Raw genomic sequence first — 57671 nt, forward strand, 5'->3', positions numbered from 1 at the left:
CTCTTAAAAATCCGTTATGTGTTAATAAGACCGGATAAAGCCAATTAAATTCCATTAAGCACGTGGATGATGTGTTTGATGTAAGGTTTTTAATCTTTCACTCGCCACATGCGTGTAAATCTGCGTGGTTGACAAGTCGCTATGACCCAACATCATCTGCACGACGCGCAGATCAGCACCATGATTTAACAAATGTGTAGCAAAAGCATGGCGTAAAGTGTGTGGTGATAACGGCGACACAACTCCAGCCAAAATAGCATAGTGTTTGATTCGATGCCAAAAAGTTTGTCGTGTCATGCCGATACCGCGTTTGGATGGAAACAAAAAGTCGGTGGCGTGTTTAACCATCTGCGGCCTGCCATGTTGAATAAAACGCAACACCCAATCTTGCGCTTCCTCTCCCATCGGCACCATGCGTTCCTTGCCACCTTTACCGCGCACCAGCACTACCCCTTGGCGTAAATTGACTTGCTCCATACGTAAGCTAACTAGCTCACTCACTCGCAGCCCTGCCGCATACAACAACTCAAGCATAGCTTTATCTCTAAGCCCCATCGCATCGTCACAATCTGGGGCATTAAGTAAGGCTTCAACCTCAGCTTCAGTCAGAGTTTTGGGTAATGATTGTGCAAGTTTAGGCTGCTCAATATGAACAAGTGGCGATGCAGGCAACCCGTAATCACGTTGCAAAAATTGGTAAAATCGTTTCATCGCACTGAGTGCACGGGCGGTACTGCGAGATTTTAATCCTGCATCGATACGCGCAGCTAAATAGCTTTCTACTGTTTCATGGGTGACATCCCAAAACAGCCCTTCGCCTAAAAACGCCTGAAATTTTAATAAATCACTGCGATAAGACGCTAAGGTGTTTTCGCTCAAACCTTGCTCGAGATATAAATTGTCAAGAAATGCTTCTAGCAAGGTTTCGTTGTCCGGTTGTGCGTTGACACTGGCGGGCCGCGTCATGACTGAGTCATTCTCAGGTCTCATGTTTCAAATTTTGCCTTCATCAGGTAGACTCTGCCCCCAATCATATCAGTCTCAGCGAAAGTGATAAACATCATGAGAATTGGCTTATTTTACGGCTCAACCACCTGTTATACCGAAATGGCAGCCGAAAAGATCCGCGATATTATCGGTGATGAACTCATTACCCTACACAATATTAAAGACCAACCATTACAGTTAGCAGCAGATTTTGACCTGTTGATCTTCGGGATCTCGACTTGGGACTTTGGTGAACTACAAGAAGACTGGGAGTCCCACTGGGACGATATTGATAGCGTCAATCTGTCCGGTAAAACCATCGCGCTATTTGGCATGGGTGATCAGCAAGGTTATGGCCAATGGTTTCAAGACGCATTAGGCATGCTACACGCAAAAATAGCCCCGCAAGGTGTGACATTTATCGGAAAATGGCCCAACACCAGCGACTATGAATTCGAAGCGTCAAAAGCGCTATGTGATGATGGCGCAAACTTTGTTGGTTTAGCGCTAGATGAGGATAGCCAATATGATAAAAGTGATGAGCGCATCACCACTTGGATAACCCAAATCCTGACTGAATATAGCGAGCTATAAGCGATAAGAGCATGCCGTGAGCTTGAACAGAAAAGTGAATAAAACACAGCGTGCAAATCTCGCTGTGTTTTATCTTCTTGCTTCTTCACTCGTCTATAGCGCTTCCCTCACCCGTAAATAGCGCGCAAATCTTGGTTTACCGTATTTGGTCACGCCTTGAAAGCGATAAGTGACTGTGCTGCCAAGCGCAGGGGGTGACAAGCGCTCTGCATCACTTAGGCCAGAACCGAGCTTAAATTCAACCCCATTGGCATCTCGGACTATCAAGGCCCCTACTTGCCCTTGATATTTGCCTTTCCCTGCTTGGTAGCCAATCACCACAGCTTCCGCATCTAAGTAGGGTTTATATTTCATCAGCGCATCACTGCGACCATCACGATGTAAGGCCGCTTTATGATGTAGCATTAATCCTTCGCCACCGCGTGCGATAACTTGTTGTAACCAAAGCTCAAGTTCAGCTTTATCCGTCACTTGCCGCTGCAGGATAGCACTAACATGGCTTATGTTCAGGTCGCTTAGTAAACGACTAAAGTACAAGTAACGCTCACTAAAACTACCCGCTTTAGATGGGGCATCAAACACCAAAAACTGCACCTTGTGCCATTTTTGCTCGTTGATTTGTGATGTGCGCACCAAAGCACTGAGCTCATTGAACTCACCATAGCCGGACCACAACTCACCGTCGAGTGCTTCGCCAGGCCAATGTTGCGTGAACCAAGCAGGCGCTTTGATCAGCTGCCCACCTCGTGTCCATAACTGTTTCCCATCCCAGTAAGCGCGCACGCCATCAAACTTTTCCGAGACCAAATAATTGTCTACCGACTGCTCAGCATAGACTTGAGCCAGTTGCATAGGTGGGGAAAATGATGGATTGGCGGCTACTAAAAATGAAGATGAATATAACCAAGTGCCACATAGGCACGACAACATAACGAGTTTACGCATTGCATCAATCCTTGAATGCTGATGAGAATTAAGCTCGCCGAAGCAAACTCATTCTTAGTCTAGCTGATCAAGGTTATTTTGCGAGTGCTAATAAAGTCTTTACTGCATCTTCAAGGTGGACTGCGCGATACCAAGCACCGTTAAAGTTCTGGTCTTTAGAATGCGCGTTTGGAATGACTATTGTACGTAGCTCTGCGGCCAAGGCTGATTGCAGCCCAGTGCCCGAGTCTTCAATTGCCACCGCTTGCTCTGCGCTCAGCTGCATTCGCGCTAGTGCTTGTAAGTAAGGCGCTGGATGAGGTTTTGGTGCAGTGACATCTTCTTTGCACACTATGGTCTCAAAATAATCAAGCAAGCCATAATGTTGCAGTACTGGCATGGCCTCAGCTTTACTGCTGCCGGTGACCAAAGCAAGCCTCACTTGTCCTTGCAACTGCGCCAACACAGTTTTCGCACCCGGCATTAAATTCGGCACCATAGTCTTGGCGGTTTCAATAAAGTAACGATTTTTTTCGTCGGTCAGCGCCTCGGCACTGCGGGGCAGTTGATGGCGTTTGGCTAAAATAGCGGCGGACTCAAGTGTGGGCACACCTGAAAATTCATCACAAAATGTCGCTTCTGAATAGCCAATGCCATAAGGAGCAAGCACCTTACACCAGCTGTGGTAATGTAAGGCTTCGGAGTCCACCAAAGTGCCGTCAAAATCAAATAATACTGCCTTTAGTGTCATCCCTTTGCTCCTTCAATCATTACGCGTTTAGACCCGCTGGTGGCTCGGCACTCGCCAACTCGCCCGTTTCGACTTCAACCAGCTCATAGCCGCGCGGTTGACGTACCACTTTCAATATTGGCTTGCTAAAAGCGCTTTTTAAACGGTCTGTGTCAGCTAGTAGTTCTTCAACAGTTTCACCAACTGGTGCTGCGCCTGTTTCTGACCAGTTCGTCACTTTACCGTTGAGGTTGTATTCCACTTCATGAATTTGATACAAAGTTGGCTCAGTGCCCGTACCTTCACATAAAATTACTCGGTAGTTCCAAAATCCCGCCATGTTATATTCCTCGCTCTTCGCGCTTTGTTAGATATAGGTCCGCACTCTAGCAGTTTTTCAGCATATTTTCATTACTCTACTGAGTCACTAGAGATATTTGCAAGTTCAATGAATAACCCAAATATCGCTATAATTACCATGAAAAAACCCGCCAAAATAGCGGGTTTTAAGAGTTTCTAGCTTAAGTTGAATTCAGTGAACTTAGAAAAACTTCACTTTAAACTCAGCACCGATATAACGCTCTTCGTTCACCATGCCAGTTAAGTTGTTAAAGTCTACACCGCCAATGACGTTTTGCTCATCGAACAAGTTACGCACAAAGGCTGATACTTCATATTCGTTGTCGCCAGAAGCCCAGTTGTAGCCTGCGCGTACACCACCTTCAAACAACGCATCACCTTTAAACTCGACTGACTTGTAAAGGAAGAAGTCAATCTCGCTACGGTATGACCAATCGGTGTAAACGAAGAAATCACCACCTTCCATTTCTTTGGTATAACGTAGAGTGAAGTTTGCGATCCACTCTGGTGCGTGCGGTAGGCTATTGCCATCAAGCTTCGCAAGGCCGTTAGCATTTAATGGATCAAGCACTGTACACTGAGCACAGATAGCAACAGCTAGATCGTTATCTTTCAATTCAGTTTTATTGTAACTTAAGTTGAAAGTAGCATTTAACTCTTCGGTTAATACCCATTCAGTATCAAGTTCAAAACCATAACCTGTCGTTTTGTCAGCATTGATCAAACGGTTAAAGTTAGCATCGCCACCTACAGCAGTAAGCTGTTGGTCATCCATTTGGAAGTAGAATACCGTCGCATTAACACGACCTTGACCGTCTAATACGTCCGCCTTGATACCCGTTTCAATTGAGTTAACAGTTTCAGATTCTGCAACCGTAACCACGTCACCGAATAAGATACGGCCTTGGATGCTTGGCGCGCGGAAGCCATTGGCAACACGACCAAACCAGTTTACGTCATCGTTCACTTTATATGCTAAGCTCACATCCCAGCTTACGTGGCTGTCAGATGGGTTAGCCGCGCCTGACATTTCGTCTGGTGAACCATTCCAAGGCGTTGGGTTTTTGGTACGTTTAGCGGTGAAATCTTTCTCATCGTCAGAGTAACGAATACCTGTGGTCAGTTTTAAGTCATCAGACAAAGTAAAGTCGAATGAACCAAACACTGCCCAAGCTGAGGTCTCTTGTTCTTGCTTCGCATAACCATTCATCACACCACCGGCTAGAGTGTCGAATGAATAGCTTTCGATGGTTAAGTCTTCTTCAAATAAGAACACACCCACTTGGTAGTTAAAATCACCCGTGAAGTTACTGCTTAAGCGTAATTCTTGAGTCAATTGCTCGTGATCAGGAATACCGTCCGCGCTTTCTGCAGAAAACGGAATTAAACCTGGGCCCGACATATTGTCGCCTAGGAACACCGCGCCATAACCACCGTCAACGTCAGCACGTGAGTAGATTTCGGCACTTTCCCAACCTGTGATTGAAGTCAGCGTGTGCTCGTTTAAGTCCCACTCAAGCTTTAAGCTTGCGCCTTGTGACTCAACTTGCTGCGTGGCATTACGTGCAGCATCGTGATAAGCGATATCTGTGTCGTAACCCGCAACAATGTTATTGCTGCCTTTTTCAATTAAGTTAGCACGAAACACAATTGGCTTACCGTCTAGGTCACGCACGTGATAATTCAATAGACCGGTAAAGTCATTGCCTTCATAGAGGAATTGCACGCGTGCCGCTTTTTCGTCATAGCCGCCTAACGCATCTTTTTGTTCAAAACCAGGCGCTACGATATCAACATAATCATCTTTGTTTTGCCAAAGTACAGAGACACGGGTAGATAACTTATCAGTTAAACCACCGCCTACTGCACCTTCAAAATCAACTGCACCACGGCTACCGTACGATACCGCACCATAGCCATCAAATTCTTGTCTTGGCTTCACTGAGTCGAACTTAACCAAACCTGCTGGCGTATTACGACCGAATAATGTGCCTTGTGGGCCACGTAATACTTCAACACGTGCCACATCAAACACAGGGAAACCTTTCAGGATTGGGTTTTCCTGAACAACTTCATCTACTACCAAAGAAACCGGTTGAGACGCGTTAAGGTCGAAATCCGTGTTACCTAAACCACGAACATAGAAGCGTGGGAAAGTACGACCAAACGAAGATTCGATTGAAAGGCTAGGAATTTTCGCATTCATAAAGCGAATATCCATACCCGCTGAGCTATATGCATCGAGGTTATCACCTTGCAATGCAGAAACTGAAACTGGTACCTCTTGTGCATTTTCTACACGTTTACGAGCAGTGATCTGGATCACTTCCAGTTGATTATTTTTGGCTTGTTCGCCTTCAGCAGCGAGCGCATTGAATGAAGTACCTGCTACAGCAGAGAACAACGTTGCATTGATTAAAGTTGCTAACGTAGATCTTTTCATTGCTTTCATGTTCGGATTTGACCTTTTTGAAGCACTCTTTTGTTCAACGGTTGTATGGGCGCCGTAAAACGTTGGCGTGATACGTTCAATTTTTCGCGTATAACAATAAACGCGGACCTTAAAATCGAGAGTGCTAAGCGAATAAAAAGGCTGAACGTGACGGGAGGGAATTATAGCAGTTCACAGCAATTTTGCTGCAATAAGAAACATAAATTTTGGAGTTTTTTTAAAATTTTATCGACATGCTTTGAGTTTTTTGCAACTTTTAACCGCAAGTTTCGCCACAAACCGGACATTTGTCCTTACTCATTTTGCGCGTTTTATTGCAGTAATTGCGTTACTTTCCCGATTAAAGTTACAAATGTAAAAACCACTTCCGAATCCAAAATGACAACAAAGTAACGCTTTACAAAAAACACCTCGACCAATTCCCCAGTAATTTAAGTTGCTATTTGAGTCTGAGGCAGCTCATCTATTCGAGACTATTTTAATGATAAAAATTTTAGATGATGAATTGTATCTTGGCTTAAAACACGAAAACCGAAAGGGGTTGAAGTAGAACCTTGTAGCGCGACTATAAAGGCAATCCGCAAACTATGCAGCACAGGCATGCGTACAATCAGCCGTAATGTGGTGAGGGAGGCAACTGCGATGCAAATAACCTTAGCTGGTGTGTTTGTGGCAATTAACCTCGTTTAAAAACGGTACGAAAACGCTGTGGTAGCACAAAGATTGGACTAAACACTATGGCAAGTAGCAGTGTCATTACACCACCAAACACCACCAATGCGACTAGCCACCAAGATGTCGTTGCTTCAATTTCTGTAATTGACTGCGGCGATGAAGCTGCTAATACCCAATTCCAGTTATCTAAACGGCGAATGTAGGCGGTGTGAGTTTCGATTTGATGTGATGAGGATGGTTGCCAATGGTAAGTCACCACGGCCTCTCCCATCGCGTAGGCACTTTTCACTAAGTTGCGAAATGAGTCAGCCACGACCGGGTTGGCATGAGAGGTCAGTATCCTGCCATTCAACTCAGGATGCTGCGGATAAAGGATCATTTTCCCTTGGGTATCGTAGACAAACAACTCCCCTTGGGGCAGATGGGTTTGTGCGATTAAATCGAGCACCTTACGTTGCCGTTCAAATTCCGACAGAGACAGGTCGCCCACAATAAACTCTACCGTTTGCACTAAAGTTTTAGTCTTATCGTCTAGGGTTGGTATTGTTGCAGCCTGAGACACAGCTGTGACAGCCAATAAAGTGAGCAACAAACTCGCGATAATCCCCAATCCTTTGCTACGATAAGTCACACTCAGATACCCAATCAATAAAACCTATTGTTTAGTGTAACTGTATTTGAAACTAATCAAAGTAGCAGACTTAAAACCAAGTGAAAGAGTCGATTAACAGATTGATTGATAAAGCTTTTCAAATATATAAAAATGTAAACAGCGCCTTTAATAAATGCAAAAAACGCGTTTTGCGCTTATGCGACTTCATTATTAAGCTGCAAAAGCCAGGTTAGTTGCAGACTTGGCTCGGCACTTTTAAGGTAAGTAATACTGCTTGGCGAGTTGTTTCATGATATTCAATAATCGCCGCTGCAGCCGGTTGAAAAATCGGCAACTCGCCTGGGCAAAGTTGATCGACCAGATAACTGACAATTGGCATATGTGAAACCAGCAACCAAGATTGACATTGCGGCTGCATAGAAATCAACGTTTCAAGGTAGTCAATCGCCACGCTGGCATTGCCACTGGGAATAATGTCTTTACAAGTTTCTTGGTAACGAACTGGATTACATGCCAACACTTCAGCAGCCGTTTGCTGAGCGCGTGTATAAGGACTAATCAAGGCCGCATCAGGTTGAAATGGCTGTTTGCTGAGCCACACTCCCATCGCTCTAGCCTCCGCTTTTCCTGTGTTGGTCAGCGTTCTTAACTCATCCTGTTGGCAGAGCGGCTCCGCCTCACCGTGGCGCATAATGATTATGGTTTTCATAGCTCTCCAGCAAAAATGCAGGTTTATGGACCTTTTCAGTAGCTTAACCACCAATTTGTTCGCTATATTAAAACAAACCAAAATTACACGGAAGAGATTTAGCAACTTCCTATCGTTTATGCTTTATTTAGCTTGCGTTTGATTGAATTGGAGCACCATTGAAAGTCAGTACTAATGATAGTCGGCGATATCGCCAACTCACACTCGACAATGGTCTAAGAGTGTTACTTGCCCAAGACGAAAGCTCGCAGCTAAGCGCCGCTGCGCTGACTGTAAATGTTGGGCACTTTGATGATCCGAATCACCGTGAAGGCATGGCGCACTTCCTCGAGCATATGTTATTTCTTGGCACTGAAGCACAGCCGGAGTCAGGTGCATTCTCCCGTTTTGTTAGTCAACATGGGGGGCATAGTAATGCTTGGACTGGCAGTGAACACAGCAGCTATTTTTTTGATATTCAAGCCAGCGCCTTATTCGATGGTTTAGCGCAATTCAGTCAGTTATTTACCACGCCATTGCTGAGCCAAAAAGACACTAAAAAAGAGCGTAAAGCGATAGACGCGGAATTTAAGATGAAAATCAAAGATGATAGCCGCCGCATCTATCAAGTTCACAAAGAAACCATTAACCCGCTACACCCCTTTGCTAAGTTTTCGGTTGGCAATCAGGACACGCTGAGCGACAAAGAAGGCAATATCGCGACAGAAATTCGAGCCTTTTTTGAGCAGCACTACCAAGCGCAATGGATGACACTCGTCGTGTGTGGGCCTCAATCTCTCGACGAACTAGCGCACTGTGTCACTACACATTTTTCCGCGATACGAGGTTCAAAACAACGTAAAGCCGCGATTGCGGTGCCGCTATATCGACCTGAGGATTTGCGTCAGCTGATCCATATCGAGCCGCGTAAACCGATGCAAAAGCTGATTGTCAGCTTTGCGCTACCAAATAAACGCGACAACTATAAACGTAAACTGACCAATTTCCTTGCCCATCTAATTGGCTATGAAGGCGAAGGCTCGCTTTATTCGATTCTTAAAAGCCAAGGCTGGATCAACGCGTTATCAGCGGGTGGTGGTGTCAGTGGCAGTAATTTCAAAGATTTCAATATCAGCATCGCCCTCACAGACGAAGGGATTGATTACTACGAAGATATCGTTGAAATGGTGTTTGAGTACTTAGCGCTTATCCGTCTTCATCCGGATCAATTACCGCGCCTTTATCGCGACAAGCAAAAGCTGTTAGACATTGCCTTTGACAATCAAGAGCCGCCACGATTACTAGATTGGGTATGTGGATTGAGCAACAACATGCATCATTTTAGTCCAGCAGATTACATCTATGGTGATTATGTTATGGCGGGTTTTGAAACGGATGAATTTGCTGAACTACTTAGCTACTTTAATGCTAACAATATGCGCTTAACGCTCATTCACCCCAACGTCGCGGTCAGCCAACAAGCGAAATGGTATCAAACCCCTTATCAAGTTGAAAAACTCGAACAAGATTGGCTTGATACATTAAATGCCATCACCACCCCGCTTGACCATATGCGACTGCCGTCAACCAATCCATATTTAAATGACGATAACCCCTTGCTTAGCGTTGAGTCGCGAAACAAAAACCCACATTTATTGCACGACCAACCTGGCTTTCAGTTTTGGTTTAAGCAAGACAGCAAGTTTCGCGTTGCCAAAGGGCACTTTTATCTTGAGATAGACTCGGTCGAAGCGATTAAAAGCCATCAACATATCGCGATGACACGGTTATTCGCAGATCTGTTTATGGACAGTGTCGCAGAGCAATTTTACCCTGCTGAACTCGCTGGCTTAAACTATCATCTAACTTCTCATCAAGGGGGTCTGACGCTCCATACTTCTGGCTTGTCGGCAAGTCAGATGCAACTGATAGAGTCTTTGGTGCAAGCAATGCTAAGCATGCCAATCTGTCCAAAACGTTTTGCTGAGTATAAAAAGCAGTTAGTACGGCATTGGAAAGCCCACAATCAAAATAAGCCAGTAGGTGAATTATTTAGTTTGCTGGGCGCGCGTTTAATGCCATGGAACCCAACCCCAAACACCTTAGCAGACGCTCTAAAATCAACAACTTACAACGAGTTCGTACGTTTTCGTGAAGCGTTTTTTAAACGTGTCCATATCAAAGCTTTTTTGCACGGCAATTGGCAACAACAGCATGGTGTGGCGTTAAAAGAAAAACTTCAATACGACTTTGCTAACGCGCAGATCCTCGAAGATCTTTCACGTCCTTTAGAAGTACCTTTGCAATCAGAGCAGCAGATTGTCGAACATGGCGCCAGTGATGATGCCTTTGTTCGTTATTATCAGGCGCAGCATGAAGCGCCTGATGAAAAAATCCGTTTTATGTGCTTAAACCAGCTGCTAAGCCAAGATTACTTTGAAACTCTGCGCACCGAAAAACAACTTGGCTATTTGGTTGGCTCGGGTTATGCGCCATTCAACACCCGCGCAGGTGTCGCATTTTACATTCAGTCGCCGCGTTTTTCGGCTAATCAACTGCTTGCCGAACATGATGCATTTGTCGACGAGTTTATGGCTAAGCTCAGCCATTGCAGCACAGGTCAATGGCTGCATCACAAACAAGCTTTGCATACCCTAGTGGCTGAAAAAGATAAAAATCTCCGCTTACGCTCGCAGCGGCTATGGCTTGCTATTAGTCACGGCCATGACTTCACGATGCAAAAGCAACTAGTGAAAGCCCTAGAGCGCTTATCACTTAGTGATATGTTGCAATTTGCTCAACGACTTTTTAGCGAACAGCAGCCTGTGATAACATTTTTATGTCAACACGCCCCTAAATAAGGTCCAATTATTGCGTTTAAGCTTTGACTCGCCCCCTGCATTGATTTAGATTAGGGGGGCAATGTCTGAGTTTGCGTATATGTTAATAAAAATAACAACAACTATCATCATAATTGCGCTGTTCAGCTTATTGAGCAGTACTGCAGCGCATGCTTTTAGCCACGTCTCGAATGACGTGCCAATTTGGCTATTAGTGATTCTTGGCCTGCTTTTGTGTGGTATCACATTTCTTTGCTGGCAACTGCGCAAACATAAACTCGCCTATCAAACTTTATTGCTTTCCGAACAACGCTTAAAAAGCACCGTAGCAGGCAGTGGCGATACCTTATGGGACTGGAATATTCGTACCGGTGCCGTGGTCCGTATCAACGATAAATTCAATCGTCATGAACGCAACGGCGGTTATCAAACCTCAACCGTAGCCAGTAACTTATTTATTCCCAATCAACAATCTATCCACCCGCAAGATTTACCTATGGTCGAGCGCTTATTAAAGCTGCATTTTGCGGAAAAAAGCGCATTTTTTGAGGCAAGTTATCGAGTACTCAATGATCTCAATGAATGGCACTGGGTTTTAGATAAAGGCAAAGTCATTGAAAAAGACGAAAATCTCAATCCACTGCGGATGACGGGTATAGTGCGTGATATCAGTCACCTAAAATCCACCGAAGAGCGGCTAAATTTATTCGCCAAATGTGTGGAGTCTATCAGTGATGCGATTGCCATTTATGACAGCCAGTTTCGCTTAGTTGACTTAAATCCTAGCTATTTGAAGCTATTTGGCGGAATTCGTGAACAATATCTGCATAAAGCCTTTGCATTACCCGGATACGACGCTAAGTTTCTCGAAGAAATCAAATTTGCGCTTAAAGAAACTGAACATTGGCAGGAAGAGCTCAAGCTACGCAATGCCACTAATACGCTGTTACCGATTGAAGTGACGATAGACGAAATCAAGAATAACCAAGGTCAAGTCAGTAACTATGTAGTGGTGTTTTCAGATTTAACCGAGCGCAAAAAAGCCGAGTCGCAGCTACATGACTTATCAAATCGAGACCGCACCACAGGTCTGCCAAACCGCAATTTGTTTTTTACTAACCTCAAGAAGCTTAGCCAGCAAGGCACTCACCATGCGCTATTGGTGTTTGATCTCGACAACTTCAAAAAAATTAATGATTCCTTGGGCCACCAATTAGGTGATAGTTTGCTGGCTAAACTAGCGATGCGATTGGTGAAAATCGTCCGCCAGCAAGACACTTTCTACCGCCTCGGTGGTGACGAGTTTGCTTTGGTGATGTCTGGTACTAATGACATTCATACCATTACCCGTACCGCCAAGCAGTTTCTCGCCGCCATCGCGACCCCTTTTAAACTCGCCAATCACGAACTGGTGATCACGTCCTCGGTCGGTATTGTGCTGTTTCCAGAAGACGGTAATACCCCAGAGTTACTGCTAAAAAATGCCGATACTGCCATGTATCATGCCAAGCAAAAGAGTAACCATTATTTGTTCTTTAACGACAGCATGAACGAACAGGCTGTAAAACGCCTGCAAATCGAAAATCTCATGCGCTTTGGGCTCAAAGAAGACCATTTTGTTGTTTATTATCAGCCAAAAATGGACATTATCAGCGGTGCTTTGGTGGGCATGGAAGCGTTGGTGCGTTTTATCACACCAAAGAAAGGTATTATTCCACCGAATGTGTTTATTCCTATTGCGGAAGAAACAGGGCAAATTATTGAAATTGGTGAAGTCGTACTCGACAAAGCATGCCAAGATGTGAAGAGTTGGATAGACGCGGGCTTATTTGAAGGGCGAGTTGCGGTGAATTTATCAGCAAAACAATTTAGTTTACCTGATCTCACTACCCGTATTGACGTGATCTTGCAAAAAAATCAACTTCCCTCGTACTTTTTGGAGTTAGAGATCACCGAAGGCACGGTAATGGACGACCCTCAAGAAGCCATCGCGATTATGCGCTCTCTTAGCGCTAGAGGTATCCATTTAGCTATGGATGATTTTGGCACCGGGTACTCATCTTTGGCCTACCTTAAGCAATTCCCTTTAAATACCTTAAAAGTAGATAAAGCCTTTATTGATGATATGCATAACGAGCGTGGTCGCAATATGGTGGATTCCATCGTCACCATCGCCCACAACTTAGATTTACACGTGGTGGCAGAAGGGGTTGAACGCGAAGAGCAGCTGGCGTTTTTAAAATCGCTGAATTGCCAAACAATACAAGGTTATTATTACTCTAAGCCGTTATCTTATGAAGAGTTTACAGTTTTTCTAAAACAGCAAAAACGTAAGCCAACACTGAAAGTCTTGCACAGTGATTTTGCTTAAGCAAACCAACGACGTTGTCCAAACCCAAGTGTACGCATCCAAGCACGGCGTAAATGGACGGAGTAAAGTACTACAGCAACAGGACCGGATAGCGCAGCAAAAGCCATCCAGCGTTTTCTTGGCATACCATCAATGGTGGTCAAAACAAACAACAGTATGGTACAAAGTAATGACAAACTAACAAACAAGATTAACCCCCCGGCAAGACTTCCCCATAAAAACTGGGCGCAAATGCTAGCATACGATCAAAAAACAGACAAACCACACTTTATTGTTGCATTATTTTGTATTATTTACTTTAATAGCACCCCAGCCTATTTTGCCTGCAAATGAGTGGTAATCCAGTGTTACCCTTATTGAAAATGCACAACATACAGCATTAATAGGTAGAAATATGTTCCAAAAGAAACCTTAAATTGAATTATATTCAACTGGTTAGCTTTGAAACATGGTAAAAAGGTAATAGAACAAGCATCACAGCTTGTGTTTCTGATAGTTTTTGCTGAGTTCTAATTATAGAATTCTCGCAAATACTGCTAGAATTACAATATTGTCGTAGTAATCAATAAGTGACTTAAAGGACACGGGCTATGGATCAGAAAAGCGTACATGAATATTTGCAGAGCAAGCCTGCAACCCTTATCACTAAGCCATTTGCACAAGAAACTGATGTCTACAAAGTGCAGCATAAAATGTTTGCCACCCTTTACGAAGGAAAAGAAGGGCAAACCAACGCAAACGGAGAACCGATTTGGTGGCTCAACGTTAAATGTGATCCAGACGAAGCATTAGAGCTGCGTGAACAATACCCCTCTATTGTGCCTGGTTATCACATGAATAAGCGTTTATGGAACACCATTTATCTGGACGGTTCAGTACCAGCGGACGAAATCAAAGCGATGATCGATAGGTCTTATCAGATCGTTGTTGAGAACTTACCTACTGCCCAAAAAGCAGAAATAGATAAGTTACTTGGTCAATAAAAGGCTTCTCCGGAAGCCTTTTTCTTTACCTTTAACCACACATCACAATTTTTTACGCCGAACTTGATATATATCGCATTTTAACCACGCGTCGTGATGCATAGCGGTGTAATTTGGCTTAGGCTAAATACATACCTAAATCATACGTAGAAATCCCATAATGCAACTAAAAAGACCCAAAATTGCGGTGCTAACCAGTGGTGGTGACGCGCCGGGCATGAATGCCGCCATTCGTGCTATCACGCTTGCGTGCCACAGTTCTGGCTATAGCTGTATTGGCTTCTTCCATGGCTACAATGGCTTAATTGATGATGAGTGGTGCGAACTAACCCCTAGGTTAGTGAACCCAACCCTGCAGCAAGGTGGCACCTTACTTAAAAGCGCACGTTGTAAGGCCATGCTGACCTCCGATGGCGTTAAGCAGGCAGCCAACACTCTTTATAAACACGACATAGACGCCTTAATTGTGGTAGGCGGAGATGGTTCTTTTCGAGGTATGTTGGAGCTAGAAAAAGAGTGGCGAGGTCAATTGATTGGCTTACCTGGCACTATCGACAATGACTTAGCCCATTGTGATGCCACCATCGGCTTTGCCACCGCAGTCCAAACCGCAGCCAGCGCGATAGACAAAATTCGCGATACCGCCAATGCCTTTGAGCGAGTCTTTATTGTTGAAGTTATGGGCCGTCACAGCGGTCATATTGCGTTTGCGGTTGGACTGGCAACGGGCGCTGAGGCGATTTTATCATTTGAGAATTGTCAGCCACCACAGCATGACGCCATCCTATCTGAATTAACCACGGCCATCACGCAACAACAGCAAGTTCGTCACGGCAGTTACCTAATAGTTTGTGCGGAAAATCTCTGGCCTGGTGGCGCTAGTGCGTTACAAAAAGCGCTAAAAGAGCGCGCTGCTATTGACAGTGCGGTGTGTATACTTGGTCATATTCAACGCGGTGGCAGCCCCGTTGTAAACGACCGCCTGCTAGCATCAAAGCTTGGTTTGGCTGCAGTCGAGGCCGTTGAACAGCAACAGCACATGGTGATGCTTGGCGAAATTGCGGGAAACGTCGTTGCAACCGCATTAAACGCGACAGTGCAAGACCACAAGCCCGTAGCCAGCTTTTGGCTGAAAGCCCATCGTAGTGCACTCAAAGGAGATCTCGCCTAAGCTACGCCGCATGCCAACTGGTCGAGAAGTACTTAACAACCTAGACTACGAATAAAACCAACGGCAATCTAAACCGAAATCCGCTTAACACGGTCATATATAAACACAGCAAAAAGGCGACCTAAGTCGCCTTTTTATGTCGCAATGAGGGTTTAGAACAAGTGGGCATTTAGCCACATATGGCACAGCACACTAGCCACATAACCCAAGGCAATAATGGGCGACCATTTTAGGTGACCGAAGAAAGTATAATAACCACGAGCTTGTCCCATTAATGCTACACCCGCAGCCGAGCCAATTGACAATAAACTACCACCTACCCCAGCGGTTAAGGTGATTAGTAACCATTGCCCTTGTGACATACTTGGGTCCATCGACAACACCGCAAACATCACCGGAATGTTGTCTATCACAGCCGATACAATACCTAAAAATATATTCGCAGAGGTGGCAGTCCAGCTACCGTATAAAGCTTCCGACATTAACGCCAAATAGCCCATAAAGCCCAAACCACCTACACACATTACAATGCCGTAGAAAAACAGCAAGGTATCCCATTCCGCGCGCGATACCTTAGCAAATACATCAAACGGCACCATGGAACCCATACGTTCTAACTTCTCTTCATCAGTCAGTTTGCCTGCTTTAATCTTAGCGTGTTCAATACTTTTGTGGTGAGTTACGCGTAGGTAATAACCGAAAAACTGCAAATAGCCGAGACCCATCATCATCCCCATCACTGGCGGTAAATGTAGGAAGGTATGGCCTGCTACCGCCGTACCGACGGTAAATAAGAACAGCATCAGAATACGGCGCGCACCGCGTTTTAAATCAAACTCCTCAACAACCGAATCAGGGCGCTGATTTTTGATATACAAGCTCATCGCAAACGCAGGCACCACGTAGTTCACTAACGAGGGAATAAATAACGCGAAGAACTCCATAAACTCGACTTTTCCGGCCTGCCAGACCATTAGGGTGGTAATATCGCCAAACGGGCTGAATGCACCGCCTGCGTTAGCCGCAATAACAATATTAATACAAGATAAATTGATAAAACGGCGGTCACCTTCCGCTACTTTCATCACCACCGCACACATCAACAAGGCGGTCGTCAAGTTATCGGCTATGGGTGAAATGAAAAACGCTAAAAAGCCCGTTATCCAAAATAAGGTGCGATAACTAAAACCTTTTTTTACCATCCAAACTCGTAGTGCGTCGAATATACCTCGCTCCTCCATGGCATTGATATAAGTCATCGCCACCAGTAGGAACAGCATCAACTCGGCAAATTCTAGCAGGTTATGGCGAAACGCATCTTGGGTTTGCTCACCTAGTCCATGCGTTGCGTTGTAATAACCAATTAATGCCCAAATAATACCTGCTGCCACTAACACCGGCTTAGATTTGCGCATATGCAATCGCTCTTCCGCCATCACCAGAACGTAAGCAAAACAGAATATAGCCAAGGAGATATAACCAATTGCGGAATGAGTTAAATCCGCAGCGCCTGACGATGCCCAAACCTCAGGTGTCACACTGAGTGCCAAGCCAGACAGCAGTATCTTTAAGGTGCGCAAATAACGCATGGAGAGTTCCTTATTATAGGTGCAAAGTTTGCTTCTTTTGGCATGTTGATCAAACCACTTTTCTCACGAAAAAATTCAACACACCCTAATAACTTAGCACAGCTTTTTTAATTGATTAAAGAGACTTAGATGAAGAAAATCAGATTTTTGAATTTTAAGCAAGAAAAAGGCGCTGAACGCGCCTTATTTCGTAGCTGTCAATTTTTCAACCAATATAATGAGCACAAAGCCAAATAACGCCAAGCCAATACAGATTAAAGTATTAGGGTTTTGCCCGGTTTGAGCAAGAAAGGTACTCGGCAGAATGTTTTCTTGCATTAACGGCTTGGTAACACCATGACTATTGACGTATGTACTAATGACTTCTTTCCACGGCCACAGCAAATTCAACGAGCCAATCAAAAAGCCTGATAGCAAAGCAAACGTCACCTGCTCATAAGCTTTTAATAACCAAGATAAAAATCGTGAGAATGCCATTAAACCAATTACACAGCCCAGCAGAAACAACGCCAAAAGTGCCACATCCAAACGGTTCACAGCAGCCAACACATGCCCGTACATGCCCATTAACAGCAAAATAAAGCTGCCTGAGATCCCGGGCAGTATCATTGCGCAAATTGCAATTGCTCCCGCCACAAAATAAAACCAAGTTTGTGGGTTTGCTTCAGTTGGTGCCAACGATGTTATCGCAAACGCAATCGCTGCACCTAATACGCAACTTAACACTACAGGTAAGCTCCAGCGCTTTACTTGTTTGGCGACATGCCAAAATGATGCGACTATCAATCCAAAAAAGAACGACCACACTAAGGTCTGATGATGCTCAAGCAAATAAGTGATGAGTTTTGCTAACGACGCCGCGCTAGTTAACAAGCCTGAAAATAAACACAGTAAAAAGAAGCCATCAATATATTGCCATGCAGGGCGTACACCTTGCTTCATCAAAATCGAGAGCGCAGTCATATTGACGTTTTGAATAGCCCCCAATAAGCGGGCATAAATCCCCGTGATAAAAGCTATGGTGCCACCAGAGACACCCGGTACGACATCCGCCGCCCCCATGCCTGCACCTTTTAAGAAAATAAACAACCAGTCACGCTTTTGTGATTGCCCCTTCGCCATGCTCAATACATCTCCATTCTGAGTAATGTGCCAATGGTATTATGAGTCACAGGCAAAGGTCACGGCTATTTGTCAGTTTCGGGGAAAATTATCCTAGGGTCGCTTTTGGGTCAGTATTCTTGTTATGATTGCCCCTCACTTCGCAGAGGATAGACATTAATGTGGTTTAGTAACCTGATCTGTTATCGTTTTAAACAAGACGTGGCTTATGAACAAAGTGACTTCGAACAAGCACTAAGCCAAGATATTTTCCGTCCATGTGCCAGCCAAGAACTGAGTTCATTTGGTTGGACTAACGCGCTTGGAAAACACGGTCAAACTTTGGCTCACTTCTCTCAAAACTGTATTTTGGTTTGTGCCAAACGGGAAGAAAAAGTCTTACCCGCTTCAGTCGTAAACGACTTATTGGCTGAAAAAATTGAACAAATTGAGCGCGAAGAACAACGTCCAGTTAAGAAAAAAGAAAAGGACGAACTAAAAGAGAACTTGCTCACTACCCTGTTGCCTCAGGCTTTTAAGAAATCGAGCCTGCAGTTTGCCTTTATCGATACTGAAAATGGTTGGGTCATAGTTAACAGCGGTAGTTTCAATAAAGCTGAAGAGTTACTGGCTTTACTACGTAAATCACTAGGTACTTTGCCTGTCGTTCCTGCTTTTGCAAACTACGATTTAACCGTACATTTAACCGACTGGTTAACTAAGTTCACACCGCCAGAAGGCTTTGCCTTAGGTTTGGATGCGGAGCTACAAGAGCCGGACGAAAGTGGCGCACAAGTCAAATTCAAACAATTCGATTTATCCAGTGACGAGATCCAACAACATCTTGCCAACGGTAAATTGGTGACTAAGCTTGCCATCGACTGGCGCGAGCGCGTTAAGTTTGTGCTGCAAAATGATGGCACATTGAAACGCCTCAATTACGCTGAAACTTTACGCGAGCAAAATGCCGACATACCAAAAGAAGATATGGCGGTGAAAATCGACGCTGACTTCATTTTGGTTAGCGAAGAGATCAAAGCGCTGCTCACCGACTTGCTCGCCGGACTCGGCGAACCGGAATAAACTATACCTACATAACTTGGCGTTACAGGTAGGCGCAAGTAAGCCCCCCATGAGCTTAGCTATGCCATGTGATTGGGTAAGCGAACGCAGCCAACACCGCTGCAACTTCAGTTACAAAAAAACGGGAGCTTAGACTCCCGTTCTATGTCCTTTAAATCCCAAGTGTTATAAAAACATGGTCTTAACGTCTTCAAGAATATCGTGGTAGCTGTCGTCTTCAAACATTTCTAAAGAACGTAGCACCCCTTTATCAACGTATACCTGCAGCGCCGCCGTTTTATCTGAAACTTGTAAAATACCTTCAATGATGGCGCCGACCCGAATAAAGTCCACATAACAAACGTGTTCTGGTTTGTAATTGGGGTTCGACCAACTTTCTGCCACTTCAACAAACTCATCGGTAAAATCCCATTCGCGCATAATTGCGCCACCAATTTTGCCCGCCAATTTTTGAATGGCGTGAGCAAGGAAACTGGGATTGGCAAAAACTTCAGGATGGCGCTCCGCTTCAGTTAAAATTGGTAACACACCAATGTTAAACACCAAAGATGCCAAAGTAATGGTGTCTTTATTCATTGAAGTATGTTTATTCACCCGCAAATAAAAATCCATCACCGTAATAGCCTGACACGCCACTTTCAGGGTTTTTTCCCAGGCTTTGTCCATATAAGTTTTAATAAGCTTATTGTGCGACACGAACAGCTGCTCCATCGCCATGGCCGTGGCGATGTTTTTAATTTGCCGCAAGCCAATTCGCGTCACGGCTTGGTTTAAGGTATTCACCTTCACAGTACGACCCATAAACGCACTGTTGGCTACTTTAATCATACGCGCCGCGAGAGCTGGGTCATGGGATATGACATCCGCCATTTGCATCAAGTTAACCTCAGGATCATCCGCTGCTTGACGAACCCTGACGGCAATCTCCGGCAGCGTAGGCAGTACGAGCGTATCGTTGTTAATACGGTCGATGAGTATGGTCAATAACGCATTTTCAGTTGACATAGGCAAAGATCCTTCGAATTTTATACACTGCTGTACCACAAGTCGTGATCAGTGAAGATTTGTTTTTATAGCTTTAGTATTGTCTAACATTCGGATAAAGTTAAGAAAAGTGAGAAAAATATTCTGCTTTTATTTTTATCCGAGAAAATTCAAAGTAAAGCATAAATAGAGGCGGAAAAAGCCACGAAAATACGCTAAGGTGTTGCCCACAATAACAAGTAAATCCAGCGTGGGAACACAATGAAACTTTCTAACCTAAGTCAGGCAGTATTACTTGCCAGCGTAGTTGGCCTAGCCGCCTGCAGCAAACCAGACACTAATAATACAACACAAACTACAGACTCAGCCGCGAGCAGCACCATGAACTATCAACTCATTGATACCGATGCAGCACGTTTAGATATTTACACTGAAGTTACCCTCACCTCAGACCTGTCTCATTTAAGCGATAAGCAAAAACAACTGATCGCCAAATTGATCGATGCCTCGAAATTAATGGACGAGTTATTCTGGAAACAAGCATTTGGCATGGACAAAGACACTTTCCTCAGCCGAATTAGCGACCCGAAAGTACGTCAGTTTGCTGATATTAACTATGGCCCATGGGATAGATTAAACGGCGACAAAGTGTTTTTATCTGGCTTTACTGACAAAGCACTAGGCGCCGAGTTTTACCCAGCCGATATGACTAAAGAAGAGCTAAACAGCGCTGAAGTCAAAGACAAAAATGGCTTATATTCGGTGATCCGCCGTGATAAAGCAGGCAAGCTTTATAGCATTCCTTACTCAGACGAATACCAACAACACATTGATGCCACTGCGACTTTACTCCGTGAAGCGAGTTTATTGGCTGAAGATCAAGAGTTTGCCAACTACCTCAACTTACGTGCCGACGCGTTGGTTAACAACAGCTACCAAGCCTCTGACTTCGCTTGGATGGACATGAAAAATAACCCAATTGATGTGGTGATTGGCCCGATTGAAACGTATGAAGATCAGCTGTTTGGATACCGCGCAGCGTTTGAATCGTACGTGTTAGTTAAAGATCAAGCTTGGAGTGCACGCCTTGCTAAATTCGCCGCTTTCTTACCTGAATTACAAAAAGACTTACCGGTTGCCGCTGAATACAAACAAGAAGTACCAGGCTCAGACGCTGACCTCAATGCGTATGATGTAATTTACTACGCAGGCCACTCTAATGCAGGTAGTAAAACTATCGCCATCAACTTACCGAATGATGAGCAAGTCCAGTTAGAAAAAGGCACACGCCGCCTACAGCTGAAAAACGCCATGCAGGCTAAGTTTGACAAAATCATGCTGCCAATTGCCGAACAATTAATTGTTCCTGAGCAACGTAAGCACATTACCTTTGAGGCGTTCTTTGCCAATACCATGTTCCATGAAGTGGCACACGGGCTAGGAATTAAAAACACCATCAATAACAAAGGTACGGTTCGTCAGTCGTTACAAGAGCACGCCAGTGCCCTTGAAGAAGGCAAAGCCGACATCCTTGGCTTGTACATGGTTGAGCAACTTCTGAAAAAAGGCGAGATCACTGAAGGCACGCTGGAAGATTACTACATTACCTTTATGGCTGGGATCTTCCGCTCGGTACGTTTTGGTGCATCAAGTGCGCATGGCAAAGCCAATATGATCCGTTTTAACTACTTCCAAGAACAAGGTGCGTTTGCCCGCAATGCACAAGGCCTATATGAAGTAAATATGAAAAAAATGGCTACGGCTATGGCAAACCTATCTAACCTGATTTTGACCATTCAAGGTGATGGCGACTACGAGCGTGTTTCTGCACTACTTGCAACCCATGGCGATATCAAAGCTGAACTGGCACAAGACTTGGAGAAATTAGCAAAAGCCAATATCCCAGTTGACGTTACCTTTAAACAAGGTAAAGCAGTGTTAGGACTTTAAACTCAGGCTTTAGCATAAAGCCACAACTTGTGGCTTATTAAACACAGCAGCCGAGTAAGCAGGTTTAATCAGCTTACTCGGTTTTTATTTACCAAGACATTTATAAGTGGCTTTTTAAACCGCCAGCATTGGACTATCAATCACATCAACAAAACCAAAGCAATCACACCAACAAAACCAAATTGCGGCAACCAACACTAAAGTGCGCTTTTATCGAAAGACGCTTTATAAACGGGCTCGGTTGGTGTGCGTAATACCCAGCGCAAAATAACAGTACCGATTTGCTCAAATATGTTAGGTTCCTTAGTGATGAGTGAAGTTCAGTTTTAGGTTTGCTCACAAGGATAGCTGAGATTTTAAAATTCGCAGTTGTTCAGCGTCATACGGTACTGCGGGGAATTGTCCCCACACCGGCTTTGGCCACGCTTTATCTTGTTTGAAGCGCGCAATATGATGAACATGAAGCTGCGGTACCATATTGCCAAGCGCCGCAACATTGAGCTTATCAGGGATGAAAACGTCACGCAGCATGTGGCTTAAGGTGCTTGACTCTTGCCACAACTGGAGTTGCTGATCATCACTTAAATCTATAATTTCTTTAACGTTATTCACGCGCGGCACGAGGATAAACCAAGGATACTGGCTGTCATTCATGAGCAATACGCGACACAACGGCCAATCCGCCAACACGATGCAATCTCTTTCTAATTCGGGCGCTAAGCTAAACATCACCAAACCTTTAAGTCAGTTATTTTCTATCTGTACTTTACCCTATCGCGTGTCCTTCGCCTACCTGAGAAAGCATCTCAAGGTTTCGTTGTTCCTGATGAGCTTTGCCTACACCAAATTACTGGTATATGTTGGTTTCACAAAACTGTGACTTTAAAAATTCAATAAAGACTCTCGATTTTTCAGGAACATAGCGACTCTCGGGATAGATAGCGTGTAAAGTCAAGCGACGTGCAGGCAATTCTGGCATGAGGACTTGGATCTGACCATTGCGGATCTCATCAAGCACTAAAAACTCTGGTAATAAGGCAACCCCTTGATTGGCCAAAACTAGACTTTTAATTACGGCTGGACTGTTTACTTGCGTTATGTTGGCTCGCAGACTTTTCAACCAGCTATAGGATAAGCCTTGATCATGCCATGGCTCTAAAGCGACATTGTTATCTATTAACCACTTATGCTGAGCAAGTTCAGCAAACGAGTGAGGTACGCCATGATGCTCTAAGTACAACTTACTGGCACAAAACAACATGGTAAAATGGCGGATAGGCGTTGCAACAAAATCTTGCACTCCAACACTGCCAACACGTAATGCTAAGTCAAAATTTTCAGCAATTAAATCCACTTTACGATTGCTAAGTTCAATCTCTAACTGAATATTTGGAAATAGGCTTATAAATTGAGGCAGTTTAGGTGCCAGTAATTGTTCCCCGAAAGTCACCGATGTGGTGATGCGTAGTAACCCAGAGTGCTGAGAGCGTTCTTCTTGCACCTGATCGATCAAACAAGAATATTCATCCAAAATATGGACTATAGTCTGATATAGCTTTCTACCCGCTCGCGTTAATGACACTTTACGTGTAGTACGAGTAAAAATTTTAGTTGCGAACTGAGACTCAACATTGTTGATATATTTACTGATCACGGCTTTAGATAGCCCTAATCTAAGCGCTGCCGCAGTAAATGAACCAGTCTCAGCAACAGCCATTACGGCTCTAAACCCATCAAGCGTGTCCACTAATTAACTCCATATTATAAACAGGCTGTAAACAATGTGTTTATGATGTGTGCGTTTATCATTTTGCCATTTTAGGCTTAAATACCCCCCGCCGTCACCAAATTGGGAGCTACTAGCTGTTTATTATGAGTAATCTTCAACTGTATTATCATCCAATGTCAGGTCATTGCCACAAGGTAATGTGTCTGGCGTCCATGCTTAAGTTAGATATAGCAATGGTATTGTTGGATCTAAAGTCCGGACAACAAAAATCCGCCGAATTCCTATCACTTAATGCGCTAGGTCAAGTTCCGGTGCTAGTCGACGAACAACTAGTACTAAGTGATTCACACGCTATCTTAGCCTATCTCGCACTACGCTATGATCCTGACCACACTTGGTATCCTCAAGCTCCAGAGCAACAAGCTAAGATCCAACGCTTTTTGGCTTTATCCGCTGGAGAAATTTGCCAAGGGCCAAATTTGTATCGAGGTATAAAAGCACTCGGTAAGAGTGGAGATTTAGAGCTCGCATACCACCGAACTACCGCCGTTTTTTCTTTTCTGGATCAAAACCTTAAAAATAATCAATGGCTCGTTGGTAACTTCCCAACCATCGCAGATGTAGCTATTTACAGCTATTTAGCATTAGCAGTAAAAGCAGGTTTTCCATTGGCCGACTTTACTAACACTGCAACTTGGTTAGAAAGATTCGAGCAATTACCCGGATTTATCAATACTGCTGATAAATAATCGCCATTTTTGACAAGTAAGTTATTGTGTAAAAAGGAAAGTGATATGGAAATCCCATCACTCAAAGGGGCTTGTGCTCCCCTCATACAGCCTCTGACATTATTATCCTCACGCACCTTGCTCAGTCTCGCGATTTTCGCCAGTCCGGCCTATGCTGCGTGCCCTGCAAACTACCCCGAAACAGGGGCGATTGAGCAACACATTGAGCACGATGATATTGCGAACAACAAGGCCAGCATCGCGCATATCCATCGCTTAGGGAAGCAGCTGTTTGTGGCTAAATTTAACCTCTGCGATGGTCAAGGCCGCCCCGCGACCACTGGCGGTGGGGTGAAGCGAGCTGCAGATCAACCCGCGTTTATCCGTACTTCATCACCCGAAACAAACTCCTGCGCGGGCTGCCATTCGCAACCTGCGATTGGGGGTTCTGGTGAGTTTGTAGTCAATGCATTCATTCTCGCGCAGCGCCTCGACCCTGTCACTGAATCAGTATCAAGCGATTTTAGTAATGAGCGTAACACTTTAGGTATGCATGGCTCAGGGGCTATCGAGATGTTAGCGAGGGAAATGACTTTTGAATTACGTGCGCAAGCGCAGGAGTTACCTGATGGCGTGCATACCCTACAATCCAAAGGTATTCGTTTCAAAATCCGTAAAGAACATGGGGCGGTCGTAGAAAGTGAAGGGATCAACACCGACTTAATGGTCAGGCCTTTCAATCAGTCAGGCAATATTGCGACGTTGCGACATTTCAGCGTTGATGCCATGAACCATCACCACGGGATGCAAGCGGAAGAACGATTCGACCTTAATCCCGGCAAAGGATTTGACAAAGACCACGACGAAGACGGTGTAGAGCGAGAACTATCGATAGGTGATATTACCGCGTTGACTGTCTATCAGGCCACATTACCTGTACCACAACAGGTGTTGCCACATTCACGCAAAAAACGCCAAGCCGTGCTGTTGGGTGCCAAAAAATTCAATGATATCGGCTGCAATAGCTGCCATGTTCCTGAATTAACATTAAATGTACCGGTGTTCTCTGAACCAAGTCCGCTCAATGCCGCCCACACCTTTAATGATACATCCCGCTCAATACGTTGGGATATGACCACAGAAGGCAAAGCACCTCGTTTATTAAAAAACCAAGATGGCACTGCAACCGTACGTGCATACACAGATCTAAAGCGTCACAACCTGTGTGATCCAAAAGGTACTCCAGATGCTATCCGATTCTTTTGCAACGAAAAACTAGATCAATCACGGCCAGCCCAAGATGGCAATCCTGGGGCCGAGTATTTTATTACCCGTAAATTATGGGATGTAGGAAGCTCAGCCCCCTACGGCCACCGTGGCGACATTACCACACTAACCGAAGCGATTCTGTATCACGGTGGTGAAGCACGTCAAAGCCGAGATGGCTTTACCTTGTTGCCGTTGTCTGAACAACAAGCCGTTATCCAATTTTTAAAATCACTCCAAGTTGTCGATGAATAACACCCTAAAGGAATTGCAATGTTAGAAAGTAAATTAGTTAGTTTGGTCAAACGTGACGACATTCCCTCAATGCGTACTATTGAAGTCAATGGTGTCGAACACTGGCTTGGCCATGTCAAAGACTTCACCAAACACCAAGATTTGCAGGCGTTTTTACCCAAAGACAATCGTATTTCAATGGCTTGGGTGCGGTTGGAAGCTGGTGAGCAACTGGATGAACATGTTCATCCAGTTGAGTCGATGATCTTGATTTGTGAAGGCGGTGCAAAAACACTTGGTGATGTTGAAACCGACATGGTAGCCGGTGATGCGCTCTTAGTTCCTCCTACTCGTCCACATGGTTTTATTGGTGCTGAGCCCTCTGGCTTTTGGGGATTATCTCTTCAATTCGATTCTCGGGGTCTCTATGAAGATATTGCAGATCCTTGGGCAACATTTCATGAAGACGAGAATTACCTAGTACAAAATGCCGATAATATCGTCGACAAACTCTTCCAAACAAATGACAAATTCAAAGATAGGTTTGATAAACATCGACTTTTTGCATTGGTCAAAAAAGGCCTATTGAAACAACCTCATGCTAAACAACGATTTTTAGACTGCTTTCAAGTGTGGTCGAATCATTTTCAGAAAATGGTCTTTTTCCGTTATTTAACAACAAACTCAAAGCTCCACTCTGACATTGCTTGGGAGCATTTGCTTGAAGAGTTTGGCCACAATAAATCTCTCGAATCAAGCCGAAAGCAGCACACGGAGATTTTTGATCCCATTCTAGAAGCTACTAGCAACTGGTTTAGCAGTGCCATGCAACGCATTTCTGATCAACAAAAACTGGTTCTAGTACACCTAGTGGTTGAAGCATCTGCAACGATTTTCTACAAGCATCTGGCGCCAGAGATGTCTTCAGATACCAGTAGTGAGCACTTTCACAGCCATGAGAGCGACGACCACCACCATGTCAAGATGGGTTATGACCACATTCGACGCCACACACCAACCTTGCAAGAAGCAGAGCAGCTTTTCCGCATCCAAGAACAAGGTTGGTCAATGTTAATGGCGGTTATGAGCCGTATCGCAGATCTAGTTGTCCATGGCAGCAATCAAGCGCCTAGTGTTGCCACCAATCAAGTCAGTAGCAAACCGGCGAAGGAATTAGTTGAGTAAGCCTATGAATCAAGCCTACCAATGGCCAGAAGCTGGGGAGCGACGCCTCCCCCGCTTTATTTACACAGACGAAGCCATTTTTGCGCGGGAAATGGAACGGATCTTTTTCGCCGATAGCTGGAATTATGTTGCTCTTAGTTGTGAATTGCCCAATCCTGGTGACTATATTCTAAGTTCCATCGGTAATGTCGGTGTTGTGGTCTCAAGAGACCGCAAAGGTGAGGTACGGGTTTTCGTGAATCGCTGCCCTCATCGTGGGGCCCGCCTCTGTGAACGTCGAAAAGGCAACAATAAATTATTTACTTGCCCTTACCACGAGTGGAGTTTCAATCTAGAAGGTCGCCTTGTTGGTGTTCCACTCAGCCGAGGTGTGGACGGGAAAGGGGGTATGTCAGAGCAATTTGACCCCAGCGCGCATCATTTACAACAACTCCATGTAGCACAGCGACATGGGGTCATTTTTGCGAGCTTTAGCAATACAATTGCGCCACTTACTGATTATTTTGGCCCGAAAATTCTAAAATACTTTGATCGCGTTTGTGATGGCCGCCCACTTAAAGTGATTGGAAAACATAAGCATGTTGTCTACGGTAATTGGAAACTGCAGATAGAAAATGTCAAAGACACTGTCCACGCAGCTATTTTACACGCTTTTTTCACCCTCTTTGGTATCTGGCGTTCCGACCAAAAGACGCAAATTGTGGTTGAAGCAAATGGGCGTCACAGTGTCTTAGCATCCACTGCCACCTTTACCAAACAAGAAGGCTCCTCTTCAACCACAGCAAACGGCGAATTTCAACTAGCAGATGAACGTTTGATAGCGCACAGCCCAGAATTCCAAGAAGCAACTGGGGCAGTGATGACACTATGGCCAAATCTGATTTTTTTGCAGCAACTCAATTGTTTGGTTATGCGCCATGTTGAGCCGGTGAATTCCAATTCCTGCATCAAAACCTGGACATTTTTTGCCTATGCCGATGAAGCGTCAGAATTAACGGAAAGACGTATTAAGCAGGCTAACTTACTAGGGGCCGCGGGGCTAGTTACCATTGACGACAATGAGATTCTGGCGTCTTGCCAACAGGGCATTGCTTATCCGCAAGATTTCCAATGCGTTTTAGAAGCTGGTGAAGGTAATGGCGACTGTGATTATATGGTATCAGAGTCTGCGATTCGCGGTTTTTACCAGTATTATCGGCAAGTAATGGAGTTATAAAGATGCAAGACTTGCTCGACTCATTGCGCCTAAACAAAGCGTTGCAGGATTTTTATTGCTCATATGCCGCCACTTTAGATGAACGCAGCCTCTCTCAATGGCCAAGTTACTTTACTGACCAAGGACTTTACTTGCTGACCAACCGCACCAACCACATCGAGCAACTGCCTGTCTATAACATCTATTGTGAAGGTAAAGGCATGCTAACCGACCGCGCTATTGGCATTGAAAAAGCAGTATGGTTCCGAGACAGGCAGCAGCGCCGCATGATCTCCAATATTCGCCTTTGTTCACAGCAAGGCCAGTTAATAGAGGCCAAGGCCAATTTCTTTGTGATGGAGTCGCGCCAAGGCCAGCCATCACACCTTTTGGTATGCGGTGAAAGCTATGATTCATTTATGTACCAACAAGACACTTTGTTGCTAACCCGAAGACTCTGCGTTATTGACGCAGAAATTTTACCTGACTCCATTATTTATCCGCTCTAAAGGAATACCCACATGGATAACCCAAGCCATCACGGCATGTCTGCACCTAGCCACCCGATGAAGCGCGTTGCAGTTATAGGTGCAGGCCTCTCTGGATTGGTCACAATCAAAGAGCTAGTTGATGAGAGCCACACTGTTGTCTGCTTTGAACAACATGACAATATTGGCGGCGCTTTTTATAACAAAGCGGATGAAGGTGGTATCTACAACGATATTCACCTGACAGTATCGAATTACTTTATGGCGTTTTCATCGTTTGCCGCTCGCGAAGACGTGCGAAAATATTGGACCGCCAGCGAGTATATTGAATATCTTGAAGATTTCACTCAACATTTTCGACTACGTAAGTTTATTCAATTTAATACTGAAGTACTGAGTATTGAACCTGTTGGCACTCAACAGTGGCGGGTCCGCACACAGCGTAATGGGGAGATCTGCGAGGATTGGTTTGACGCCATCGCGGTGTGCAGTGGCAAGTTTCGAAACCCAGCTTATCCTAACCTACCCAATATTGATCAATTTCAAGGAAAAATACATCACAGCTTCGATTTTAAAGAGCCAAGTTACTTTAAAAATAAGCACGTGGTTTGCTTGGGTTTAGGGGAATCAGGTTCAGATATCGCGCATCAAATAGCACAAGTCGCTGCGCAAACCCATTTAGTGGTAAACCGTCCAAAAAGTGTTATTGCTCGGGTGATTTTAGGTGATACCGGAGATTCGCGTACAACTCGCGCTGCACATTACTCCTTTTTAATAAATCATTCCAATTTTGAAGCAACGCTTAAAAAACGTATTATGAATAAAGGCCTGAAGCTCAACGAAAGTAAACACAAAAGGCCTCTCAGCGCATTCTGGATGTGGAAGTTTCTGGTAAAATATGGCTTGCATGGTGAATTTAGTAACAAAAACGACATTTGGATGCAAGATTTAGACAGCGGCAAAACTCAACTCCATCTGTTTTCGATTGAGCGTTTTGAAGCCAATGGTATTGTTTTGAAAGACGGCCAATTTATTCCGTGCACAGATGTTGTCATGGCTACTGGCTACAAAACCCAATTTGACTTCATTGCCCACCCAGCCGCACGCGAGGTCGCCGAGAATATTCGTTGCAATTACTTGCACATGATACATCCTGACCTACGTGACAGCATGGTCTGGATAGGTTTTGCGCGTCCAGATGTCGGTGGCGTACCGACCATTGCCGAACTACAAGCTCGTTATTATGCAAAACTCTTAGCGGGCAAATTGCCGCTTGAGCATAGCACAGTGCTACATGAGAAAATCCGTGACTATCAAGTCGAATGCCAACAGCAGTTTTGTTTAGAACCTGAACGTTCAGAAAATGTGCGTTATTATCGCTTCACTCATTATCTGGCTGAAAAGCTAGGGGTAGTACCGAGATGGTATGATCTATTCCCCAATCTACGCCTGATGTTTTATTTATATCATGGCAGTTTAGTTGCAGCTCAGTTTCGTTTACGAGGCCCAGGTAAGTTGCCAGCTCATGCCAAGAAAGTCATGCGAAAAGTCGGCTTGATGCAAGTACCAACCTGGCACAAAGTATTTTTCTTTACTTTAACCTCAACACTCTCATTATTAGCACCACCAATAAGAAAATTCATCAAGCTCTTTGGTGTCAGTGATAAAAATTGCAATTCATATAAAAAATACACCAGCGTCGCCGCGATCCTCAAACAACAATGGCCTTCCGGACAACACTTTGAACTCAACGACGACACTAAATTGGGAGCAATCTTTCCAAGCCAATTTGAATTAGAAGGATTTAAATATTTTCTTTCTTCTGAATATGACGTGCCAATAGAACTACTGCAAACCAGTCAGACAGTTGGCGCATTAAACAACTATTTGCAAAGCAGTAAAGGCGCGTTACAGGACATAACCACTTCCTAACCACATTCAACTACATTTCAAGTTCCCGCTTTTTTAGCTAGGAAATGCACGGAAAAGCGGGATAGCACTGCCAAGCCCGCTTTTAACAACTCATTCATCCTAATTTTTAATCACTTTAACCGATTTGATTGCAGCTAAAGATGCACCCAGCTAACATCCAGTCTGATCATATTGATATAATGGGTGACTTGTGCAAATAACTCTTTCTCACCGTGCAATCTTTGGCTTCGCCCTCAGTTTGCCGCTTCTGGTAAATGCTCAACCGCTTGAGCTTAAAAGAATTTTCGATAGTCCAAGCTTAGCTGGTAAAGCAGCCAAAGCCCTTAAGTTTTCACCAGATGGTACACGCGTAACTTACCTTCAAGGTAAAGCTGAAGATCAAAATCGCTTTGACCTGTGGGAGTATAACCTTAAGGACAACACCAACCGTTTATTGGTGGATTCTCAAGCTCTGTATGCGGGCAAAGAAGAGCTGTCAGATGAAGAAAAAGCCCGCCGTGAGCGCCAACGTATTTATGGCCGCGGCATTTTAGAATACAAGTGGTCAAATGATGGCAAAGCGCTGCTCTTCCCATTGAATGGCGACTTGTATTTTTATGAGCTGGCATCGGGCAAAAGCCGTAAGTTAACCAATACTGAGGCGTTCGAAACTGATGCTCGGTTCTCGCCAAAAGATCAGTATGTATCGTTTATTCGCGAGCAAAACCTCTATGCCATTGAGCTGAGTTCCGGCAAAGAGATGCAATTAAGCAAAGATGGCGGCGGCACCATTAAAAATGGCATGGCAGAATTCGTCGCTCAAGAAGAAATGGGGCGTATGACAGGCTATTGGTGGTCGGGCGATGAGCAGCAAATTGCTTTTACCCGCATCGATGAAAGTCCAGTTAAAGAAGCTATCCGTAATGAAATTTACGCCGAAGAAGTAAAGCTGTTTAACCAACGTTACCCTTTTACTGGCACCAACAATGTAAACATTGAGCTGGGTGTCGTGAAGCTTAATAATCAGCAAATCAGCTGGATTGATTTAGGCAAAGATAAAGACATCTATATTGCTCGTGGTCAGTGGCTAAATGACGACCAAACGTTTTCATACCAATGGCAAAATCGCTCACAGCAACAACTTGAATTACGCTTTTACAACACCGAAACGCAAACGCAGCAAGTGGCGATTACGGAAACCAGTAAAACTTGGATAAACCTCCATAACGACTTGTACTTCCTTAAAGATAAAAAACATTTTATTTGGGCGTCAGAGCGTGATGGCTTTAAACACCTTTACTTGTATCGCACTAATGGTGAGTTGATCCGTCAAATTACCCAAGGCGAATGGGTTGTTGATAGCATTAAAGGTGTCGATGAAAAGCAAGGTATCGTCTATTTTGCAGGGCGAGCTGATACACCGCTGGAAAACCACCTCTACAGCGTATCCTTGTTTAAACAAGGCGAGATCAAACGCATTACTGAACTTGGCAGTAACCACGACGTAGTGGTGGCGAAAGATAACCGCACCTTTATCGACAATGCGTCTGCGGTAAATCGCCCTAATGCGGTGGCGCTACGTAAGGTCAATGGCGAATTTGTGACATGGATGGAAGAGAACAAACTCGATGACTCTCATCCGCTCACCCCATACCTTAAAGACTTACCAGAGCCACAATACGGTACTTTGACCGCAGAAGATGGCCAGACACTCTATTACCGTTTATTCCAACCAGCACAATTACAACCAGGCAAAAAATATCCTGTGATAGTCAACGTTTACGGTGGTCCACACGCCCAACGTGTAACAAACAGCTGGCGCAGTAAAAACCTCTACTTCCAATACATGGTGCAACAAGGTTATTTGGTATTCCAATTAGACAACCGAGGTTCTTACAACCGTGGTAAGAAATTTGAGGACGCCATTTACAAGCATTTAGGGGTGGTAGAAGTCGCAGATCAAATTAAAGGCGTTGAGTATTTACGTAGCCTGCCGCACGTTGACCCTGAACGTATTGGTATTTACGGCCACAGCTACGGCGGTTATATGGCACTGATGACCATGTTCAAAGCAGGTGACTACTTTAAAGCCGGTGTTTCTGGTGCACCAGTAACCGATTGGGCGCTTTACGATACCCACTATACCGAGCGCTATCTTGGCCACCCTGCCGATAACGCCAAGGGCTATGAAGCCAGTGCGGTATTCCCTTACGTACAAAACCTGAAAGGGCCGCTCATGATTTACCATGGCATGGCGGATGACAACGTGCTGTTCACCCATGCGACTAAATTATTCAAAACCTTACAAGATGAAGTTAAACCGTTTGAAATGATGACCTACCCTGGCTCTAAGCATAGCCTTAACGGTAAGTCAGTGCAGACTCACCTTCATCAAACCATCACCGATTTCTTCAATCGCCATTTTGCGGTGAAGTCTAACTAACCCCTAGCGCCGACGTTTTTCGTCGGCGCTTTCCCCCACCTACAACTTTTTGCTAATTGCACAGCTTGCCAATTCATTCTTTTCTATACTAAAGCAAGTCATAAACCTTGCGATAAAACAATAAACACTCGCCAGAGTACTGATAAATTATTCGACATTCTGCACATCAGTATCTCGACAACGAGTTAACGAAAAGGATTCTCCATGCAATTGCTCCGTCAAATTTCCATTCAAGCTCGCCTTTTCCTACTCGTGTTGCTCGTCATCATCGGGCTTTGTGTACTGAGCCTCACCAGTTTATACCAACAGCACCAAGCGCTAGAGCAACAACAGTACGAAAAAACGCAACACTTAGTAGAGGCCGCGCACAGCTTGATAGCAAGTTTCTATCAGCAGTTTAAAGCAGGCCAACTCACTGAAGCAGACGCCAAACAACAAGCCTTACAGGCAGTTTCGCAACTGCGTTACGACCATGACAATTATTATTGGATAAACGACTACCAACCTGCAATGGTCATGCACCCGTTTAAACCTGAGCTCAATGGCAAGTCTCTCGCCAATAACCAAGACCCAGATGGTAAAAAGCTGTTCGTTGATATGGTGAAAGTTGTGCTCGCCGAAGGCGCAGGTTTCGTTCCCTACAAATGGCCAAAACCCGGTTTACAGCAGCCTGTAGATAAAATCTCCTACGTTAAAGGCTTTCAACCTTGGCAATGGATAGTTGGCTCAGGCGTGTATTTAGACAGTATCGATGCCTCATTCGCGAGTCTGCGCAATTTTATGCTGGTCGATATGGCAATTATCATTTTGGCCGTTGCCGCACTTAGCTTTGTGATTGGTACTAGCATAGTGCACCCCCTGCAACACGCGGTGGCAATGATGCGCGATATTTCTGCTGGTGAAGGAGATTTAACGCAGCGTTTAGATACTGCAGGCAAAGACGAATTGGCGGCATTATCGAGCCACTTTAATCTTTACACCGAAAAAATGTGTGCCAGCATTGCAGAGGTGGCCAACAGCGCACAACGGGTTGGCGCTTTAACTCAAGATGTAGATGCTGCCTGTACTGGCAACTTAGATTTTATTGAGCAACAGAACGACAACAGCCGCCAAGTTGCAACTGCAGTGGAACAAATGAGTATGCAGGTGCGAGAAATTGCCAGCAATGCCTTTGCTGCTGACGATGCCACTAGACAAGCTCTCGATAACAGCAGCAGCGGTAAACAAGTGATCGCCACCAGCATCCGCAGTATTGAACAATTATCTGACACCATTGAGGCGGTAAGCCAAGTGACAACAGAACTGGCGAGCCAAACCAAAACCATAGGCTCAGTGCTGGATGTGATCCGCGGCATTTCCGAGCAAACTAACCTGCTAGCACTTAACGCCGCAATTGAAGCTGCCCGAGCGGGTGAACAAGGCCGCGGTTTTGCTGTGGTTGCCGATGAAGTACGCACCCTTGCTAGTCGCACTGGACAAAGCACCGACGAAATCCAAAGCATGATAGAGAAACTGCAAAAAGGCGCACAGGCAGCCGTCGCAGCTGTGCAGCAAAGTCAAAGCTTATCGCACAAAACCGTGCAACAGGCCAGCGAGGCAAATAATTCGCTAAATGAAATCGAGCGTTTGATGGGTATTATTGCCGAGATGAACAACCACATCGCCCGCGCCACCCAAGAGCAAAGTACCGCAGCCGAAGAAGTGAATTTACGTATTAATGACTTGTCCGGCTCCACCAATCATTGCTTGGAAACCACCCAAACGCTGACAAAAACCAGTACCGCTCTGAAAGCCGCCAGCCAGCAGCTCAATAATGTGGTCAGAGGCTTTAAATTTTAACGAACAAGGGCCACCAAGGTGGCCCTAAACAAACTTATAAACAGTAAGTCGCAAATAAACTGCTGACGGTCGCCGCATAAGGCTTACCATGCTGCCAGTCGCCTCCTTCTACCCCACTGCCAGCGATATCCATATGTACATAAGGGATTGGCTGCGCGCTATCCGTGCCATGCTTATCCAAGCCGCCGACAATGGCTAAAAACGCCATTGGGAACTGATGCCCACGCGCGGTGACCGCTGACGGCGCGTTGTTGCTTGAAAGCACATCGTCCGCCAAAGTACGTGGACGAACAAAATCATAATCCTCTCGACGACTGCGAGAAATCTCAGCACCATCCGCCCACAAGTCGCCTTGCGCGGCCAGCTTTGCAGAAATCCCAGCTGCACGTGCCGGACCATTTTCTACGTATGCACTGTACGGCCCCATCGCACGAGCTGCATGCCCAGTCAGGGTTGCAACCGTAAAGAGTAGTGGATTGACTTCCTGTTTTGCTTGCTCTTTTAGTTCGCTCAACAAGTCGCCCATCGCCAAACGTCCTTCGGCATCTGTGTTACCAATACGTACCCGCACTCCTTCACGACTAGTGATGATTTCATCTGGCACAAAGCAGTCAGAACCAATTGAGTTACGCACCACCGCAAGATAGGCCACGACTTTAACCCCTTTGGGTTGGTACTGAGCTACCGCTTTCATAAATCCAGCGACTGAAGCAGCTCCGCCTTTATCGCGGCTCATGCCCGCCATAAAGCCGCCAACTTTCAGGTCTGCGCCACCTGTGTCGTACACTAAGCCTTTACCAACAAACATTAGAGTGCGCTCAACAGCCCCTTCAGGGACATATTCTAGTTTGATCACGCAGGGATGATGGCGCTCTACCGCATACGAAGCACGTGCTACAGTGCCAAGTAACGGATATTCACGGTCTAAGGTAGCGCGGTCGCTAATAACTTCAATCGCCACTGAGGTGTTAGCAAATAACTGCTGGCAATACTCCGCAAAGCGCGCTGGCGCCATACGCTCAGGTTCAGTACCACACAAATCGCGCGCGGCGTAATGACCACTGGCAAGGGCGTTAAGTTGTTTACAAAGTGCATCATCCGCCCCAACCAGTGCCACTTGAGTTACAGGCTCAATCGCCTCACCATGGAAGTCTCGGGCTTCCAGTGGCAGCCACAGTGCTTGGCATAAGCCCAGATACGCTACTTGCAAGGCATTGACGTAACGAGCATCTTGCGGCAAGCCACTGAGCATTAGCGCAGGTTTTATTGCACCCGCTGCTTTTGCTTCGGTAATTGCCAGTTTGGCAGCATCAAAAATTCTGCGGACATCGTCAAAATCGCGATGTAACGGACCTGTCGGCGCGATAATTAAACGTTTACCGGGCACTTGCTCAGCCATGAGCAAGGTCACTTTTGTGGTAATACGTGCATCAACACTTAAGTACGGCGCGACTATGCCGGCCAGTACCGAGTCGTCCAAAGCGCTAACATTGGCAGTGATCACAATCAAAGCATCAGCATCGGCTTGTAACCCATGCTGACAAGGTAATGCGAGAGGAAAAGACATTCTAGAGCCTTAATAAACGAGTCAATCAAGCGCTTGATTATACTTATCAAGCGAGAAATTGCACGACTGGCTCGGTACACTGCCGTATTGGCGTAGATGTATCGCAAAAAAATTGGGCAAGTCAGCTCAAACCCGACTTGCCCAACGTAACATTAAACAGAATAACTAAATCTAGCTTATGCCTGACTTGATGCCTGCTGCGCTGCTTTATGCTTCACTATCACAGACCAAGCTTCGAGCATCACCAACACGCTGACCACCAGCACGATAAGATCTAAACCCACTAGCAACCATTTACCTTGCTGATAATATTCCACCAATTTGATAAGGCCAGCAAAAAACGCCATAACCAACACAAAGATCATCGGCAGCAAAGTGTAAATCGCCGGACGACCCAGTTTTATCAAATACACTGAAATGACTAACAGCGTTAAGCTAGCAAGGAGTTGATTGGTTGAACCAAATAAAGGCCAAATGATCATGCCACCACTGCCTGAGGCACCACCAGCACCAAAGGCCAACAGTAAACAGCACGCAACAGCAACTAAAGTGGCGATAATACCGTTATTAAGCGCTGGAATTTTATAAATTTCGCCCCACTCTTGGATAATGTAACGCTGTAAGCGCACGCCAGAATCCATAGTTGTACCAGCAAACAGCACCACCATCACCGCAAGCAAAGTAGAAGAGATTTCTGGCGGGATCCCCCAACCAGCATGAATAAGATTAGAGCCACCTGTAATAAATGCGCCGACGCTACCTGCGCCTAAATGGCTGTAAATTTCGTGCCACTCTTCTGGACTCACCGCTAACATCACACCACTGACCGCCACTAACGTGATCAAAGCCAAAGAGCCTTCACCAACCGCACCAAGATAACCGACAAACCGACCATCGGTTTCTTTATCAAGTTGTTTTGAACTGGTGCCTGAAGAAACAATACCGTGGAACCCCGACACCGCACCACAGGCAATCGTCACGAATAACAAGGGGATAATACTTGGTGTATCCACCACAGTCTGGGTATTAAATGCCGGCGCCGTAATGTCTGGCATAACCACAAACACCGCACCGTATAGCAGCACTAAACCCACCAACAATTGCATACCGTTAATAAAGTCACGCGGTTGTAATAACATCCATACTGGTAATAACGAAGCTACTGCAGCATAAATAAATAGGATCACAATCCAATTGGCTTTGTCACTGAGGCCAAACATTTCCGTCGGTAAAGTAATTGGCAGATCCGCACCCATATAGATGGTCCAGTAGAGCACCGCAACACCAATAATAATCAGCGGCGTCATTGGCACTTTACGCTTCAATAAAAAGCCAATCACTAAAGCTACTGCGATGGCAGACCAAGCAGGAAACACCGCACTTGGGTTACTCACAAATGAATTGGCGATGACCACGCCAAACACCGCGTTCACCATCAAGAGTACTAAAAATACCACCACCATAAAGAGCGCACGGGTGCGTTTGCCAATGACGGTCTCTGACAGTGCGCCCATCGACTTGCCTTTATGACGAGCACTTGCCCACAAAGCCCCCATATCATGCACACCGGCAAAGAAAATCGTACCAAACACCACCCAAAGAACCGCAGGCACCCAGCCCCAGTAGACCGCAATAGCAGGCCCGACAATTGGCGCAGCACCAGCAACAGAAGTAAAATGATGGCCCCATAACACGACTTTGTTGGTTGGCACATAGTCTGTACCATCATTGAGCTCATGGGCCGGTGTGACGAAGTTATCGTCCATTTTAAAGATTTTTTCGGCTATAAATTTGGAGTATACAAACCATCCAAACAGCATACCGAGTATGCCGAGCAGCACGATCATGATCGATTGCATACAGTTTCCTCACATTATTGTTTTGTTGTCTACCCCACGCTAGCACAATGCGGGCAAAAAACACTCACCATTTAGTCGAACCTTAAACCAAACATACAAGTAAACCGAGTACAAATTCGCGTACGCTGGTTGCGAATTAAACACTCCGCATCCACCCATTCGCCTCTAACGTCTGTGCCTTGAAAATATCAGCACTTAACCTACCACATCAAACAACCCCAGTTGCCCACCAGCTTGTTGCTGGGCGTCACTGGTGTCGTTCAGCCCGACTTGGATACCTAACAACCGCACGGGTTGATTCGGTCGTCTTGCCAGCAATTGCACCAACAACTCCTGCAGCAAGTCCGCATGTAATTGATGGTGTTGGCATTCTTTACTGACGAGCTGAAAATCGTGATACTTCACTTTAACCCCAAGCTTAGTGATAAACCGACTGCTTAAATAAGGGGTCAAACGTTTTTCTAGCTCGGGCAATAGTTTCTCAAGCAGTACTTGTTGTAACACTGAGGTATCACGAATATCAGTTTCAAAGGTAGTTTCTACTCCCACCGACTTTCTCACCCTTGAGGTTTCTACCCCTCGTTCATCAATACCTTGGCAACGGCGCCACAATGAGCGACCAAACTTACCAAAATGACGGCACAAAAACGCTTCGTCTAGCGGTTTAACATCTCGGCCATATTCAAGCCCCAATGCCAGTAACTTTTCATGGGTGACTTTTCCGACCCCAGGAATTTTGCGCAGCGGCAAATTGTCAATAAATGCCGCAACTTGCTCTGGGGCAATGACAAACTGACCATTAGGTTTATTTTCATCGCTAGCGATTTTGGCTAAAAACTTAATTGGTGCGATACCTGCACTGGCTGTAAGACCCGTGACGGAAAAAATATCAGCGCGGATCTGCGCCGCTATTAACGTTGCACTGCCTTTACACTGGCTACAGTCCGTCACATCAAGATACGCCTCATCTAAGGAAAGCGGCTCTACCAAGGGCGTGTAGCGGGCAAAAATTGCTCGGATCTGCTGTGACACTTGCTGATACACTTGCATACGGCCGGGCACAATCACTAATTCTGGGCACAGTTTTTTCGCCTGAAAATTAGACATGGCAGAACGCACACCATATTGGCGCGCTATGTAGTTGGCGGTCGATAACACCCCGCGTTGGCTACGTCCACCTATAGCCATAGGCACATTAGCCAGCGCTGGGTTGTCACGCATTTCAACGGCTGCATAAAAGCAGTCCATATCAATGTGAATAAATTTACGCTGCGACATACATAAACACTGTTCATTTATACAGTTATTATGCGCGTTATTTTCAATTCAGCAAGTCAAATTTGTTGATGAGCGGTTTTGGCTGCATCTTTAATAAAAACAGCCTAAACTTGGCAAACCTGATGAGTCATTTCTTAAAATTCATGGAGCCTGTATGGAATATCGGCGTTTAGGCAGCAGTGGTTTACAAGTTTCGCAGATCTGTTTAGGCAGTATGACGTGGGGTTTGCAGAATAACCAACACGACGCAGACGAACAAATTAACTTCGCGCTGGCTAAAGGGGTCAATTTTATTGACACCGCTGAAATGTATGCCGTACCGCCGTCACCAGATACTTACGGTAAAACTGAGCAGATCATAGGTAGTTGGCTATCACGGCACAAAGAAAAACGCGCCGACGTGATTATCGCAACCAAAATCGCTGGCGGCGGGTTACCTTGGATCCGCGGTGGTGCGCCTATAACTGGCCAAGCGGTCAGTGCTGCGATTGATGCCTCACTACAGCGCTTACAAAGTGACTATATCGACCTGTACCAGTTGCACTGGCCCAATCGCGTGTCGCCACATTTTGGCAAACATTGGCCCAACCTGACGACGCCGAGTAAAGAAGATGGCAGCGCCGAGGTCGATGGTATGCTCGATATTTTGCAGGCCATTGGCGACGCGGTAAAAGCTGGGAAAATCCGCCATTTCGGTTTGTCTGACGACACCCCGTGGGGGATCCAAACCTACTTACGCCTCGCAGAGCTGCATAATCTGCCCAAAGTGGTGTCTATCCAAAATGAATTTAGTTTGCTCCATAGCAAAGACTGGCCGTATCTCATTGAGCAATGTATTCATGAAGACATCGCTTATTTACCTTGGTCACCTTTAGCGGGTGGCGCGTTAAGCGGCAAATATTTAGGCGGAGCGCGCCCCGAAGGCACTCGCTGGAGCTTAGTCCAACGTCAAGGTTTGTTCCGTGATACGCCGTTATCAAACGAAGCGATTAAAGCCTACGCGGACATTGCCGCACGCCATCAACTTACTCCTGCCCAATTGGCGTTAGCTTGGTGCAATCAAATTGATGGTGTCACCTCAACCATCATAGGTGCAACCAGCATGGCGCAGTTGAAGGAAAACTTCACTGCTTTTAGCTTGCCATTAAGCGCTGAGCTTAAGGCGGAAATCGACGCTGTATTAAAACGCTACCCAGCGCCGTTTTAATGCGATTTCGTTTTTGCTATTTATAGCGCAGTAAGCAAACACTGCGCTATATTCCCTTACGCTAAATAGATGCCATTGACATACTAAAAGGCCGCGCGGCCAACCAAGCACAATACGAAGAAACCGCTCTACACCATGAAAAACCTAAATTTAACACCGCCAGTTCCACTTGACGGCGAACGTACCGTGCGCCACACCGCACGCGCAATTGTGATTGAAAACGCTAAAATATTAATGGTTTACACCGGTCGGTACGACGATTACAGCATTCCCGGTGGTGGCGTAAACCCGAACGAAACAGTTACCGCAGCGCTCAAACGTGAATTACACGAAGAAACCGGGGCGCATTCCATTGCTATCTTGAAGCCTTGGGGTCAGTATCGCGAATATCGCCGCCATAGCAAACAACCTGAGCAAGTAATGGAAGTGATCTCCCATTACTACTTTTGTGCCTTAACTGCACCACTTGGCGCAGCCAAGTTGGAAGATTATGAGATACGCAGCGGGGTTAAAGCCGTTTGGCTAAGTTTAGATGCAGCATTGCAACACAACCTCAATACGCAAAAAGGGGCTTTAGCAGGCCAAGCCCTACAGCGAGAAATTGATATTTTGCAGCAGCTGATTGCGCTCTATCCAAACCATTTGAGCTAACTATGCTGCGGCTTCAAGTAATTAGGGGATAAATTAAAAACCCTTGCTTTGAACCAAATTGCTCTTTTAGGGTCAATAGCCCTAAATGAATAACAATAACGCTCTGCCCCATAGCAAAGAGCTGCTTTTCCTAGGATGGTTATGACAGTTTGGCTGCGCACTTTGCTGCTTTCCATATTCTTTCATCTCATGCTGTTCTGGCTACTGAGTCGCGCAATAGTTACGCCTGAGCTAACCCAACAAACTCCGGCGCTAAAAACCTATTTAGTGATGGAACCACCATCACAACTGCCTGAACCAGCGTTGCCTAGCCCACCAAAAGAGGCTGCTGTAGCACCAACACCACAAGGACCTACTCCAAAAGAACTGCTACCAAAGGCGGCAGATGATGCTGTCATTGGCGCAGAGCAACCCGCTGAGCCAACTACATCTTCCCCCCCAGTGCAGCAACAAGCCCCTGTGAGTGCCAGCGTTGTTGCGGGTCCCGAGCCAATCACAACCTCCGCAGCCAATCCTGCAGGTAAAGTCTTAAATATTTCCCCGCAGCAGATCCTTGATAATTTAAGAACTCAACAGCTTGATAGCTTCTTAGCAGAGAAAACGGCACCCGCTGGTAAAGCGCAACCTGCGCGCCTTCGCGTCCCGACAGAGCATGCCCAAACCATCACAGATAAACGCGTGGTGGTATCAAAAAATGCCCTTTGGACAGAATATCAAGACGGCGATAGCTGCTATAAAGAAATGAACGCCGACCCCAATGTGCCCGGCTCACGTCCTTGGATAGCGCCAGTGAACTGTAATAACAGCACGATTAAAGCGAGCTATGATGAAATCATGAAGAAATGGCTACCAGCCGCCAAAGGAACCCGCTAAGCCTTTGATTGACAATCATTGCTGGACTCCTTAGGCTAAAATAAATACCGCCCAAATTAAGCGTGCCAATGAACATACTTGTCCTTGCCAATCGTGATCTTGCCAGTAATTACGCTTTAAACTTACTCTTACCGGCTCTTGCTACCGAGCATCAACTGACACTATGGCTATCCGCGCAAGTTGGCGGTAACAGCGCAAATCAAAGCAACAACCGCCCAGAAGCACTCAATACCCTGAAATTTTTTGAGCAAAGCTTGTTTAACGACTTAGTTGAACCACTGCTGCCCGAATCAAGCGTAATTGGGAAGTTTTGTGGGTTTGCGGGGTTTAATCACTACTTAAAAACACCGCACCAAATCGTCAATAACCTCAATACCGTACCGGCACTGGCAGAACTCAAAGCACTCGCGCCCGATGTCATTCTATCCATTCGTTATGGCTGTATTTTACGCAGTGAAGCAATCCAAACTGCACGTCTCGGCGTGCTCAATTTTCATTCCGGCATTTTGCCTGATTACCGCGGCGTAATGGCTACCTTTTGGAGCATGTTAAACGGTGCTAAGCAGATTGGCGCCACACTACACACCATTGACGATGCCAGCATAGATACTGGTGATATCATCGCGATTGTTAAACAACCTGTCATTGCTGATCAGTGCTATTTGGCGCATGTGTTGTCTTTGTATCAAGATGGCGTCATCGCAATGCAAAATGCCGTTGCAACCTTAGCCGCTGGTCAGCCATTGAATAAGCTTCCCCAGCCTGCTGGGGGCAATTATTTTAGCTTTCCCACCTCGGCCGATTTAGCTCGCTTTAGCGCCCAGCAGCAAACCTTAGTCGACCCCCAATTCTGGCTGAGTTTTATCCAACAGTATTATTTACCTGCGCCACTTAACTTATAAAAGTGGCTTAAAATGCAACCAAGCGTTGACAACTAGCTAGGTTATTCACCACACTGCAATAGTCGGTTCCTAAAATCTAAGCGCCTTATTGCGCATAAAAAGATACGCATGAAAACGCTGTTATACTGTTTTTTAATATTGAAGCTTGGCATTTGTCAGGCGGCTTTACTGCGTTTTGTGGCAGAAGATCTTCCCCCCTACCATTTTTACAACGCTAAAGGTCAGCTTGATGGCGCCTTGGTTGAAGTACTGCGCGCCACCCTCAATGAAGCAGGGCTCACTGCTGATATCGAGCTTATGCCAATGGCCAGAGCCCGCTATGAGCTTGACCACAAACACAATACCTTGATGTTCTCGTTACTCAAAACCGCAGAGCGTGAACATCAGTATCAATTTCTTGGCGCCACCTATCACGCTACGGCCTTTTTGTTTGGTTTAAAACAACGTCCGTTTTCGCTACACACACTGGATGATGCAAAAAAGTATCACGTTAGCACTATTCGCGGTTATCACAGCGATGCTTATCTTAAAGCGCAAGGTTTTAGTGAGGACGATAACTTAGTGTTATTAAGTGAATACCACAGTATGTGGCAAATGCTGTATTTGGGGCGAACCGATCTTGTGCTGACCAATGCCCTAACCGTGGAGCAAGAGCTGTTAAACTCAGGGCTTGAGCCAAGTTTTATCGACCGCAAGCTAGCCATTACAGACTTTCCATCTGAGCTGCATATCGCCGCCAACTTAAATTTGTCGTCAAAGGTAGCGCAGAGGATTAGTAGCGCATTGCAACGGGTAAAAGACAGCGGCCGCTATGAGCAAATCCTCACCCGTTGGCAATTGCAATAGCAGTGATTTAATCCGATAAGTAATATTCTACGCTAGTAACGACCCGCACCACTTTGATTTCAGGGGTATTACTGTCGCGTTCGCGAATACTAAACTGACCTTGGTTGGCTTGCTTGATTTTACCCAGTTTAGAATCGGAATCTTTGGCAAATTTGTCTGCCACGGCTCGGGCTTCTCGGGTTGCGGCCTGCACCATATCTGGCTTAATGTCATTCAACTGAGTAAACAGATACTCAATGCGATTGTCGTAATCGCTTTGGGTAATGGCAATTCCCTGTTTGGCTAAATCACCCAGCGCGCGCAGGGCATTTTTGACCTTGTGGGGCTGTTTGCTGTAGACCGTCATGCCTGATTTAGCCACGTAACGAAAACCACCGTCCTGCTGGCTGTATTCCTGCGCTAACTTATCAGTAATCGAAGGTGCGACGAACGACACTTCGGTATCCGCAAAGCCATTTAAGGTTAAAAACGCTTTGATGGCCTGATTTTTTTGCTCTACCCGCGCTACCAAGGCCGCTAAATCATTATCGGCGTCACGATACACCAACGGCCACAGTACCGTATCGGCCGGGAACTCTTGCTCGGCAAGGCCTTTGACCACCACAGTGCGCTCCATAGCTTTAAATGTCAGTGCGGTGTCTTTAACCACAAAGGCCGCTACAACCACAGCAACACTGAGTAAGGCTGAGGCGCCCCACCAAGTTAAACGATCATTACTATTCATTTTCTCCACCTTGGAAGTGATACCCTTGCTACGTGAAGTTACAGCGGTATTGGCTGCGCCCTCAAGTATTGTGGGTATAGATCAAATTCTTGTGCTGTTACGCTCGAAATATTCGAACAAACTGATAGAGTTAGGGTCATCCCCAGAATCTTAGGCGGATAGGCAAACCAGATCAGTATCAGCTTGATGTTTGCAAGCTTAACGCAGTAAAACTGATTTGGATATGAACAGCGAAAAGGAGCCGTCATGTCAGTTAAACGAATCAGCCAGTTTTTTAATCCGCGCAGCGTCGCTGTGATTGGTGCCTCGAATCAGGCTGGTCGCGCAGGTTACGTCGTCATGCGCAACTTACTCCAAGGCGGATTTAGCGGCCCCATTATGCCGGTTTCTCCTAAGCATCAAGCCGTACATGGCGTGCTGGCCTATCCATCCATTGCAGCGTTGCCACAGATCCCCGATCTCGCGGTGATCTGTACCAACAAAAACACCTTAACAACAATCGTGACTGAGTTAGGTGAGCTCGGCTGCCGTCACGCGGTGATCATCGCCTCTGGCCTTTCTCAGGAGCAGCGCCAGCAACTGCGCGATACCGCCAAAACCGCTAATGTGGTGTTACTTGGGCCAAATTGCTTGGGTTTGCTTATTCCGCATTTGGGGCTCAATGCCAGCTTTTCCCATACGGTAGCAAAACCGGGCAAACTTGCCTTTGTCTCGCAGTCGGCGGCGGTATGTTCGACCATTTTAGATTGGGCCGAGCAGAAAAATATCGGCTTTTCGTATTTTGTCTCGGTTGGGGATTGTATTGATATCGACTTTGCTGAGCTGCTGGATTTCCTCGGGCGGGATGCTAAAACTCAAGCCATTTTGCTGTACATCGACAATATTAACCAAGTCCGCCAGTTTATTTCCGCAGCTAGAGCCGCGGCCTTCTGCAAACCTGTCATAGCAATAAAAACTGGCCGCACTCTTGCGGGGGCGATTGCTGCGCACCACCATACCGGTGGTCGCGCCATTGATGATGCGGTGTATGACGCCATTTTCCAACGCGCCGGTATGCTGCGGGTAAACGATTTACGTGAGCTCTTCGCCGCCACGCAAACTTTGGCGCTTCATCCCAAGCTGTTGCAAGTCGAACCGCTGACGATTCTCACCAATGGTGGCGGGCCTGGAGTAATGGCGGTAGATACCTTGCAGCAAAATTCCGGCAAACTGACTCAGTTTTCTGACTCAACCTTAGCGGCACTACGCACAGCAATACCTCAGTCTGAAACGGTATTTAACCCTGTTGATATTTATGGTGACTCGTCGCCACTACGCTATCAGCAAGCACTAGAGGTACTGCTAAAAGCGCCAGAAGTACAAAATTTACTGATCATTCATACCCCTTCGGCGCTCGCCCCCAGCGAAGCTTATGCCAAAATCATCGCCGACACCTTAGATACCATACCCAAAATGGCGCGCCCGTATGTAATGACTAACTTTATGGGTGAAGAAGCCGCCTACGCAGCGCGGCGCTTGTGCGCAGAGCGTGGTATCCCGACTTATCGCACACCAGAGGGCGCAGTCGGCGCATTTATGCACCTTATCACTTATCGACGCAACCAAAAGCACCTGACACAAACCCCAGAGTCGAGTGTTGAAGATACCCTTATTCATAGCGACAGTGCCAAAGCGCTGATAAAAACCCGCTTAGCTGAAGGCCATCATCATTTATCGACTCATCTGGCCAAAGAAGTGTTGGCTCACTATGGTATTGATTGCATTGCAACCCAAGTGGCGCTGACGCCAACCGAGGCGCGGGAATGCGCAGAAGCCATGGGCTTTCCTGTAGCATTAAAACTGCTGAGCGCCAGCATTCCTTCTAAGTCACTGGTCGGTGGTGTGGTGCTTAATCTCAATGACGGCAATGAAGTGGAGCAAAACGCCTTTGCGATGCTGTTACGCATTAAAGAGTCCTTCCCCGATGCAGAAATTGAAGGCTTTTCACTACAACCTATGGCGCCAAGAGCAGGTGCAGAAGAGTTGCGTATTGCGATAAAAAGCGAAGCCAGCGTAGGGCCGGTAATTTTACTTGGCGAAGCAGGAACCGGCCTTGGTTTTGCGCAAGCCGCGGTGGCGCTGCCGCCACTCAACATGAATCTTGCCAAATACTTAATTGCGGCGGCGCATGATAAAAATGTGCTAAAAGAAAAAGCCCTCCCCAATAAGGTCGATAAATATCGCCTGTGCGCTTTACTCACGCGAGTCTCGCAATTGATTGTCGACCAGCCTGATATTGTCAGCGTTGAACTCAACCCGGTGCTTGCCAACCAAGGGCAATTTTTGGTGCTCGATGCCAGCATAGGTTTACAACGTTATAAGCCCGACCCACGGCGTAAGCGCTTGGCAATTCGCCCTTATCCAAAGGAGCTGGTGGAAACCGTGCAGCTCAAAAACGGCGTCGTCGCTACCTTGCGCCCTATTCGCCCCGAAGACGAGCGCGCCCATCAAGAGTTTGATCAATCTCTCACTAAAGAGGACAGATATCGGCGCTTTTTTGGCGAGTTACCTCAGTTCAATCACGAGCAGCTGGCCAAAATGACGCAAATCGATTACGACCGTGAAATGGCCTTTATTGTCACTGAGCCATACAAGTCAAGCTACCGAACTTTGGGGGTCTCAAGGGTATTAATGGACCCAGACAATTTAATTGCCGAATTTGCCGTGGTGGTGCGCTCTGATTGTCAGGGTTTAGGGCTTGGCACCATTTTGCTGTCTGCTGCCATCAATCACTGTCGTAAACAAGGTGTGCAATATATTGAAGGGATCACCTTACCTGAGAATAAAGGTATGATAGAGCTTGCGCGACGTCTTGGCTTTGCCATCAGTCGTGACTTTGAAGAAGGCACCATCCACATGAAACTGCCATTACAATGAATAGCCAAAAACCACTTCGAACTGTTATCGCGCATATCTTTGAAGGTGCGCAGCCGTACAGCAAAATAGGCAAAGCGCTGGATATTTTCCTTATCTGCCTTATTTTGCTCAATGTTGTTGCCATCGTGCTCGAGTCTGTCGCAACTCTCCACCAGCAATATAGTACGTGGTTTCTAACTATAGAGCTGGTGTCTGTAGCGATTTTTACGCTCGAATATCTACTGCGATTGTGGTGCTGTGTAGATAAAACGGAATATCTAAATGATGACAGTAGTGCCAAAAAACGTCTTAAGTACTTTTTTACACCATTAGCGCTGATTGATTTACTGGCTATTTTGCCAACTTGGCTGATGATGTTCTTCAGTCTCGACTTGCGCTTCTTACGGGTAATTCGCTTACTGCGGATCTTCAAACTCACCCGCTACTCTCGCGCTATGCAGCTATTATTGGAATCTTTTAAAGAAGAACGCAGCTCACTGCTGGCGGCATTCTTCATTATGAGTGTGGTGATGATCCTCGCAGCCTGCGGGATTTACTTATTAGAGCACGATGTGCAACCGGATAAATTTGGCTCTATTCCGCAAGCGATGTGGTGGGCGCTGGTAACGTTAACCACAGTTGGCTATGGCGATGTCGTGCCCATTACGGCGGGTGGCAAATTATTTGGTGGCCTTGTCACAGTACTGAGTATGGGCATGGTGGCTATCCCCACAGGTCTGTTAGCATCGAGTTTTGCCGACCAAATGCGTAAGCGCCGTGAAGCCTTTCAAGAGGCGGTATTACATAGTTTAATTGATGGTGAACTCACTCTTGATGAGCGCGAGCACCTTGAGCATTTGCGCGTCGAGCTTGGCCTAAGTCATATGGAAGCCAATAAAGCCATCAAATTTATCACCAGCCAACGCGTCCATGACGTTTATTGCCGCCACTGTGGGCAGCGGCTTTAATCCACCAGCAGCGTTACACGGGGTGCAGTGTATGCTGCCAATCACGCGCTAAAAGCGCTGCCACATCATCGCCAGCAATCGCGGGACTGAACAAGAAGCCTTGGAAGTAATCACAGCCAAGGCTTTGCAAGTAAGCCAGCTGAGTGGCGTTTTCCACGCCTTCTGCAACGCAACGCTTACCCAAATTATGCGCTAACATCACGATAGAGCGCACAATTTCTCTATGGTGGCGACTGCTGCTATCGAGCTGCATGACAAAGCTGCGGTCAATCTTCAACACATCGATTGGGAAGGTCTGTAAATAGGTTAAAGATGCGTAACCTGTGCCAAAATCGTCCATCAATAGCCTACATCCCAGCGCCTGTAATTGTTGCATTACCGCAATAGCATGGCTGGTGTCGGCAAGTAACACAGATTCTGTGATCTCAAATGCCACGGCTTCCCCCTGCACTTGCAGCTGCTTTAACAGCTGCGCGATTGACGCAACTAAGTCAGGCACTTGGAAATCATGTGCAGATAAATTCACCGAAATATACAAATGCGGATGGCTCACATGCCAGCTTTTCAGCTCAATCAGCGCGCGTTCCAGCGTTTGTAAGCTGATCCGCGTAATAAGCCCTGTGTGTTCTGCGGTTTTTGCTAGTTCCTCAGCGGAAAACTGGCAATCTTGTGGCCAGCGCAACAACACTTCAAAGCCGTCTATTTGGTTGCTGTTGGCGTTGATAATCGGCTGATAATGGTTACTAAATGCGCCCTGATTCACTGCACTGTATAGCGCTTTTTCTATCTCGGCAGCACGCATCACACGCTGGTTCATTTCTTCTTTAAAGAATTGATAATTACTGTGGTTACGCTGCATCGCATGGTTGAGCGCCAACCCAGACATTTGCAGCAGTTGGATAGCATTGTCACTATCTTCTGGGTAAACCGCAACACCAATACCAAGCACCAGATTGATCTCATGACCTGAAACATGACAACCTTGGTTAAAGCGCGCGATCACACGCCGACAAAAACGGAGCACGCGATTGTCATCGAGCACCTGTTCCATCAGCACATAGAACTCTTTCTGGCTGCTTACTGCGAGGCTATCATGCTCTTGCAGCTCTTCTTGCAAAAGTGCCACAATGCAGGCCAACACGTTTTGATATACGCTTGGGCCATAGAGCTGGGCAATATGCTGGAGCCGTTTAAAATTGAGCGATAACACTGCGATTGGCAAATGCGTACGTGCCCCTTGCTCAATAGCATGTTGGATCCTATCAACAAACAAAGTCCGGTTGGGTAAACCAGTAAGCACATCATAATTGGCTAATTGATAAAGCTCTTGCTCAGCGCGTTTTTGTTCTGTGATGTCGGTCATAACCACAACGTAACTGACTAAATCGGTATTATCGCTCGCCACCGCACTGACTTTGATCAATGCCTGACGGGTTTCACCATTTTTTAGCGTTAAGGCTTCTTCCGCGCTAAACAGTTCACCTTGTTGAAGCTGGCTAATGGCCTTAATATATTGCATTCGCGTTTGGCGACTTAAACCTAAGGTTAGGCTAGTGCTTGATAACGGTACTTCCGTCATCCCAAACGCTTGTTGCAATGCAGAGTTACATGCACGCACCCGCAGCCGTTTATCAAGAATAAACACCCAATCGCGGGTTTGTTCAAACGCCGCACCAAACACTCGAGCACGCTCTTCAAACACCCGCTCTCTGGTCAAGTTGGTATAAGTGCCAGCCACAGTTAGCGGACTGTGGCCTTGCCATTCCATCACTTTGCCAAAGTCTTTGTACCAACGCCAATGGCCTTCACTATCCCGCAAACGATAAGTGCAGTTAAAATAGCCCTTTTGGGTAGAAACAAACTCCAGCCACTCAAGGCGGAACAATGCCTTATCCTTGGGATGGATCTTCGCAAGATATTCATCTAAGGTCACGTTTTCATGCGGGTAACCCAGTTCACTGCGAAAACGCGGCTGATAGATAAGACTATTTTGCGCTTGCCAATCCCACACCCCAGAATTACTGCCTTCCAGAGCGAGTTTAAGCCTCGCCTCACTGTGCTGAGTTTCACGATGCGCTTTAAGCAATAGTTGTTGAATGCGGTTGCGCCGTACTAACCAAATGCTCACTAACAAAAACAGCACCGCAATATAGGAGGCAATCGCAAGTGGCGAGCGCCATTTCGGATACAGCACTTCAATATCCAGTTTAGCCGGTGGTGTGTACTGGCCTGTGAGTGGGTCTTTTGCCCACACTTTGAGCTCATAAAGGCCAGGATTCAGCTTAGGAAACAGCACCCGCTGGTTATTGCGGCTATAGGTCTTCTGCCCACCTGAGATCTGATATTCATAAACAATGCGATCTTGATAGTTAAACGCCATTGCGGAAAACACCACTTCCAAGCCAATGTCGTCATGATTGAGGGTAATATGCCGGAATTTCTTCAACCCTTGCTGGCGAATATCCCGCGACATCAGCTGTACCGAGGTGATATTAACTTGCTTGACCAGCGGTATTTTGGGGTTATTGTCACTCGGCAGAAAACTGGTAAAACCTTGTACTGAGCCATACACCAAACGACCATCGGCCAGTCGGGTGGAGGCTTCGCCATTAAACTCGTTGGCCACCAAACCATCTTGAATAGAAAACTGCTGAAAATGCAGATTGTCCGGGTCGAGCCGCCAGATCCCTTTATGGCTGCTCATCCAGATCATGCCCTCATCATCCATGTTCATGCTATACATCAGCGTGCCAAGGTTGTTTTTCTCCAGATCTATCGTATAAACGTGCTCGTAGCCATCTGCAGTCAAGCCAAGCAACCCGAAGTTAGTTAACGACAACCAAAGAATATTATTTCTATCAATAATATAAGAGTTTACAGCAATGCCTAAATGCTCACTTGCTCCTGGCACACTGTATATTTTAATGAGTTTATTGGCCTTAGGATCATAACGAGACAAAGTACCGCTGGTGAAAAACAACGGTTGCTCAGGATGGGTTGCCAATGGCTTGAAAAAGCCATGAGCTAAAAATGGGTCGGCATTATTAAAGTCACCAGAAATATCGGTCAACACCTGACGATTAATATCGTACACATACATACCTTTCTCAGCATGCACAAAATACAACAGACCATTAGGCAGTAACTCGACTCCCGAGACCCTATCTTGTAAGATTTCATTGTGGGTGGCATCTTGGCTGGTTGGCCGCCGCAAAGTTTCGCTGACTGGGTCAAAAATAAACAGTCCGCGCATCCCGCTAAGCCAAATTTTACCTTGGTATGGCATGAGTTTATAAATCACAAACTCAGGAAAATAGGTTTCTCCTAAGTAACCTTTGTACAACACTTTAGCTGTGTTCGTTTGTGGGTCGTAACGGGTTAGGCCGTCTTGGGTAGCCACCCACAAGTAGCCGTTAGCTTCAGTGATGTCCCAAGTATTCGGATGAGAAAACTCCCCCGCACTTAAAGTTTGGTTGTTTACATTAGTGAATTTGCCCTGCGGTTTTGGTAAATAAAACGCTCCGTCGGTTCTGGAAGCTAACCATAAACCACCATTATGATCCCGCACTAAATTAACAATGCTCGGGTCAACCAAGGTATATTGAGACTTGCTCAAGCGCGTATCAGCGTTCAGCTCGCCAGTTACCCAGTTATAATGCATTAACCCTTTGTCAGTGCCCATGACCAGCCCATTTGGCTCCGCTAACATGTGCCAGATATTCAGCTCAGGGAATAAGGTTTTATGTGCGAACGGACGTTTATCATCATCCATCAACTCGGCAAGATTGCTGATGTCGATTTCATACAACCCTTGTACCGCACCAAGCAATAAGGTTTGCGCGTCTTTAAAATAAAACGACTTAGTGTTGTTTTGATAAGGATGTTCAATATTATCAAGATGGTTTATGGGCCTAAACTTGCGGCTACTTTGTTGGTAAACAAAGGCTCCCATTTCGGCAGTGGCAATAAAAATATAATCGCCAAAAACCTGTAATTGCCTCACGGTTGCGGGTTCACCATCACTTGGCAATGTTATTAATGTCGTGATTTCGCCGCTGGCAATATTCAGCACTAACACATCTTGACTGCGACCAAGCAACATGTGTTGCTCATCCAGCATAGTCATTTGATAAACTGGTTTAGTTCTGAACTCCTCCTCTGTCACTGGCGCAGTCATATACTGGCGGTATTGATCTGTTTTCGGGTCGAAACTAAATAACCCAGCAATAGTAGAGGTGATCCAAATTTTACCTTGGCTATCAAGATAAATACGGTCAATATTGGCTTCAGCTAACTCGCCGTCAGGCCCATCCACTTTGAGTACTTGATAGCCGTCATAACGATTTAAACCACCTTCGGTAGATAGCCACAAGTAACCGTCCTCATCTATCACTAAATCGCGGACATAGCTTTGTGATAACCCTTCGTTTGGGGATAAGCGCATAACCTCTGCCCGCGCTGAAATTGAGCACAGAGAAAGCAATAAAAACAAGGACAGGAGTAGCCTGAAGTGAGCCAAAATCATCTGAAGTTATTTAACAAATCTTGCACAGTTGTTGCAACAATACCATGCTTTACCAGCCATTAGCTATTAATTGCGCAGCAGTTGCTGCTATCACGCTAGCATCAAAGCCAAATAGTATTCAAAGCGTTGCTTAAGCGTAGCTTGCTCAGACAAAGGCCGAGCATGGATAGCATCATAAACCGCTTCTCGGCTATTCTTACCACGTTTGATTTGATACGCCCAAAATGAAGCTTCGTAGTCGAGCTGAATTTGATATTTTTCTGCGCGCGGCAATAAACAGAGATTATAACGCATGCTGCTCCTATTTTTCTTTTTAACAATGATCAGTGCTTGCACCAAGCACAAAAGACGGTTACTTTGTGCGCATTTTCATACAAAGGAAGATCTCTGGTGAAAACGGCGTTATTCGCTTGGTTATTATTGCTCAGTATCGGAGTGCCTGCAGCCACCCCTACTACGTCGCCTATGCTCTTCAACCAATCCGCTGATACACCACAATCGCGTTACGCTATCGAGTTAATGACGCAAGTATACCAAAATCTGGGTATCGGCAGTAAATTGATCGATTTTAATTACCAAAGTGTTTTAGTCGCAGCCAATGAAGGGATCCTTGACGGCCAGTTAGCTCGGGTTGCCAGTGTTGCTACGCAATATCCTAATTTAATTCAAATTCCCGTACCACTGTTTAGTTTTCATCTTACCTTAGTCAGCAGCTGTAAAACCTGCACACTCGCACAACTACCCAATTTAGTTGTGGTAAGTGGCTATCCCGTAATTGAAAGCTACCTTGCTGAGCATCCCTATCCGGGTCAGCTGGTCGAAGTACAAAATATCTCAACCCAGTTAAATTTACTGCACCAAGAAAAAATCAGTGCAGCCCTTATGCTCGACTTTCATGTTTCTGCAACGCAGTATGACCGACTTCAAGCTAAATGGTCATTTCGTTATCTAAAACATATTGATACATATCACTTTGTGCATAACAAGCATCAAGCTTTGGTGCCAGCGATAACCGCTGAGCTGCAACGTCTTAAAGACGATGGCACCATGGCACAACTACGCGCAAAACATGGTTTTCCTGATTAAATATCAACTCGCCTAAAAATCAAAGCCTGCTTGTTCGTGGTCTGAATCGACAGCCCCCTGTTGCTGGCGCTGCAAATAACGTTTGTAGCGCTGCTGGCACAGCACTATCACATGGCGCTTTTGTTGATCTGTCATGGTATTCCACGTAAAACGCTCTTCTCGGCTACGGTAGCACCCTTTGCAGTAGCCGCGGTTATTCACCTGACATATACCACGGCATGGACTGGGGATCTCAAATATTTCTATCTGTTCCATGCACTCAACCTAATTTCTTCTACACTTTCAGTTTACGTCGCCCAAGCGGAAATTAAAATGTCGATATGGCGGTGTATTTTCTCATCTTGCAGTTAAGGGTGAATAGTTTCCACCCATTTAACGGTCTTTCTTAACTTGATTGACAGCTAACGACAACCCAGTCCTAAAGGTTAAGTATGCAAAGTATCTCTTGGTTTATCACTCCCGCCGTCACCCTAATGGGACGTTTACACTATAAACACAAAATGGCGACTGTATTTGGCATTTTGCTTGCACCACTGCTACTTAGTTTGTTTTACCTCAATGCCAGTTTGAGCCAAGAGATCCGCCGTCTTGAGCAACAACGTTTAGGGATAGCAAGCTACCCCGCCTTACTCGAAGGCTTATTACAAAACCGCCAAACCGTGACCTTACCCACTGGGCTACAGCAACAATTGGCACTGACTGCAAGCATGCCAACCGACCTGTTAGAAGAAGTCTCACTCAAAGCGTTACTTGCCGTTGACCATATTACCGCCCGCAGTTACCTCAATCGTGCGATCGTTGAATCTTTACCACGTCTATTAGAAGAGTGGCAAACTTTACGAGGCGCAGCGAACCAAGTACTGCAACAAGGTCAATTCTCGCCAGAGAGCTTTATTACCCTTTCCAATGCCAACAAAGCATTGCCTATTTTACTCAGCCAATTCGCAGCTAAAATTCAAATCGTGCAACAAAGTAAAGAATACCCAAACCTGAGTGCACTCAGCATCCGCGCGCTTAGCGACAGCTTTAATCAGCTAAGTACAGCTGTAAAACAAAAAATGCTGGAACCGGATGCGCTACAGCTCAGCCAGTCTCAGTTCGCGACTTTAAATCAAACTATTAATAATGCGGTGGAGGCTTTTGCCCAAGCGGCAATCCCAGCTATGCAGCAAGCATTCACTGAAGAACACGCCAGACTGCAATTTATCCAGCGTTTGGTACTATGCGCGTCGCTTTTGTGTTTAGGGTTGGCTTTGTATCTGATGGCGGGCTTTTACTTGGCGGTTCTGTCAGCTTTACGCCACTTCTCACACGCTGCAACCCAAGCTGCGCAAGGGTCACTTATCAGTCGAGCGCAAACTCAAGGTAATGATGAATTGACCGCCAGCGTCAAGCAATTCAATCAGCTTTTAGCCACCTTCAATGCGTTACTGAAAGATGTACATCGCAATAGCGACCATGTCACCCAATCAGGTGCCGGTCTTAGTCAATTAAGTAGCGCAACTAAACAAGATGTCAGTCAACAGCAGCAGAAATTACACACCATTTATCAGGCCCTACACCAACTTAATGATGCAGCTACACAAGTACTCCATTCAGCGCATGATGCACAACGACTGGCAGCGCAAGCAGGTGAGGAAGTCAGTGCAGGCAATCACAATATGCAGCACTTAGCGCAGCATATGACGCGTCTACAAGGTGAGTTCAGTCAGAGTCAGCAGGCACTAGATAAACTCGCGCGAGATGCAACAAACATAGGTAAAGTCAGCCAAGCTATCAGTGAAATAGCCGAGCAAACCAACTTATTGGCACTGAATGCCGCCATTGAAGCCGCGAGAGCTGGTGAGCAAGGCCGCGGCTTTGCCGTGGTAGCCGACGAAGTGCGGATGTTGGCAAAACGGACCCAGCAGCAAACCGCAGAGATCCATAATATTATCGCGTCGTTACAACACGCCTCGACGGACACTCAGCAAAAAATGCAGCAAAGTGTCAAACAAATGCAAGAAGGGGTTGCGGCGGCACTAGCCACCAAAGAAGTGTTAGAAAAAGCGCAAACTAGCATGCTGGAAATTCGCACCCAAGGCGAGCAAATCACTTTACTGGTGGAACAACAAAAGGCAGCAACCCAACATGCCTTGGCTGACGCCCAAGACATCAGCCAAGCGGCGGAGCACACCTTGGCATCCGCCGAGGCCACTTTACAAAATGTCGCGGAGCTCAATACGGTGGCACACACCCTACAAAGCCAAGTTGCAAAATTCCGCCTTGATTAAGCGTTAACCGTGAGCGGTTAGCGTCGATTACAACGCGGTTTGGGGTCAAATTGTGAAGCGCGGATCGGTAACTGCAACACAGTGCCGCAACCGGGTGGCGCTTGCTGCCCAGTTTCGGTATTCACAAATGCCCATTTGATCCCCGCAGGGCGCTCATCCGCAATTGCCTCTGGGTTAAGCTGTTTCAAATATCGAATATACAACTCTAACGCACCAACCGCGCCGGTTAAGCCGGTGCTTTTGTTATCGTCCCGCCCGACCCAAGTTACCGTTACAGTGTTTTGATCAAATCCAGCATACCAACTATCACGCAGATCGTTACTGGTGCCGGTTTTACCCGCTAAGACCAGTGATGGAAAGTGCGCGTTCACTCGCTTCGCTGTGCCATCTTTGGTGACCCGTTTCATGGCATATTTGGTCATATATGCCGCTTCAGCTGAAAAACGCGGCTCAGCACTTGGGTTGTGTTCATACAACACTTTACCCACCGCATTGGTAATGGCAGAAATCGCCGTCAGCGGTCGATATACACCATCATTGGCAAGCGTGGCATACATTTGTGCCACTTCATAACTCGATAGTTCTAATGATCCTAACAGCAATGACGGATAACGCGGAATGCTTTGCGTAACGCCCAATTGCTGCAAAGTATCAGCGATATTATCCACCCCAAGCCGCATCCCGACATTCACCGCTGGAATATTAATACTTTGGCTAAATGCTTGATAAAGCGGCAAGCTGCCACGGAACTTATGGTCGAAGTTCTCTGGTTCCCAAGTCATACCTTGGCTATCTGAAACCCGAATCGGTGAATCATCCAGTAATGTGGCCAAACTATATTCAGAGCTTTCCAGCGCATTTAAATACACCGCTGGTTTCACCAATGAACCTATGGTGCGACGAG

General features: G+C 45.9%; 45 protein-coding genes (1 of these 45 running past the window's edge). 24 read left to right on the top strand and 21 right to left on the bottom strand.

What is annotated here, in order from left to right:
- Positions 1 to 54 precede the first annotated feature (54 nt).
- Positions 55 to 966, bottom strand: coding sequence for a site-specific tyrosine recombinase XerD (gene xerD, locus ACFOEE_RS01035; RefSeq protein ID WP_377120124.1), 912 nt, complete (start codon positions 964 to 966; stop codon positions 55 to 57).
- A 96-nt stretch (positions 967 to 1062) separates the two neighbouring features.
- Here xerD and fldB point away from each other — a divergent pair, with 96 nt between their 5' ends.
- Positions 1063 to 1581, top strand: coding sequence for a flavodoxin FldB (gene fldB / locus ACFOEE_RS01040; RefSeq protein ID WP_377120008.1), 519 nt, complete (start codon positions 1063 to 1065; stop codon positions 1579 to 1581).
- Between the two features lie 93 nt (positions 1582 to 1674).
- Here fldB and ACFOEE_RS01045 read toward each other — a convergent pair whose 3' ends face one another.
- From ACFOEE_RS01045 to sixA, 6 genes are all read right to left on the bottom strand, one after another.
- Entirely contained in the window at positions 1675 to 2526 is an 852-nt protein-coding gene (locus tag ACFOEE_RS01045) for a DNA ligase (RefSeq protein WP_377120010.1), read from the bottom strand.
- A 73-nt stretch (positions 2527 to 2599) separates the two neighbouring features.
- Positions 2600 to 3256 carry an HAD family hydrolase gene (locus tag ACFOEE_RS01050; RefSeq protein ID WP_377120012.1) on the bottom strand — a complete coding sequence of 219 codons (657 nt, stop codon included), beginning with the start codon at positions 3254 to 3256 and terminating at the stop codon, positions 2600 to 2602.
- A 19-nt stretch (positions 3257 to 3275) separates the two neighbouring features.
- The gene (locus ACFOEE_RS01055) at positions 3276 to 3575 is read right to left on the bottom strand and encodes a hypothetical protein (RefSeq protein ID WP_377120014.1); all 300 of its coding nucleotides are present in this window, start codon (positions 3573 to 3575) and stop codon (positions 3276 to 3278) included.
- 201 nt (positions 3576 to 3776) lie between these two features.
- Entirely contained in the window at positions 3777 to 6047 is a 2271-nt protein-coding gene (locus tag ACFOEE_RS01060) for a TonB-dependent receptor (protein ID WP_377120016.1), read from the bottom strand.
- 676 nt (positions 6048 to 6723) lie between these two features.
- Positions 6724 to 7353, bottom strand: a complete 630-nt coding sequence (locus ACFOEE_RS01065) for a cache domain-containing protein (RefSeq protein WP_377120018.1) — start codon at positions 7351 to 7353, stop codon at positions 6724 to 6726.
- A gap of 211 nt (positions 7354 to 7564) precedes the next feature.
- Positions 7565 to 8044 (bottom strand): phosphohistidine phosphatase SixA, encoded by a 480-nt coding sequence (gene sixA / locus ACFOEE_RS01070; protein WP_377120020.1) that lies wholly within the window; start codon positions 8042 to 8044, stop codon positions 7565 to 7567.
- Between the two features lie 158 nt (positions 8045 to 8202).
- Here sixA and ACFOEE_RS01075 point away from each other — a divergent pair, with 158 nt between their 5' ends.
- Both ACFOEE_RS01075 and ACFOEE_RS01080 read left to right on the top strand, forming a co-directional pair.
- A complete protein-coding gene (locus ACFOEE_RS01075; protein ID WP_377120022.1) occupies positions 8203 to 10884 on the top strand; it encodes an insulinase family protein in 2682 nt (893 codons plus the stop codon).
- A gap of 61 nt (positions 10885 to 10945) precedes the next feature.
- Positions 10946 to 13234: a putative bifunctional diguanylate cyclase/phosphodiesterase gene (locus tag ACFOEE_RS01080; RefSeq protein ID WP_377120024.1), complete on the top strand. Its 2289-nt coding sequence runs from the start codon at positions 10946 to 10948 to the stop codon at positions 13232 to 13234.
- Here ACFOEE_RS01080 and ACFOEE_RS01085 read toward each other — a convergent pair.
- Positions 13231 to 13422: a hypothetical protein gene (locus ACFOEE_RS01085; protein ID WP_377120026.1), complete on the bottom strand. Its 192-nt coding sequence runs from the start codon at positions 13420 to 13422 to the stop codon at positions 13231 to 13233. The genes ACFOEE_RS01080 and ACFOEE_RS01085 overlap by 4 nt on opposite strands.
- 402 nt (positions 13423 to 13824) lie before the next feature.
- Between ACFOEE_RS01085 and ACFOEE_RS01090 the strand changes: the two genes are divergently transcribed.
- Together ACFOEE_RS01090 and ACFOEE_RS01095 are read left to right on the top strand one after the other, a co-directional pair.
- Positions 13825 to 14217, top strand: a complete 393-nt coding sequence (locus ACFOEE_RS01090) for an MmcQ/YjbR family DNA-binding protein (RefSeq protein WP_377120028.1) — start codon at positions 13825 to 13827, stop codon at positions 14215 to 14217.
- Positions 14218 to 14377: 160 nt separating this feature from the next.
- Positions 14378 to 15388 carry a 6-phosphofructokinase gene (locus ACFOEE_RS01095; RefSeq protein ID WP_377120030.1) on the top strand — a complete coding sequence of 337 codons (1011 nt, stop codon included), beginning with the start codon at positions 14378 to 14380 and terminating at the stop codon, positions 15386 to 15388.
- Positions 15389 to 15540: 152 nt separating this feature from the next.
- On the opposite strand, the gene nhaD is transcribed toward ACFOEE_RS01095, so the two are convergent.
- Together nhaD and ACFOEE_RS01105 are read right to left on the bottom strand one after the other, a co-directional pair.
- Complete coding sequence (gene nhaD / locus ACFOEE_RS01100) at positions 15541 to 16977, bottom strand: sodium:proton antiporter NhaD (protein ID WP_377120032.1); 1437 nt, start codon at positions 16975 to 16977, stop codon at positions 15541 to 15543.
- Positions 16978 to 17160: 183 nt separating this feature from the next.
- Positions 17161 to 18099: a DUF368 domain-containing protein gene (locus ACFOEE_RS01105; RefSeq protein ID WP_377120034.1), complete on the bottom strand. Its 939-nt coding sequence runs from the start codon at positions 18097 to 18099 to the stop codon at positions 17161 to 17163.
- Positions 18100 to 18258: 159 nt separating this feature from the next.
- Here ACFOEE_RS01105 and rdgC point away from each other — a divergent pair, with 159 nt between their 5' ends.
- Entirely contained in the window at positions 18259 to 19161 is a 903-nt protein-coding gene (gene rdgC / locus ACFOEE_RS01110) for a recombination-associated protein RdgC (RefSeq protein ID WP_377120036.1), read from the top strand.
- 165 nt (positions 19162 to 19326) lie between these two features.
- Here the strand turns inward: rdgC and ACFOEE_RS01115 are convergent, their stop codons facing one another.
- Entirely contained in the window at positions 19327 to 20166 is an 840-nt protein-coding gene (locus ACFOEE_RS01115; RefSeq protein ID WP_377120038.1) for an HDOD domain-containing protein, read from the bottom strand.
- Between the two features lie 240 nt (positions 20167 to 20406).
- Here ACFOEE_RS01115 and ACFOEE_RS01120 point away from each other — a divergent pair, with 240 nt between their 5' ends.
- The gene (locus ACFOEE_RS01120; protein WP_377120040.1) at positions 20407 to 22095 is read left to right on the top strand and encodes a dipeptidyl-peptidase 3 family protein; all 1689 of its coding nucleotides are present in this window, start codon (positions 20407 to 20409) and stop codon (positions 22093 to 22095) included.
- Between the two features lie 336 nt (positions 22096 to 22431).
- Here ACFOEE_RS01120 and ACFOEE_RS01125 read toward each other — a convergent pair whose 3' ends face one another.
- Positions 22432 to 22827, bottom strand: a complete 396-nt coding sequence (locus ACFOEE_RS01125; RefSeq protein WP_377120042.1) for an HIT domain-containing protein — start codon at positions 22825 to 22827, stop codon at positions 22432 to 22434.
- Between the two features lie 115 nt (positions 22828 to 22942).
- The gene (locus ACFOEE_RS01130; protein ID WP_377120044.1) at positions 22943 to 23842 is read right to left on the bottom strand and encodes a LysR family transcriptional regulator; all 900 of its coding nucleotides are present in this window, start codon (positions 23840 to 23842) and stop codon (positions 22943 to 22945) included.
- Between the two features lie 125 nt (positions 23843 to 23967).
- Here ACFOEE_RS01130 and ACFOEE_RS01135 point away from each other — a divergent pair, with 125 nt between their 5' ends.
- The 8 genes from ACFOEE_RS01135 to ACFOEE_RS01170 all read left to right on the top strand — a co-directional run bounded on the left by ACFOEE_RS01135 (position 23968) and on the right by ACFOEE_RS01170 (position 35113).
- Positions 23968 to 24573: a glutathione S-transferase family protein gene (locus tag ACFOEE_RS01135; RefSeq protein WP_377120046.1), complete on the top strand. Its 606-nt coding sequence runs from the start codon at positions 23968 to 23970 to the stop codon at positions 24571 to 24573.
- Between the two features lie 45 nt (positions 24574 to 24618).
- The gene (locus tag ACFOEE_RS01140) at positions 24619 to 26073 is read left to right on the top strand and encodes a di-heme oxidoredictase family protein (protein WP_377120048.1); all 1455 of its coding nucleotides are present in this window, start codon (positions 24619 to 24621) and stop codon (positions 26071 to 26073) included.
- Positions 26074 to 26091: 18 nt separating this feature from the next.
- A complete protein-coding gene (locus ACFOEE_RS01145) occupies positions 26092 to 27237 on the top strand; it encodes a cupin domain-containing protein (protein WP_377120050.1) in 1146 nt (381 codons plus the stop codon).
- A complete protein-coding gene (locus tag ACFOEE_RS01150; protein ID WP_377120052.1) occupies positions 27230 to 28453 on the top strand; it encodes an aromatic ring-hydroxylating oxygenase subunit alpha in 1224 nt (407 codons plus the stop codon). Before ACFOEE_RS01145 ends, ACFOEE_RS01150 begins: the two co-directional genes overlap by 8 nt.
- Before the next feature lie 2 nt (positions 28454 to 28455).
- Entirely contained in the window at positions 28456 to 28941 is a 486-nt protein-coding gene (locus ACFOEE_RS01155) for an aromatic-ring-hydroxylating dioxygenase subunit beta (RefSeq protein WP_377120054.1), read from the top strand.
- 12 nt (positions 28942 to 28953) lie between these two features.
- Positions 28954 to 30852: a flavin-containing monooxygenase gene (locus tag ACFOEE_RS01160; RefSeq protein WP_377120056.1), complete on the top strand. Its 1899-nt coding sequence runs from the start codon at positions 28954 to 28956 to the stop codon at positions 30850 to 30852.
- Positions 30853 to 31048: 196 nt separating this feature from the next.
- A complete protein-coding gene (locus ACFOEE_RS01165) occupies positions 31049 to 33274 on the top strand; it encodes a S9 family peptidase (RefSeq protein WP_377120126.1) in 2226 nt (741 codons plus the stop codon).
- A gap of 204 nt (positions 33275 to 33478) precedes the next feature.
- Positions 33479 to 35113, top strand: coding sequence for a methyl-accepting chemotaxis protein (locus ACFOEE_RS01170; protein ID WP_377120058.1), 1635 nt, complete (start codon positions 33479 to 33481; stop codon positions 35111 to 35113).
- A gap of 34 nt (positions 35114 to 35147) precedes the next feature.
- Here the strand turns inward: ACFOEE_RS01170 and ACFOEE_RS01175 are convergent, their stop codons facing one another.
- The 3 genes from ACFOEE_RS01175 to dinB all read right to left on the bottom strand — a co-directional run bounded on the left by ACFOEE_RS01175 (position 35148) and on the right by dinB (position 39817).
- Entirely contained in the window at positions 35148 to 36680 is a 1533-nt protein-coding gene (locus ACFOEE_RS01175; protein ID WP_377120060.1) for a M17 family metallopeptidase, read from the bottom strand.
- A 176-nt stretch (positions 36681 to 36856) separates the two neighbouring features.
- Positions 36857 to 38539, bottom strand: a complete 1683-nt coding sequence (locus ACFOEE_RS01180) for a carbon starvation CstA family protein (RefSeq protein ID WP_377120062.1) — start codon at positions 38537 to 38539, stop codon at positions 36857 to 36859.
- 195 nt (positions 38540 to 38734) lie between these two features.
- Entirely contained in the window at positions 38735 to 39817 is a 1083-nt protein-coding gene (gene dinB / locus ACFOEE_RS01185; protein WP_377120064.1) for a DNA polymerase IV, read from the bottom strand.
- A 154-nt stretch (positions 39818 to 39971) separates the two neighbouring features.
- Here dinB and ACFOEE_RS01190 point away from each other — a divergent pair, with 154 nt between their 5' ends.
- The 5 genes from ACFOEE_RS01190 to ACFOEE_RS01210 all read left to right on the top strand — a co-directional run bounded on the left by ACFOEE_RS01190 (position 39972) and on the right by ACFOEE_RS01210 (position 44296).
- On the top strand, positions 39972 to 41024 hold the full coding sequence (locus ACFOEE_RS01190) for an aldo/keto reductase (protein ID WP_377120066.1): 1053 nt from the start codon (positions 39972 to 39974) through the stop codon (positions 41022 to 41024).
- A gap of 135 nt (positions 41025 to 41159) precedes the next feature.
- Positions 41160 to 41675 carry an NUDIX hydrolase gene (locus tag ACFOEE_RS01195; RefSeq protein ID WP_377120068.1) on the top strand — a complete coding sequence of 172 codons (516 nt, stop codon included), beginning with the start codon at positions 41160 to 41162 and terminating at the stop codon, positions 41673 to 41675.
- Positions 41676 to 41816: 141 nt separating this feature from the next.
- Entirely contained in the window at positions 41817 to 42548 is a 732-nt protein-coding gene (locus ACFOEE_RS01200) for a hypothetical protein (protein WP_377120070.1), read from the top strand.
- Between the two features lie 68 nt (positions 42549 to 42616).
- Positions 42617 to 43450 (top strand): formyl transferase, encoded by an 834-nt coding sequence (locus ACFOEE_RS01205; protein WP_377120072.1) that lies wholly within the window; start codon positions 42617 to 42619, stop codon positions 43448 to 43450.
- A 108-nt stretch (positions 43451 to 43558) separates the two neighbouring features.
- On the top strand, positions 43559 to 44296 hold the full coding sequence (locus ACFOEE_RS01210) for a substrate-binding periplasmic protein (protein ID WP_377120074.1): 738 nt from the start codon (positions 43559 to 43561) through the stop codon (positions 44294 to 44296).
- 7 nt (positions 44297 to 44303) lie between these two features.
- On the opposite strand, the gene ACFOEE_RS01215 is transcribed toward ACFOEE_RS01210, so the two are convergent.
- Positions 44304 to 45020 carry an SIMPL domain-containing protein gene (locus ACFOEE_RS01215; protein WP_377120076.1) on the bottom strand — a complete coding sequence of 239 codons (717 nt, stop codon included), beginning with the start codon at positions 45018 to 45020 and terminating at the stop codon, positions 44304 to 44306.
- Positions 45021 to 45266: 246 nt separating this feature from the next.
- Between ACFOEE_RS01215 and ACFOEE_RS01220 the strand changes: the two genes are divergently transcribed.
- Together ACFOEE_RS01220 and ACFOEE_RS01225 are read left to right on the top strand one after the other, a co-directional pair.
- Positions 45267 to 47936: a bifunctional acetate--CoA ligase family protein/GNAT family N-acetyltransferase gene (locus ACFOEE_RS01220; protein ID WP_377120078.1), complete on the top strand. Its 2670-nt coding sequence runs from the start codon at positions 45267 to 45269 to the stop codon at positions 47934 to 47936.
- Positions 47933 to 48883: an ion transporter gene (locus ACFOEE_RS01225; RefSeq protein WP_377120080.1), complete on the top strand. Its 951-nt coding sequence runs from the start codon at positions 47933 to 47935 to the stop codon at positions 48881 to 48883. The genes ACFOEE_RS01220 and ACFOEE_RS01225 overlap by 4 nt, the downstream gene beginning before the upstream one ends.
- 13 nt (positions 48884 to 48896) lie before the next feature.
- Here the strand turns inward: ACFOEE_RS01225 and ACFOEE_RS01230 are convergent, their stop codons facing one another.
- Both ACFOEE_RS01230 and ACFOEE_RS01235 read right to left on the bottom strand, forming a co-directional pair.
- The gene (locus tag ACFOEE_RS01230) at positions 48897 to 53327 is read right to left on the bottom strand and encodes an EAL domain-containing protein (RefSeq protein ID WP_377120082.1); all 4431 of its coding nucleotides are present in this window, start codon (positions 53325 to 53327) and stop codon (positions 48897 to 48899) included.
- A gap of 171 nt (positions 53328 to 53498) precedes the next feature.
- The gene (locus ACFOEE_RS01235) at positions 53499 to 53702 is read right to left on the bottom strand and encodes a DUF3283 family protein (RefSeq protein WP_377120084.1); all 204 of its coding nucleotides are present in this window, start codon (positions 53700 to 53702) and stop codon (positions 53499 to 53501) included.
- A gap of 96 nt (positions 53703 to 53798) precedes the next feature.
- Here ACFOEE_RS01235 and ACFOEE_RS01240 point away from each other — a divergent pair, with 96 nt between their 5' ends.
- Entirely contained in the window at positions 53799 to 54494 is a 696-nt protein-coding gene (locus tag ACFOEE_RS01240; RefSeq protein WP_377120086.1) for a hypothetical protein, read from the top strand.
- 12 nt (positions 54495 to 54506) lie between these two features.
- Here ACFOEE_RS01240 and ACFOEE_RS01245 read toward each other — a convergent pair whose 3' ends face one another.
- Entirely contained in the window at positions 54507 to 54749 is a 243-nt protein-coding gene (locus ACFOEE_RS01245; protein ID WP_377120088.1) for a DUF1289 domain-containing protein, read from the bottom strand.
- 176 nt (positions 54750 to 54925) lie between these two features.
- On the opposite strand from ACFOEE_RS01245, the gene ACFOEE_RS01250 reads away from it, so the two are divergent.
- The gene (locus ACFOEE_RS01250) at positions 54926 to 56767 is read left to right on the top strand and encodes a methyl-accepting chemotaxis protein (RefSeq protein WP_377120090.1); all 1842 of its coding nucleotides are present in this window, start codon (positions 54926 to 54928) and stop codon (positions 56765 to 56767) included.
- A 17-nt stretch (positions 56768 to 56784) separates the two neighbouring features.
- Here the strand turns inward: ACFOEE_RS01250 and mrcB are convergent, their stop codons facing one another.
- On the bottom strand, positions 56785 to 57671 hold the 3' portion of the coding sequence (gene mrcB, locus ACFOEE_RS01255; RefSeq protein ID WP_377120092.1) for a penicillin-binding protein 1B. The gene runs 1405 nt beyond the window's last position; only the last 887 of its 2292 coding nucleotides appear in the window; its start codon lies off the right edge, out of view; it ends in the stop codon at positions 56785 to 56787.

Source organism: Pseudoalteromonas fenneropenaei, assembly GCF_042643375.1.
Classification (GTDB): Bacteria; Pseudomonadota; Gammaproteobacteria; order Enterobacterales; family Alteromonadaceae; genus Pseudoalteromonas; species Pseudoalteromonas fenneropenaei.

Excerpts from the sequence above, each read along its gene's own strand:
- dinB (WP_377120064.1), bottom strand. The coding sequence starts at position 39,817 with ATGTCGCAGCGTAAATTTATTCACATTGATATGGACTGCTTTTATGCA.
- ACFOEE_RS01080 (WP_377120024.1), top strand. The coding sequence starts at position 10,946 with ATGTCTGAGTTTGCGTATATGTTAATAAAAATAACAACAACTATCATC.
- ACFOEE_RS01220 (WP_377120078.1), top strand. The coding sequence starts at position 45,267 with ATGTCAGTTAAACGAATCAGCCAGTTTTTTAATCCGCGCAGCGTCGCT.
- ACFOEE_RS01230 (WP_377120082.1), bottom strand. The coding sequence starts at position 53,327 with ATGCGCTTATCCCCAAACGAAGGGTTATCACAAAGCTATGTCCGCGAT.
- xerD (WP_377120124.1), bottom strand. The coding sequence starts at position 966 with ATGACGCGGCCCGCCAGTGTCAACGCACAACCGGACAACGAAACCTTG.
- ACFOEE_RS01180 (WP_377120062.1), bottom strand. The coding sequence starts at position 38,539 with ATGCAATCGATCATGATCGTGCTGCTCGGCATACTCGGTATGCTGTTT.
- ACFOEE_RS01050 (WP_377120012.1), bottom strand. The coding sequence starts at position 3,256 with ATGACACTAAAGGCAGTATTATTTGATTTTGACGGCACTTTGGTGGAC.
- nhaD (WP_377120032.1), bottom strand. The coding sequence starts at position 16,977 with ATGCGTTATTTGCGCACCTTAAAGATACTGCTGTCTGGCTTGGCACTC.
- ACFOEE_RS01225 (WP_377120080.1), top strand. The coding sequence starts at position 47,933 with ATGAATAGCCAAAAACCACTTCGAACTGTTATCGCGCATATCTTTGAA.
- ACFOEE_RS01115 (WP_377120038.1), bottom strand. The coding sequence starts at position 20,166 with ATGTCAACTGAAAATGCGTTATTGACCATACTCATCGACCGTATTAAC.
- ACFOEE_RS01250 (WP_377120090.1), top strand. The coding sequence starts at position 54,926 with ATGCAAAGTATCTCTTGGTTTATCACTCCCGCCGTCACCCTAATGGGA.
- ACFOEE_RS01155 (WP_377120054.1), top strand. The coding sequence starts at position 28,456 with ATGCAAGACTTGCTCGACTCATTGCGCCTAAACAAAGCGTTGCAGGAT.
- ACFOEE_RS01045 (WP_377120010.1), bottom strand. The coding sequence starts at position 2,526 with ATGCGTAAACTCGTTATGTTGTCGTGCCTATGTGGCACTTGGTTATAT.
- ACFOEE_RS01190 (WP_377120066.1), top strand. The coding sequence starts at position 39,972 with ATGGAATATCGGCGTTTAGGCAGCAGTGGTTTACAAGTTTCGCAGATC.
- ACFOEE_RS01140 (WP_377120048.1), top strand. The coding sequence starts at position 24,619 with ATGGAAATCCCATCACTCAAAGGGGCTTGTGCTCCCCTCATACAGCCT.
- ACFOEE_RS01205 (WP_377120072.1), top strand. The coding sequence starts at position 42,617 with ATGAACATACTTGTCCTTGCCAATCGTGATCTTGCCAGTAATTACGCT.
- ACFOEE_RS01095 (WP_377120030.1), top strand. The coding sequence starts at position 14,378 with ATGCAACTAAAAAGACCCAAAATTGCGGTGCTAACCAGTGGTGGTGAC.
- ACFOEE_RS01170 (WP_377120058.1), top strand. The coding sequence starts at position 33,479 with ATGCAATTGCTCCGTCAAATTTCCATTCAAGCTCGCCTTTTCCTACTC.
- ACFOEE_RS01090 (WP_377120028.1), top strand. The coding sequence starts at position 13,825 with ATGGATCAGAAAAGCGTACATGAATATTTGCAGAGCAAGCCTGCAACC.
- ACFOEE_RS01235 (WP_377120084.1), bottom strand. The coding sequence starts at position 53,702 with ATGCGTTATAATCTCTGTTTATTGCCGCGCGCAGAAAAATATCAAATT.
- ACFOEE_RS01215 (WP_377120076.1), bottom strand. The coding sequence starts at position 45,020 with ATGAATAGTAATGATCGTTTAACTTGGTGGGGCGCCTCAGCCTTACTC.
- ACFOEE_RS01145 (WP_377120050.1), top strand. The coding sequence starts at position 26,092 with ATGTTAGAAAGTAAATTAGTTAGTTTGGTCAAACGTGACGACATTCCC.
- rdgC (WP_377120036.1), top strand. The coding sequence starts at position 18,259 with ATGTGGTTTAGTAACCTGATCTGTTATCGTTTTAAACAAGACGTGGCT.
- ACFOEE_RS01210 (WP_377120074.1), top strand. The coding sequence starts at position 43,559 with ATGAAAACGCTGTTATACTGTTTTTTAATATTGAAGCTTGGCATTTGT.
- ACFOEE_RS01060 (WP_377120016.1), bottom strand. The coding sequence starts at position 6,047 with ATGAAAGCAATGAAAAGATCTACGTTAGCAACTTTAATCAATGCAACG.
- ACFOEE_RS01055 (WP_377120014.1), bottom strand. The coding sequence starts at position 3,575 with ATGGCGGGATTTTGGAACTACCGAGTAATTTTATGTGAAGGTACGGGC.
- ACFOEE_RS01160 (WP_377120056.1), top strand. The coding sequence starts at position 28,954 with ATGGATAACCCAAGCCATCACGGCATGTCTGCACCTAGCCACCCGATG.
- ACFOEE_RS01120 (WP_377120040.1), top strand. The coding sequence starts at position 20,407 with ATGAAACTTTCTAACCTAAGTCAGGCAGTATTACTTGCCAGCGTAGTT.
- fldB (WP_377120008.1), top strand. The coding sequence starts at position 1,063 with ATGAGAATTGGCTTATTTTACGGCTCAACCACCTGTTATACCGAAATG.
- ACFOEE_RS01175 (WP_377120060.1), bottom strand. The coding sequence starts at position 36,680 with ATGTCTTTTCCTCTCGCATTACCTTGTCAGCATGGGTTACAAGCCGAT.
- sixA (WP_377120020.1), bottom strand. The coding sequence starts at position 8,044 with ATGAAAACCATAATCATTATGCGCCACGGTGAGGCGGAGCCGCTCTGC.
- ACFOEE_RS01245 (WP_377120088.1), bottom strand. The coding sequence starts at position 54,749 with ATGGAACAGATAGAAATATTTGAGATCCCCAGTCCATGCCGTGGTATA.
- ACFOEE_RS01105 (WP_377120034.1), bottom strand. The coding sequence starts at position 18,099 with ATGGCGAAGGGGCAATCACAAAAGCGTGACTGGTTGTTTATTTTCTTA.
- ACFOEE_RS01195 (WP_377120068.1), top strand. The coding sequence starts at position 41,160 with ATGAAAAACCTAAATTTAACACCGCCAGTTCCACTTGACGGCGAACGT.
- ACFOEE_RS01200 (WP_377120070.1), top strand. The coding sequence starts at position 41,817 with ATGACAGTTTGGCTGCGCACTTTGCTGCTTTCCATATTCTTTCATCTC.
- ACFOEE_RS01135 (WP_377120046.1), top strand. The coding sequence starts at position 23,968 with ATGAGTAATCTTCAACTGTATTATCATCCAATGTCAGGTCATTGCCAC.